The 57671-nt window shown below is 40.3% G+C and carries 56 protein-coding genes and 2 pseudogenes (2 of these 58 cut by a window edge); 10 read left to right on the top strand and 48 right to left on the bottom strand.

What is annotated here, in order from left to right:
• Positions 1–502: the end of a BCCT family transporter gene (locus CIK86_RS17975; protein ID WP_086995841.1), read on the top strand. 716 nt of this gene lie to the left of the window's left edge; the window shows 502 of its 1218 coding nt (coding positions 717–1218); its start codon lies beyond the left edge, outside the window; the stop codon is at positions 500–502.
• 10 nt (positions 503–512) lie between these two features.
• The gene (locus CIK86_RS17980) at positions 513–1220 is read left to right on the top strand and encodes a TorF family putative porin (RefSeq protein ID WP_086995838.1); all 708 of its coding nucleotides are present in this window, start codon (positions 513–515) and stop codon (positions 1218–1220) included.
• A 63-nt stretch (positions 1221–1283) separates the two neighbouring features.
• Here CIK86_RS17980 and CIK86_RS19450 read toward each other — a convergent pair.
• The 3 genes and pseudogenes from CIK86_RS19450 to fdxA all read right to left on the bottom strand — a co-directional run.
• Positions 1284–1485 (bottom strand): annotated as a pseudogene (locus CIK86_RS19450) (EAL domain-containing protein); the annotation flags it as partial.
• Positions 1486–1521: 36 nt separating this feature from the next.
• Positions 1522–3773, bottom strand: a pseudogene (locus CIK86_RS17990) (DUF5916 domain-containing protein).
• Positions 3774–3919: 146 nt separating this feature from the next.
• Positions 3920–4243, bottom strand: a complete 324-nt coding sequence (fdxA, locus tag CIK86_RS17995) for a ferredoxin FdxA (protein ID WP_011330038.1) — start codon at positions 4241–4243, stop codon at positions 3920–3922.
• Positions 4244–4437: 194 nt separating this feature from the next.
• Here fdxA and CIK86_RS18000 point away from each other — a divergent pair, with 194 nt between their 5' ends.
• The gene (locus CIK86_RS18000; protein WP_011330037.1) at positions 4438–6048 is read left to right on the top strand and encodes an NAD(P)/FAD-dependent oxidoreductase; all 1611 of its coding nucleotides are present in this window, start codon (positions 4438–4440) and stop codon (positions 6046–6048) included.
• A gap of 91 nt (positions 6049–6139) precedes the next feature.
• Here CIK86_RS18000 and CIK86_RS18005 read toward each other — a convergent pair whose 3' ends face one another.
• The 21 genes from CIK86_RS18005 to dapA form a co-directional block, all read right to left on the bottom strand.
• On the bottom strand, positions 6140–7441 hold the full coding sequence (locus tag CIK86_RS18005; protein ID WP_011330036.1) for a DEAD/DEAH box helicase: 1302 nt from the start codon (positions 7439–7441) through the stop codon (positions 6140–6142).
• A gap of 90 nt (positions 7442–7531) precedes the next feature.
• Entirely contained in the window at positions 7532–8761 is a 1230-nt protein-coding gene (locus tag CIK86_RS18010) for a beta-ketoacyl-ACP synthase (RefSeq protein WP_086995835.1), read from the bottom strand.
• Positions 8761–9486, bottom strand: a complete 726-nt coding sequence (locus tag CIK86_RS18015) for a 3-ketoacyl-ACP reductase FabG2 (protein WP_086995832.1) — start codon at positions 9484–9486, stop codon at positions 8761–8763. The genes CIK86_RS18010 and CIK86_RS18015 overlap by 1 nt, the downstream gene beginning before the upstream one ends.
• Positions 9483–9953 carry a hotdog family protein gene (locus tag CIK86_RS18020; RefSeq protein WP_225740935.1) on the bottom strand — a complete coding sequence of 157 codons (471 nt, stop codon included), beginning with the start codon at positions 9951–9953 and terminating at the stop codon, positions 9483–9485. Before CIK86_RS18020 ends, CIK86_RS18015 begins: the two co-directional genes overlap by 4 nt.
• The gene (locus tag CIK86_RS18025; RefSeq protein ID WP_086995829.1) at positions 9946–11118 is read right to left on the bottom strand and encodes a beta-ketoacyl-ACP synthase; all 1173 of its coding nucleotides are present in this window, start codon (positions 11116–11118) and stop codon (positions 9946–9948) included. The genes CIK86_RS18020 and CIK86_RS18025 overlap by 8 nt, the downstream gene beginning before the upstream one ends.
• A complete protein-coding gene (locus CIK86_RS18030) occupies positions 11115–11534 on the bottom strand; it encodes a DUF3261 domain-containing protein (protein ID WP_254910732.1) in 420 nt (139 codons plus the stop codon). The genes CIK86_RS18025 and CIK86_RS18030 overlap by 4 nt, the downstream gene beginning before the upstream one ends.
• A 156-nt stretch (positions 11535–11690) precedes the next feature.
• Positions 11691–12971 (bottom strand): NAD(P)/FAD-dependent oxidoreductase, encoded by a 1281-nt coding sequence (locus CIK86_RS18035; protein WP_086995822.1) that lies wholly within the window; start codon positions 12969–12971, stop codon positions 11691–11693.
• Position 12972: 1 nt separating this feature from the next.
• Positions 12973–15234 carry a transporter gene (locus CIK86_RS18040; protein WP_086995819.1) on the bottom strand — a complete coding sequence of 754 codons (2262 nt, stop codon included), beginning with the start codon at positions 15232–15234 and terminating at the stop codon, positions 12973–12975.
• A 40-nt stretch (positions 15235–15274) separates the two neighbouring features.
• The gene (locus CIK86_RS18045; protein WP_086995816.1) at positions 15275–15814 is read right to left on the bottom strand and encodes an outer membrane lipoprotein carrier protein LolA; all 540 of its coding nucleotides are present in this window, start codon (positions 15812–15814) and stop codon (positions 15275–15277) included.
• Between the two features lie 21 nt (positions 15815–15835).
• Positions 15836–16264, bottom strand: a complete 429-nt coding sequence (locus tag CIK86_RS18050; RefSeq protein WP_011330027.1) for an acyl-CoA thioesterase — start codon at positions 16262–16264, stop codon at positions 15836–15838.
• Positions 16257–17801 carry an aromatic amino acid ammonia-lyase gene (locus tag CIK86_RS18055; RefSeq protein WP_011330026.1) on the bottom strand — a complete coding sequence of 515 codons (1545 nt, stop codon included), beginning with the start codon at positions 17799–17801 and terminating at the stop codon, positions 16257–16259. The genes CIK86_RS18050 and CIK86_RS18055 overlap by 8 nt, the downstream gene beginning before the upstream one ends.
• Positions 17802–17803: 2 nt before the next feature.
• Positions 17804–18763: an acyltransferase gene (locus tag CIK86_RS18060; protein ID WP_011330025.1), complete on the bottom strand. Its 960-nt coding sequence runs from the start codon at positions 18761–18763 to the stop codon at positions 17804–17806.
• Positions 18753–19502, bottom strand: coding sequence for a glycosyltransferase family 2 protein (locus tag CIK86_RS18065; protein ID WP_086995813.1), 750 nt, complete (start codon positions 19500–19502; stop codon positions 18753–18755). Before CIK86_RS18065 ends, CIK86_RS18060 begins: the two co-directional genes overlap by 11 nt.
• Entirely contained in the window at positions 19503–19862 is a 360-nt protein-coding gene (locus CIK86_RS18070; RefSeq protein WP_086995810.1) for a thioester dehydrase, read from the bottom strand. It abuts the gene before it with no gap.
• Positions 19846–21225, bottom strand: a complete 1380-nt coding sequence (locus CIK86_RS18075) for an AMP-binding protein (protein WP_086995807.1) — start codon at positions 21223–21225, stop codon at positions 19846–19848. The genes CIK86_RS18070 and CIK86_RS18075 overlap by 17 nt, the downstream gene beginning before the upstream one ends.
• Positions 21218–21784 carry a hypothetical protein gene (locus CIK86_RS18080; protein ID WP_086995804.1) on the bottom strand — a complete coding sequence of 189 codons (567 nt, stop codon included), beginning with the start codon at positions 21782–21784 and terminating at the stop codon, positions 21218–21220. Before CIK86_RS18080 ends, CIK86_RS18075 begins: the two co-directional genes overlap by 8 nt.
• Before the next feature lie 4 nt (positions 21785–21788).
• Positions 21789–22034, bottom strand: a complete 246-nt coding sequence (locus CIK86_RS18085) for an acyl carrier protein (protein ID WP_011330020.1) — start codon at positions 22032–22034, stop codon at positions 21789–21791.
• Positions 22035–22059: 25 nt separating this feature from the next.
• Complete coding sequence (locus CIK86_RS18090; RefSeq protein WP_011330019.1) at positions 22060–22317, bottom strand: phosphopantetheine-binding protein; 258 nt, start codon at positions 22315–22317, stop codon at positions 22060–22062.
• Positions 22314–23099 (bottom strand): lysophospholipid acyltransferase family protein, encoded by a 786-nt coding sequence (locus CIK86_RS18095; RefSeq protein ID WP_086995801.1) that lies wholly within the window; start codon positions 23097–23099, stop codon positions 22314–22316. The genes CIK86_RS18090 and CIK86_RS18095 overlap by 4 nt, the downstream gene beginning before the upstream one ends.
• Complete coding sequence (locus CIK86_RS18100; RefSeq protein WP_086995798.1) at positions 23092–23805, bottom strand: beta-ketoacyl synthase chain length factor; 714 nt, start codon at positions 23803–23805, stop codon at positions 23092–23094. Before CIK86_RS18100 ends, CIK86_RS18095 begins: the two co-directional genes overlap by 8 nt.
• Positions 23806–23922: 117 nt before the next feature.
• On the bottom strand, positions 23923–24840 hold the full coding sequence (dapA, locus tag CIK86_RS18105) for a 4-hydroxy-tetrahydrodipicolinate synthase (RefSeq protein ID WP_011330016.1): 918 nt from the start codon (positions 24838–24840) through the stop codon (positions 23923–23925).
• Positions 24841–25012: 172 nt separating this feature from the next.
• Between dapA and CIK86_RS18110 the strand changes: the two genes are divergently transcribed.
• The 4 genes from CIK86_RS18110 to CIK86_RS18125 all read left to right on the top strand — a co-directional run bounded on the left by CIK86_RS18110 (position 25013) and on the right by CIK86_RS18125 (position 27064).
• Positions 25013–25666 carry a DUF6058 family natural product biosynthesis protein gene (locus tag CIK86_RS18110; RefSeq protein ID WP_011330015.1) on the top strand — a complete coding sequence of 218 codons (654 nt, stop codon included), beginning with the start codon at positions 25013–25015 and terminating at the stop codon, positions 25664–25666.
• Between the two features lie 392 nt (positions 25667–26058).
• Positions 26059–26265: a cold-shock protein gene (locus CIK86_RS18115; protein ID WP_011330013.1), complete on the top strand. Its 207-nt coding sequence runs from the start codon at positions 26059–26061 to the stop codon at positions 26263–26265.
• Between the two features lie 190 nt (positions 26266–26455).
• Positions 26456–26665: a cold-shock protein gene (locus CIK86_RS18120; protein WP_011329603.1), complete on the top strand. Its 210-nt coding sequence runs from the start codon at positions 26456–26458 to the stop codon at positions 26663–26665.
• Between the two features lie 189 nt (positions 26666–26854).
• Complete coding sequence (locus CIK86_RS18125; RefSeq protein ID WP_011330012.1) at positions 26855–27064, top strand: cold-shock protein; 210 nt, start codon at positions 26855–26857, stop codon at positions 27062–27064.
• 136 nt (positions 27065–27200) lie between these two features.
• On the opposite strand, the gene CIK86_RS18130 is transcribed toward CIK86_RS18125, so the two are convergent.
• The gene (locus tag CIK86_RS18130) at positions 27201–27470 is read right to left on the bottom strand and encodes a hypothetical protein (RefSeq protein WP_011330011.1); all 270 of its coding nucleotides are present in this window, start codon (positions 27468–27470) and stop codon (positions 27201–27203) included.
• Between the two features lie 265 nt (positions 27471–27735).
• Here CIK86_RS18130 and ykgO point away from each other — a divergent pair, with 265 nt between their 5' ends.
• Positions 27736–27870 carry a type B 50S ribosomal protein L36 gene (gene ykgO, locus CIK86_RS18135; protein ID WP_011330010.1) on the top strand — a complete coding sequence of 45 codons (135 nt, stop codon included), beginning with the start codon at positions 27736–27738 and terminating at the stop codon, positions 27868–27870.
• Positions 27871–27943: 73 nt separating this feature from the next.
• Here ykgO and CIK86_RS18140 read toward each other — a convergent pair whose 3' ends face one another.
• The 11 genes from CIK86_RS18140 to CIK86_RS18190 form a co-directional block, all read right to left on the bottom strand.
• Positions 27944–28330 carry an OsmC family protein gene (locus CIK86_RS18140; RefSeq protein ID WP_086995795.1) on the bottom strand — a complete coding sequence of 129 codons (387 nt, stop codon included), beginning with the start codon at positions 28328–28330 and terminating at the stop codon, positions 27944–27946.
• A gap of 10 nt (positions 28331–28340) precedes the next feature.
• Positions 28341–28730 (bottom strand): cytochrome b562, encoded by a 390-nt coding sequence (locus CIK86_RS18145; protein ID WP_086995793.1) that lies wholly within the window; start codon positions 28728–28730, stop codon positions 28341–28343.
• A 212-nt stretch (positions 28731–28942) separates the two neighbouring features.
• Entirely contained in the window at positions 28943–29818 is an 876-nt protein-coding gene (locus CIK86_RS18150; protein ID WP_086995790.1) for a hypothetical protein, read from the bottom strand.
• Positions 29819–29898: 80 nt separating this feature from the next.
• Positions 29899–31140 carry a uracil-xanthine permease family protein gene (locus tag CIK86_RS18155; RefSeq protein ID WP_086995880.1) on the bottom strand — a complete coding sequence of 414 codons (1242 nt, stop codon included), beginning with the start codon at positions 31138–31140 and terminating at the stop codon, positions 29899–29901.
• A 24-nt stretch (positions 31141–31164) separates the two neighbouring features.
• The gene (gene upp, locus CIK86_RS18160) at positions 31165–31794 is read right to left on the bottom strand and encodes a uracil phosphoribosyltransferase (protein WP_011330005.1); all 630 of its coding nucleotides are present in this window, start codon (positions 31792–31794) and stop codon (positions 31165–31167) included.
• A 145-nt stretch (positions 31795–31939) separates the two neighbouring features.
• Positions 31940–32896, bottom strand: coding sequence for a phosphotransferase (locus CIK86_RS18165; RefSeq protein ID WP_086995787.1), 957 nt, complete (start codon positions 32894–32896; stop codon positions 31940–31942).
• Positions 32897–33061: 165 nt separating this feature from the next.
• A complete protein-coding gene (locus tag CIK86_RS18170) occupies positions 33062–35317 on the bottom strand; it encodes an acyl-CoA dehydrogenase (protein WP_086995783.1) in 2256 nt (751 codons plus the stop codon).
• A gap of 303 nt (positions 35318–35620) precedes the next feature.
• The gene (locus CIK86_RS18175; RefSeq protein ID WP_011330001.1) at positions 35621–36649 is read right to left on the bottom strand and encodes a zinc-binding dehydrogenase; all 1029 of its coding nucleotides are present in this window, start codon (positions 36647–36649) and stop codon (positions 35621–35623) included.
• Positions 36650–36658: 9 nt separating this feature from the next.
• A complete protein-coding gene (locus tag CIK86_RS18180) occupies positions 36659–38071 on the bottom strand; it encodes a TolC family protein (RefSeq protein ID WP_086995781.1) in 1413 nt (470 codons plus the stop codon).
• Complete coding sequence (locus CIK86_RS18185; protein ID WP_086995778.1) at positions 38064–41216, bottom strand: multidrug efflux RND transporter permease subunit; 3153 nt, start codon at positions 41214–41216, stop codon at positions 38064–38066. The genes CIK86_RS18180 and CIK86_RS18185 overlap by 8 nt, the downstream gene beginning before the upstream one ends.
• Positions 41217–41225: 9 nt before the next feature.
• Positions 41226–42395 carry an efflux RND transporter periplasmic adaptor subunit gene (locus CIK86_RS18190; protein ID WP_086995775.1) on the bottom strand — a complete coding sequence of 390 codons (1170 nt, stop codon included), beginning with the start codon at positions 42393–42395 and terminating at the stop codon, positions 41226–41228.
• A gap of 118 nt (positions 42396–42513) precedes the next feature.
• Here CIK86_RS18190 and CIK86_RS18195 point away from each other — a divergent pair, with 118 nt between their 5' ends.
• Positions 42514–43452, top strand: a complete 939-nt coding sequence (locus CIK86_RS18195; protein ID WP_011329997.1) for a LysR family transcriptional regulator — start codon at positions 42514–42516, stop codon at positions 43450–43452.
• Positions 43453–43455: 3 nt separating this feature from the next.
• On the opposite strand, the gene CIK86_RS18200 is transcribed toward CIK86_RS18195, so the two are convergent.
• Both CIK86_RS18200 and CIK86_RS18205 read right to left on the bottom strand, forming a co-directional pair.
• Positions 43456–44487, bottom strand: coding sequence for a GGDEF domain-containing protein (locus CIK86_RS18200; RefSeq protein WP_176359674.1), 1032 nt, complete (start codon positions 44485–44487; stop codon positions 43456–43458).
• 134 nt (positions 44488–44621) lie between these two features.
• Positions 44622–45485 (bottom strand): DUF6279 family lipoprotein, encoded by an 864-nt coding sequence (locus CIK86_RS18205; RefSeq protein WP_086995771.1) that lies wholly within the window; start codon positions 45483–45485, stop codon positions 44622–44624.
• Between the two features lie 511 nt (positions 45486–45996).
• Here CIK86_RS18205 and CIK86_RS18215 point away from each other — a divergent pair.
• Positions 45997–46722: a tetratricopeptide repeat protein gene (locus tag CIK86_RS18215; protein ID WP_086995764.1), complete on the top strand. Its 726-nt coding sequence runs from the start codon at positions 45997–45999 to the stop codon at positions 46720–46722.
• Between the two features lie 118 nt (positions 46723–46840).
• Here CIK86_RS18215 and CIK86_RS18220 read toward each other — a convergent pair whose 3' ends face one another.
• The 10 genes from CIK86_RS18220 to dnaK form a co-directional block, all read right to left on the bottom strand.
• Positions 46841–48262 carry a coniferyl aldehyde dehydrogenase gene (locus tag CIK86_RS18220; protein WP_086995761.1) on the bottom strand — a complete coding sequence of 474 codons (1422 nt, stop codon included), beginning with the start codon at positions 48260–48262 and terminating at the stop codon, positions 46841–46843.
• A gap of 178 nt (positions 48263–48440) precedes the next feature.
• Positions 48441–49916, bottom strand: coding sequence for a DASS family sodium-coupled anion symporter (locus CIK86_RS18225; RefSeq protein WP_086995758.1), 1476 nt, complete (start codon positions 49914–49916; stop codon positions 48441–48443).
• Positions 49917–49927: 11 nt separating this feature from the next.
• Positions 49928–50887 carry a porin gene (locus CIK86_RS18230; protein ID WP_096317118.1) on the bottom strand — a complete coding sequence of 320 codons (960 nt, stop codon included), beginning with the start codon at positions 50885–50887 and terminating at the stop codon, positions 49928–49930.
• Between the two features lie 187 nt (positions 50888–51074).
• Positions 51075–52439 (bottom strand): sigma-54 dependent transcriptional regulator, encoded by a 1365-nt coding sequence (locus CIK86_RS18235; protein WP_086995754.1) that lies wholly within the window; start codon positions 52437–52439, stop codon positions 51075–51077.
• Positions 52432–54162: a cache domain-containing protein gene (locus tag CIK86_RS18240; RefSeq protein WP_011329989.1), complete on the bottom strand. Its 1731-nt coding sequence runs from the start codon at positions 54160–54162 to the stop codon at positions 52432–52434. The genes CIK86_RS18235 and CIK86_RS18240 overlap by 8 nt, the downstream gene beginning before the upstream one ends.
• A gap of 149 nt (positions 54163–54311) precedes the next feature.
• Positions 54312–54575, bottom strand: coding sequence for a hypothetical protein (locus CIK86_RS18245; RefSeq protein WP_041454922.1), 264 nt, complete (start codon positions 54573–54575; stop codon positions 54312–54314).
• Positions 54576–54739: 164 nt separating this feature from the next.
• Positions 54740–54991, bottom strand: coding sequence for a hypothetical protein (locus CIK86_RS18250; protein WP_041454920.1), 252 nt, complete (start codon positions 54989–54991; stop codon positions 54740–54742).
• Between the two features lie 56 nt (positions 54992–55047).
• On the bottom strand, positions 55048–55509 hold the full coding sequence (ybaK, locus tag CIK86_RS18255) for a Cys-tRNA(Pro) deacylase (RefSeq protein ID WP_086995751.1): 462 nt from the start codon (positions 55507–55509) through the stop codon (positions 55048–55050).
• Between the two features lie 77 nt (positions 55510–55586).
• Positions 55587–56729 carry a molecular chaperone DnaJ gene (gene dnaJ / locus CIK86_RS18260; protein WP_011329986.1) on the bottom strand — a complete coding sequence of 381 codons (1143 nt, stop codon included), beginning with the start codon at positions 56727–56729 and terminating at the stop codon, positions 55587–55589.
• A gap of 189 nt (positions 56730–56918) precedes the next feature.
• Positions 56919–57671, bottom strand: the end of a protein-coding gene (gene dnaK / locus CIK86_RS18265) for a molecular chaperone DnaK (RefSeq protein ID WP_086995747.1). It continues 1164 nt past the right edge of the window; only the last 753 of its 1917 coding nucleotides appear in the window; the start codon falls outside the window, past its right edge; it ends in the stop codon at positions 56919–56921.

Here is a 57671-nt window from a genome sequence, read left to right on the forward strand (position 1 = left end):
TTGGTGGTTTGCATGGAGCATTATGATAGGTCAATTTACTGCACGTTTTGTCGGTGGATTAAGAACTTACCAGGTATTGGCTGCAATGTTGATTTTCCCATCAATTCCAATTGCTATCTGGTTTAGTGTGCTTTATCACTACCACGAAGCTGGTATTCCTACCGAAGGTATTAAAAACTTTGCCATGGTATTTGTTGGTATTATTTTTGTAATTAACTCTCTTGATTCGCTTATCCGGTTATACACAGATAACTTAAACTTGACGGTTAAACGCTTAGGTAAATTTAAATATTTAACCATGAATATTGTTGCTTTGTCGTTGTTAACATTACTATTTAAGTTAGAGTTTTTACAAATTCAATGGGTTGGCGCATTAGTTATTACCTTGTTCTTTATTTGTATTGCTTATATTGGCTACAACAAATTAAAAACGGTGAACGACATTATAGGCTCACCAAAAGCAAACGAAATTGATTACACCAAAATTGAAAATATGAGCTAGGAACAACATTATGAATAATAAACTAAAACAACTTTTTATCGCTTTACCTTTTACACTTTTATCTACAACTGCAGCGGCTAATTGGTCAACAACCATTACTGCAGCTTCTGACTATACTTTTAATGGTGTATCCCAAACCGACAGTGACCCAGCAATTCAAGCAAGCCTTGATTATGCATTTGATAACGGTGTTTATGCGGGTATTTGGGCCTCTAACGTAGATATTATTGGTCTCGACGATATAGACTTTGAGCTTGACGCTTACGTTGGGCGTTTTATGCAACTTAACGAACAGGTTAGTCTAGATTACGGTATTGCTTATTATACGTATCAAGGTGACGGCAGTGATTTTAATTATGGCGAAGCCTATACAAAATTTGGCTATGCGAGTGATTATGGCCAAACAGAGCTTAACTTTTGGTACAGCTGGGACTACTTTGGCAGCGGCGCAGGGCATGTTATATCACAAATAGCGCATACATATGAGTTAGCACCTAACCATGCGTTACGTGCAAGTTTTGATATTTCAAACTCATTAGACGGTAAAAAATACGCGTGGGATAGCAATGAAAAAAAATCTTACAACCATTACCGCTTAGCATACAAAACTAGCTATGAAGGCTTTAATATTGAAGTTGCCGCCGAGAACACCAGCTTAGATTACGACTACACAGATGAGCGCCTGGTGTTGGCCGTATCACGTACGTTTAATTTATAAACTTAATTAATTAAATGAATGCTATTACTTAGCAAAAAAATGCCACTTAAGTTAAGTGGCATTTTTACTTTTATTTGCTTGAGTAATAAAAGATCGAGCAATTTTAATCACATCTATAGGTAAATCAGCCAAAGTACTTACAAAGCTAAAACCAGTGCAAAATCATCAATGGCAATCGTAATACCCTTTTTACATAGTTTTCAAGCTATTAAATTATTAAAGCATCTACTTTTATAAGCGTTGATAAACTTATCCAAACCATCATCCTTGCTAGCCCTACTCGAGTTGTTTTTTACCTTACTTAAAGCTGCCGTGCGTAACTGACTTTAGTAAAAAAGGTGCGCTGGTCGCGCTCAAAGCTTTTAAGTGATTCATCTTGGTAACCTTTATCTGAATACCCTAAGTAAAATAATGTTTGCGCATTAATTTTGTACGAATAAACGAGTTGGCTGCCGTAATCTTTATTAGTTTGGTTCACTTGATAAAAATAAGCATTTTCGTTGCGATCAATATCTTCAAATTGCCAAATAAGCTTTAGCATTGAGCGCATATTAAATTTATAGTAAAGACTAAAATCAATTAGGTTAGCTGTAAAAACACGCTCCCCTTGTAGGTTGTCTAATTGGCTGTAGCTATGCTTTATGTCAACTTGCCAATGATTGTTTATATCCCACACCGCTTGAGTTTGGGTATCAAAGGCGTCACCTAGTTGCTCATTACTGTAGTCAATGCGACTCCCGTATTCAACATACAAAGACAGCCTAAGATCTTTTGTTGGTTTAAATCCGCTGTAAATATAACCAATGTTTTGATTATAAAAATTAGTGTTATAATTTTCATACCTATGTATCAGCCCTATTTCGAAAATAGACTGTTTTTGGCCTTTAAAGCTTAAATAACCTTCGTACTCTTGCTCAAGTAAATCGCCATTTTTCGCCCAAGTTTTATCCCAATCAGCTACATATGACCAAGAGGTAACTAAATCATTTTCATCTCGATACCAGGTTTGCCCGCCTCCTAAAATAACTTTTTCGTAATCGACCTTAGCTTGATAGCCTAAATCGGCACGATAATCTGCGCCAATATTTTCGTACTCTGCGAATAATTTATAATCGCATTTATCGCGGGTGAGCTTAATTGCATACGCTTGATCGGATTGTGTTTGTGACAGGTTATAATTTTCAACTAAAAATGCTGAGTTGCGGGTATCACTGCTCGCAACTTGATAACTTAAGGTGTCTGATTGATTAAACCAGTAACTACCGTCAACTGATAAAACCGTATTGCGATAGTCATCACCTTCACGATGCGTACTTGAAACCCCTATAGTGCCTTGCTGGCCAATATCGTACTGGTAACGCGCCACTGCCACTTTGGTATTTTCGTTTAAGCTTGCAAATCCTGAGCCCTGATTAGTTGGCAGTAAAATATTGCTATTGTCGTCATCGGCAAACATCACCGCATAACTGTGATTAGCTGTTTTGCCGGTTAATTTAGCGCCTAGATTAGGCTCTGCAATGGTGCGAGTATATAAAAGCTCAAATAAACTACTTTTAAAATATGACGCACCGTCTAAAAAAAACGGCCGTTTTTCTTCATAGTATATAGAGTAAGTGGTATTAATATCCAGCGCCAGAGAGTCGGTTTCCACTTGCGAGAAGTCTGGATTTATAGTGGCGTTTATAACGGCGTCTTGGCTTAAGCCCCAGCGTAAATCTATACCTACTTCGGCGTTTACATCGCCATTTTCCCAATCACCCGGTAACTGTGATTTGGTATCGTTACGCAGCGTAGTTAAAGTAGGCGTTAATTGCAGGTTTTTGCTGGCCGTTATTTTTTCAAAGCCGGTAAGTTTATCAAACTGACAAAGGCTGCACTTAATATCGCGATCAAACCCAATGTTTGATAACTGATAAAGCACATCTCATTGATAATTGCGCATTAGGGCAAAACCCCAGGTTAATTGCTCTTTATTTTGTGCAAAACGCAGCGCTTTAAAAGGAATACGCATTTCTACCACATAACCTTGCTCAGTAATCTTGCCTGCGCTATCCCAAATGGCATTCCAAGAAAGGTCTTGTTGCCAGCCATCGGTGTCGGTCATGCGAATATCGCCCTGAGCCCCTAGCGGGTTCACATAAAATTCATAACCAGAGCGCTCATCATTAAAGGTATCAATTACTAGTGCCACGGTGTCATCTTGCCACAGAGTATCGCGATCTCGCAGTGCAGCGCGAATGTGCGTTGGGTCAGGATCGTGTGCAACAAACGCTACATATAAGTTACTGCCGTCTTCGTATATATAAGCATCGGTTTTTACCGGTGGCGTACCTTTTTCATTTGGTTCATCTTGAAACTGCAATGCAATGCAATGCGCGTGGCATCTTGCCAATGCGCCTCATTCATTACCCCATCTACTGTTATATTTTTATTAATACGCGTGAGTGAATAGTGTTGTTTATTGGCAAGCGCGCTTGGAGTGGTGAGTAAAAGAAAGAAAAAGCTTAAAATAAAGAACACTGATTGTTTTTTTATTATTATTAAGTACTGCATAAACATCCATTTAGACTTAAATTACTCAATAAGAGTAATTTCTGGCGTGGATTGTAGTTTATACCAATGGATTTGTTAATACCTTGCAAAGAGTTTTTTGCATAACATTAACTAATTAATAATAAAGAAGTATTTAAGCGCAGCGATTAGGTTTCAATAAGCTTGAGTTTATCAGCAATACCATTCCACTCATCAGCATCGGCTGGGGCTGGTTTTGCCTGCGTAATGCGTGGCCATATAAGTGCAAGCTCGGCATTTAGTTCGGTAAACTCTTGTTGTGACTCTGGTAATTCATCTTCTTGATAAATAGCATCAGCTGAACATTCAGGTACGCATAAACCACAGTCAATGCAATCAATTGGGCTTATAGCTAAAAAGTTAGGGCCTTCAAAAAATGCATCTGCTGGGCACACTGATACGCAATCTGTGTACTTACATTTAATACAGTTTTCGGTGACTACAAATGCCATAATGGTTCAATGCCTAAGGTTTTATAACGACAACGGCGGATCATACCCAACCAAGGCTAAAATACAATATATAAGTGCCATAATAGCGTAATTTAACGTAAAATAAGCGCCTTATGTTTTGTGGTGCTATTTGCGCTACTCCCCTTATTGTGAGCGGTAATTAAAAGCCCGCTAAGACACCTAAAAGAGACAAAATGATACGTTTAACCGAAATAAAACTACCGCTAGATCATGACGAAAATGCAATTAAAGATGCCATTGTCAGTAAGCTAAAAATAACGCCAGAACAGTTACATAGTTTTAATGTGTTTAAACGTGGTTACGATGCCCGTAAAAAAACAGCTATTTTACTTATTTATACCTTAGATATAAGCGTTGATAACGAAGAGCAGTTACTCACAACTTTTGCCAAAGATCAGCATGTAAAAGTAGCACCCGACACCGCTTATAAGTTTGTTGCCCAGGCAAATAACGATTTAAAAGAGCGCCCTGTCGTAATTGGCTTTGGCCCTTGTGGTTTATTTGCAGGTTTAGTGTTGGCACAAATGGGCTTTAAGCCAATTATATTAGAGCGTGGTAAAGAAGTACGCGAGCGCACTAAAGATACCTTTGGTTTTTGGCGTAAGCGCGCACTAAATACCGAGTCAAATGTACAATTTGGTGAAGGCGGCGCAGGTACATTCTCCGACGGTAAATTATACAGCCAAGTAAAAGATCCAAAACATTATGGCCGTAAAGTTATTACCGAGTTTGTTGCCGCTGGCGCGCCAGAAGAAATTTTATACGTAAGTAAGCCACACATAGGAACCTTTAAACTGGTAACTATGATTGAAAAAATGCGCGCGCATATTGTAGAACTTGGCGGCGAAATTCGCTTTAGCACTCGCGTAGACGACATTCATTTAGAAGACGGCCAAGTAACGGGCTTAACCTTGTCAAATGGCGAGCAGCTAAATACCCGCCATGTAGTGCTTGCTGTGGGTCACAGTGCCCGTGATACCTTTGATATGCTATATAAAAAAGGTATTTACATGGAAGCTAAACCATTTTCGGTGGGCTTTAGGATCGAGCATAAGCAATCTATGATCGATGAGTGCCGCTTTGGTGACAATGCAGGTAACCCCATTTTAGGCTCTGCTGATTACAAACTAGTTCACCACTGTGATAATGGCCGTACCGTATATAGTTTTTGTATGTGCCCAGGGGGGACTGTGGTTGCAGCCACCTCTGAAGAAGGCCTAGTTGTTACCAATGGTATGAGCCAATATTCTCGTAGTGAGCGAAATGCAAACAGCGCTATTGTTGTAGGTATTTCGCCAGAGCAAGACTTCCCGGGTCACCCATTAGCGGGTATTGAGTTACAACGTAAACTTGAAAAACAAGCATACGAACTTGGCGGCAGTAATTACGATGCGCCAGCACAACTTATTGGCGACTTTTTAAAGGGTAAATCGTCATCAGCTTTAGGCGATGTACAATCATCTTATACGCCGGGTATTAAATTAACCGACTTAGCCGATGTATTACCTAAATATGCAATTGATGCTCTGCGTGAAGCAATTCCGGCATTTAATAAGCAAATTCGTGGTTTTTCAACTAATGATGGCTTACTAACAGGGGTAGAAACACGTACCTCTTCGCCGGTAAGTATTAAGCGCGATAAAACACTTCAAAGTATTAATACTAAAGGGCTTTACCCTTCTGGCGAAGGCGCAGGCTATGCCGGTGGTATTTTATCGGCAGGTATTGATGGTATTAAAGCAGCTGAAGCGGTGGCGCTTTCAATGCTAGAAAACGCAAAATAAGCATTTTATTAATTTAAGCCATAAAAAAACCTGAGCAAGCTCAGGTTTTTTTGTAACTGCAAATAACCATATTAGGTTAGCGCATTATTAATTACTTTTTAAGCGACAGTTTTTCGCCTTTTAAGCTTTTACGTATTTTAGAAATACGTGAGCGATTTACTGCTCTTGCTTCGCCAGTTGCTTGACCAGATGGCTTATTAGCACGAGTACGACGTAAGTGTGCAGGCTTTTTGCCAATTTTATCAATTAATACTTCACGGTTACTTACTGCATAGCCTTCTAAGTAAACACGTTTAATTTTTTGACCAATTAAGGTTTCAATTTCAAACAACATGTTTTCTTCTTCACGGCTTACAAACGAAATTGCTTGGCCTTCTTTACCTGCGCGGCCAGTACGACCAATACGATGTACGTAGTCCTCTGCAAGCCAAGGTAAGTCAATATTAATTACACGCGGTAAACCGTCTATATCAATGCCACGCGCCGCAACTTCTGTTGCCACTAATACACGTACTTTACCTTCTTTAAATTCACGCAGCGCACGACGACGATTACCTTGTGACTTATCGCCATGACAAACCGCAGCCGGAATGCCATCAAGGTTAAGCTCTGTTACTAGCTCATCGGCTGTTTCTTTCATGTTTACAAATACTAACACTTGCTGCCAGTTTTTCTTACCAATTAGCTCAGAAAGCAGCTCTTGCTTACGGCGCTCTTCAACTGGGTAAACCACATGCGCTACAGTGCTAGCAGTACTGTTTGTTTGATCAACACGTACTATTTCTGGCTGTTTTAATACTTTAGATGCAAACTGTTTAATTGCTGCTGGGAAAGTAGCTGAAAACAACAAGATTTGACGATCGTCAGCGCAGCTTTTTATAACGCCTTGCATCTCTTCAATAAAGCCCATATCGAGCATACGGTCGGCTTCATCAAGTACTAAGTGCTTTACGCTGGCAAGGCTTAAGTTACCTAAGCGAATATGATCAAGTAAACGCCCTGGCGTTGCTACTACAATATCAACACCTTCTTTAAGTGCATTAGCTTGGCCTGCGGTGTTAACACCGCCAAATAAGCTGACTACTTTTAACGAAGTGTGTTTTGCGAAGTCTTTAAAGTTATTTGCTATTTGCTCTGCAAGTTCGCGCGTAGGCGCTAAAACTAAAGCATGCGGAGCATTAGTAGTGCTTACTTCAGACTCAAATAATTTTTGAATAATTGGTAGCGCAAACGCGGCGGTTTTACCCGTCCCCGTTTGTGCACTTGCTAAAACGTCTTTACCTTTACGAACAGCAGGAATTGCTGCGCGCTGAATGGGCGTAAGGGTGTGATAGTTAAGTTCGTCTAACGCCTGAACAAGTTCAGGAGCAAAACTAAAAGATTTAAAATTCATGGTGTATAACCTGCGGCCACATTATCAAGGGTCGCAAATTATACAGTAAAAAAGTGCTAACAGTTAGTCATTACTTTACTTTTGCATGGTTTAATCTGTTTTATAGCGTTTAAATATTAAAGAGGTATTAATACCGCCAAAAGCAAAGTTATTACTCATTACATAATCGGTGTTAATTTCTCGCCCTTGCTCTATTATGTAGTCAAGTTGAGCGCAATCGTTATCCACCTCGGTGAGGTTTATTGTGGGGGCAAACCAGTTATCATTCATCATATTAATCGTCGCCCACGCTTCAATAGCACCGCATGCGCCCAAAGTGTGGCCTAAATAACTTTTTAAAGAGCTAATGGGTTTTGCCCCTAAAGCGTTAAAAGTGGCATGCGACTCTGCTATATCGCCTCGATCGGTTGAAGTGCCGTGCGCACTTACATAACCAATTTGCTGGGCAGTTAAATTAGCATCTTGTAGGGCCTGTTCAATCGCTATTTGCATTGTTTTAGAGGTAGGCTGAGTAACATGCTCACCATCACTATTACAACCAAAACCCACCACTTCTGCCAGTATAGTGGCACCACGGGCCTTTGCGTGTTCGTACTCTTCTAAAATCAGTGTGCCAGCACCTTCGCCAATCACTAATCCATCACGGTCTTTATCAAATGGCCTAGGGGTTAATGTGGGTGTGTCGTTTTTTGTGCTGGTAGCATATAAGGTATCAAATACTGCGGCTTCGGTAATGCATAACTCCTCTGCACCACCAGCAACCATCACCTTTTGACGACCAAATTTTATTGCTTCATAGGCATAACCAATACCTTGTGAGCCCGAGGTACAGGCTGAGGTTGTGGTGATCACTCGCCCTTTTAAGCCAAAAAACACTCCAACATTAACCGGAGCAGTATGCGCCATCATTTGAATATAACTAGTGGCTGTTACCCCAGACATAGAGCCCGACTCCATCATATTGGCAAACGCGAGTAACGGCGGGGTTGACCCTATAGATGAGCCATAAGAAATCCCCGTAGAGCCATCGGTTAAGCTACTATGATTGAGTAACTGGGCTTGCTCTAACGCGCACTCTGTAGCGCATGTTGACATAAGCGCCACTCGCCCCATTGAGCGTATTTGTTTACGTTTATAATGACTCGGTCGCTCAAAATGAGTAACCGGCGCCGCTAAACGCGTATTAAGCTCTGGTGCTTTGTCCCACTGTGGCATAGTGGTCACTGCATTTTCGCCTCTGATCAGTGCTTGTTTAAATACCGACCATTCATCGCCAAGTGCGGTGATCACCGACATACCTGTCACTACAACGCGCTTCATTACACCATACCACCGTTAACTGAAATGACTTGGCGGGTAATGTAGGCCGCATCATCTGAGATTAAAAATGCCACAGTACCCGCAACTTCCTCTACTGTGCCCATACGCTTAAGCGGGATCATTTTTAGCATTTCGTCTACCGGTAACTCGTCAGTCATTGCGGTTTCTATTAACCCAGGTGCAACGCAGTTTACGGTTATTTTTCGCTTAGCCAACTCTAACGACAACGCTTTTGTAGCGCCAATAATACCGGCTTTTGCCGCACTGTAATTTACTTGCCCACGGTTACCGGCAATGCCCGATACAGAAGCCATGGTTACAATACGCCCACCTTTACGGTTTTGCACCATAGGCATTACCGTGGGGTGCACCACATTATAAAAGCCATCAAGCCCTGTACGAATAACGCAATCCCAGTCCTCGCCTTGCATAGCCGGAAACGCCATATCATTGGTAATACCTGCGTTACATACCACGCCATAATAAGCACCATGCTGGGCTATGTCTTGCTCTATTTGTGCTTTGGCGGCGGCTCTGTCGCATACATCAAATTGTAATAAGCTAGTAGCTTGGCCTAATGCCTGTATTGCTGCGCAAGTTGCTTGTGCATCTGCCACACCACTTTTACAATGCACTGTAATGTCATACCCTTGGGATGCTAATTTAAGCGCAATAGCCCTGCCTATGCCACGGCTTGAACCTGTGACTAAAATTCGTTTTGTCATTGATTATCTCTTATAAATTCCAGCGGATTTTCGGGCTGAAAAACATTAATTTTTGCTTCACATGCTAATGTATCGCCGTGGATTATTTGGCATTCAAACACACTCAATCCCGACTCTTCTTGATATAGCTTATGCACTTTAATAGTTAAACTACTATTAACTTTAAAACACGCTTGATGGGTTTGATATTTACGCGTACCAATTAAAAAGCCTATTTTAGGAGGCTCATTTGCATCGTTTGCTAATGCGCCTGCGTAAGCGGCTATTGACTGCGCCATATACTCAACCCCAATATAACTGGGTACACCGGCAATATCGGCATTATAAAACGCACTTTGCGGTGTAATCGTTACCTGGCAACGCGCACTCTCGGCGCTATAATGCGTTAAAGTGTCAATTAAAATCATTGGTGCGTCGTGGGCAAGCAACTGCTCAATTGCGTAATGATTACTGCTCAGCTCATTCATCGGCAATACCTAAAATTAAACTGGCGTTATTGCCACCAAAGGCAAATGAGTTTGACAAGCAGTAACGCAATTTGGGCTTAAATGCTTGTTTTATTATTTTTACATCGGCCAAGTTACCGCCTGTTGATAATACGTTATACGGCAATGCATACTGGCCTTGCTCTTTAAGAAGTAGCCAGCATAGCGCGGCTTCAATTGCGCCTGCAGCTCCTAAGGTATGCCCAGTTAAGTGCTTGCTTGAGCTAAGTGGCGTATTGTTGCCAAACACACGATTAATTGCAAGTGCCTCCATTTCATCATTTTTTAGCGTTGCGGTACCGTGTGCATTTATGTAGTCAATTTCATGGGCAGCTAATTGCGCTTGTTTTAGTGCTTTTTGCATTGCAGATTGCGCGCCCATACCATTGGGATCGGGCGCTGAAATATGATGTGCATCAGAGCTTTCGCCGCCACCGTACAGTGCAATTGCTTTATCTGTAATTGCGCTTACGCCTTTACTCATTACAAATAATGCCGCGCCTTCACCAATATTAATGCCGTCTCGGCTACTTGAAAACGGCTGGCAAACTCCGCTACTTAACGACGCTAACGAATCAAAACCATTGAGAGTAAGTTGGCATAGGGTGTCAACGCCACCGCATATAACAACATCGGCCATATCAGCTTTTAGCAGTGCGCGGGCACTTAGTAATGCTTTTGCGCTTGATGTACAGGCTGTAGAAATACTATAACAGGGTCCCTTTGCATCAAGCTTTTGCGCAATATAGTGTGCTGGGGTGGCAAGTTCTTGGTCATAATAATGAAAGTCATTTGGCCATTGCGCTGTGTGTTCAAAATGAGCACGAGCCCGTTCACCATCTGCAATACCCGAAGTACTCGTGCCTAACACCACCGCAATACGGGATTTATCGATATGCGAAAATTGCTCAATAGTTGTTTGTAGTTGCGCTAAGCACATATCAATAAAGGTATTTATACGTTTTTTTTGCGCCAACGCAACCGAGGTTACTTGGCCAACATATAACGGCTGTTGTTGCGCGCTAAGTGTAGAATTTAGAGTTAATATAGGCGTTGCAGAGTTATAACTGTTTAAGCTATCGAGAGTTGCCTGCGGGCCTACTCCCATCGCACTAACAATACCTAAGTTATTTAGCCAATATGTCACTGAGTTACCTTTTTAAATATTATTTTATAATCACGTACAATATTATGCAGCGTAATTGCATCATCGTTATAGTCAATGGTGATCAGGGTTTTATGATTTTGTAGTACTTGTCTGTGTGTGCCTACTTGTTCCACCAGTGCGCCACTCAGCTGCTCATTTATAAACGCGACAGGCCAATGTACTAAGGCAATGTCGGCCAATACATAAGCAGGATTTATATCGACGCCTACAAGCATTTTTTTAGCTTTAATTGGCTCTTTGAGTGATTTTTCAAGCTCTACAATTGGAAAGCCCTGGCTGGTCATCATCAGCAACTTGACCCCTCCCGCCTCATTAACCGCTAATTGCGATAACAAGGTATGCTGCTCTTGCCCAGTGGTAATAAATAACACTTGTTGCCAAGAGCGGCCATACATTGATGGCGCCATGCTATTTAAATTTAGGCTAGCCGCAGGTGCTATGCTTATAGCTGCACTGGAACTAAACTGACTCGCACAGGCTGACAGCACTATGCAGATTAGCAATATCAGCGCACGCTGGAGTATTAGTTTAAGCATATTAATTTCAACATATTAGGTTCGGCACAGCTGAGCTAGCACATTTAAGCGGCGCTCACTTTGTGCAACAAATGGGTTACTCGTGTCCCATGCGTATCCGGCTAAAATTGCACTGATCATTTCTCGCACTTGTTTGTTTTGCTCTGTATGAAATATTACGTCTTGAAAGCGCGTATCGTACCAGCCTGTAACAAAAGTTCTAAAACAGTTAACTCCCGCTTGTAGCGGTTTTGCATAATGCTGCTCAAAGTCAATCGTCTCACCTTTTAAATACTGATCGACCAAAGGTGCAATTAAACTTGCTGATTTAAGCGCAATGGTTACTCCTGATGAAAACACCGGATCTAAAAACTCTCCCGCATTGCCTAATAGCGCAAAGTGCTGTCCATACAGCTTACTCACATTAGAGGAGTAGCCTGTTATGCTGCGAGCTGGCCCAATTAATTCGCGTTTAGCTAGCAGTGCTTTTAAATGTGGATCTTGCTCTAAAAAGCGATTTAACATTACCTCTGCTTCGTCGTCATTAAAACGCTCAGACTCTGCTACAACACCAATACTTGCGGTGCCATCACTAAAGGGAATTAGCCAATACCATATATCTCGGTGCTCTGGGTGTACGGTAATGAGGATTTTATTACGATCAAAATTTTCATCGCTAATATTATCTACAAAGTGGCTAAAATAAGCACTGCGTACAGGAAAGTTAGAAGGTAACTCTAAGTTTAGTAGTTTAGGTAATACTCGGCCAAAACCGCTGGCATCTAACACAAAGCGTGCTTGAACTTGGTAAGGCTGCTGCTGCGCGTCGTGTACTAATAAGGTTGCACCACCATTTTTATCGGTATTGTTTTTATCGGAACTGTTTTCAAAAAAATCAGTAACCTTGTAGTCTTTAACACTGTGCTGATAACGAATAACAGCCCCTTGCAGCTGTGCATTATCGGCTAGTAATTTATCAAACAGCCCTCTTTTCACTTGATAAGTAGTACCTGGCCCTGGTGATGATTTTTCGGTAAAATTAATCGCGGTATTTTCACCCGCTCGATGAAACGCAGCGCCGTTTTTAAACTGAAACCCCAAACTAGCAGCGTGTTCATGCAATGGAGCGACTAAATTAGCGTCGGCCAAATACTCCATACATTGCGGTAACAAGCTCTCACCTATAGTAAAGCGCGGAAAAATCTGTTGCTCAAGTACTAATACTCGCCAGCCTTTTTGCACTAAAAGGCTACTTGCAAGTGCGCCAGAGGGGCCCGCACCAATTACAACAACATCAAACTGCTCAGGGTTATTCACTTTATCCTTCCTTTTGCGAGGGTAATACACTCAGCGGCGATAAAATATATACCGCTAAAATCCCTACCATTACGGTAAGTCCTAAACTAAAAATAGCAGGGGTGCTTGAGGCACTTAACATACCAAACACCCACATAGAAGACGCTGCAGATAAACTAATTGCCAATATATTTTTTGGCTGTAACTTATTTATTTGATAAAAAACAAGGTAGTCAATAGCTAAGGCTACCACTAGCAACGCGCCCAACATATTAAATAACGACAGGCTGCCTTGAATTGCATTACACACCCACAGCATGCTAACAACCACTAATAACAAGCTTAACAGTTGTAAAGTGGCAATTTTTACGCCAAAACGCCAACTAAAAAGTAACCAACTAATGGCCCCTGCAAGCACTAAACTTAACAATAAGTATGCTCGGTAATCGCTTAATAACGCACTAATTTGCTGCGGTTTATTATATAGCAATAAGCCATCATCTTTTAAAAGCGCGGCGCTTAAGCTCTGTGTATTAATATTGGTAATTGTCATCCAGGTTATGGCTTGCTGCGGCTCAACATGCATTTGCGCTAACAATAAGGGTTTAAATTCGCTATTTAATAATGTGTTATAGGTAATAAATTGCGCGGGGCCGCTACTTAATTGCCGCCCAGTTAATTGCTCGGTGAGTGCAAACACACCACTTTTTTTAGCTTGATTAAACACCGCTAAATTATTTTTTTGCTGCTCAATACTAGGCAGCCATCGGTTAATGGCATTGTGTTTAATATGCGGGTTACTCGCGGTTAAATCGCTAACTAACCGCTGTTGTTTTTGTAACACGTGTTGTGCATTGTCGCCAATAATAAATACTATATGGCTGCGCCATTGATCTAGTAAAGTTAAGTGTTTTTTTTCACTTGCCATTAGCTGCTCAGAGCTGGCATTAAGCAATCTAATATCATCATTAAACTCAATCGGTTTTAATACCAATAAGCTTGCAAGCACTATACTTAGCGCAATAAACAGTGGTTTTTTTATTTTATTACAGTACAAAAACACCCGCGTTATTTTTTTACTGAGTAATAAACTTGATGTCGATACACGCAGTGTTTGCTGCCAAAATGGTAAAATTAACACAGTAAACAGCCATGCACTAAATAAGCCCGCTATAACAAACACTGCCACTTGCGCTAATAAAGTTAACGGTGCACCTAATAAGCAGCTGTAGCCTAATGCGGTCGTAATAAAAGAGAGTAATAACGCTGATTTCACCCCTTTGCTATAGCCGTTAGAAGAAGCTTGCTGTGCAGTTTCATTTGCTACTTTGGCTAAATCAGTCATGCCATGAAAGGCGTAATCAATAGCAATGCCTATTAGGGTTACGGCAAATACCAAGGTTAATAAGTGAATGCTGTTAAACACCAATAACATAACAATAGCACCGCCCATTAATGCACTAAGCACTGTAAAGCTCGCTAATAAAATACTGCTAATCGCTCTAAATACCCAAAACACCATAACCATTAGTGCCATTAGGCTAATACCACCAAACAAACTCATTTCGTATTTTGCTTGTTGGGCATTTTCAGCCGTATGAAACAGCACCCCTGAATAGGAAATAGTGGTATTTGGGTACGCTTTACTTAGGGTGTTTATTTGCGTTTTAATTTTAGTAGCTAAGCTAATTGCATTATTAATGCTCAAGTTTGGCTCTGGCAGTGTGGCAAAAAGCATTGCATATTCAACCCCCTCATACTGGCGAGTGAGGCGGTTTTGTTTAATAGTAAAAACTTGGCTTTGGCTTAAGTTTTCGCTAATAAAGCCAGCTAAACTTAAACTAATATCAGTACTTAATGTAGCACTAACAAATGGCGATCCTAACTGATTTAATTGCTGCAGGTAAAACTGCTCAAAGCTGGCTTTGTCTGCTATTTTTTGCTTATAGGGCTTACTTAATAGTGCATATTTATAAGGCGCAAATGTGGTTGTTAAAGCGTTTATAGAGGGAAAATTAAATGTGCTTGTTATACCTTGCTGCTCAAGCCAATTATTAAATTCATCGTGGGCGTTATTTTTTTGCTCACCAGCAAATGAAAACACTACACGGTGGGCATTTTTTTCAAAAAACAGCTGTTCGCCATAAGCTAATTGAGAATGCGATTTTGGCAGCAAACTAAACATATCAGCACTAAATGTAGGTTTAGTCAGCCAAAATATACTGGTTAAAAGCAAAATTAAACCACTAAACCAAATAAAAACAATGCCAATTCGTTTCTTCAATCCACTATTCCATTAATTAACTATTTAAACGATTGAGCCGTTAAGGCTGCTCAGGGTAACTAAACTCAATAGTTGTTTTACTACCTGAATGCTCATAAAGGATGATGCTGTGTACCGTTTTATCACTTTCACACAAAGTAAAGTGGCTAAATAATTGCTGTAACAACGCTTCTTTTGGGGTTAGTTGCAGGCAATTGTTTTGCGCTTTTATACTAAAGCGTGTTGCAAGGGCGCTCATATCTACACTGAGTAAGTCAGTTAAAAGCCCTACAAACTGCTCACTGCCTGGCTGTGGTACAAACTCCCCTTTAGCATTTTCAACCAATACCTGGCCATTTTCTACAATCAATGCGCTTTTTACCGGTTGTTCTACTTGCCATACTAGCTTTTTGGCATTTAGAGAAAACACTCCAGAGGAGACGAACGGCGATGCAAAACCAGCAAGTTGTTTATATTGTTTAAACTCACCCGTTACTGTATCAGCCTTTAATGAGGTATTTACCTGCGATGCCGTGTTTGCTTGCAATGCACTACAAAATAGCAGCAATACGCTGGTTATAAATAATTTAAACATTGTCATTCCTTCTCCTTTAATTGCCAGCTACTTCAAAAAAGGGGCTAGTTTTTCATAAAGTATTGGGGGTGAAACAAATTGCATTTCTTTGGAGCTAATTTCTACCGCCACTTGTGTAGTGGACGCCTTGGTAATGCGCTTATTACTGATTGCATCGGTAATAACATAATCAATACGTAAGCGGTTTTCATACTCTTTTAAATACGCTGCCACTTTAATTTTTTGTGTAAATACAGCTGATGCTACGTATTTAATTTGCATATCAACAATGGGCCACGCAAATCCAGAGTCTTTCATTTGCAGGTAGTCGTAGTCAAATATTCTGAGTAACTCACAACGAGCAATTTCTAAATAGCGTGGGTAATTACCATGCCACACTACATTCATTGGATCGCAATCATGAAAAGGGATTTCTATTTCTACGCTGTGCGAAAGTAATGCGCCTTTATTATTCATAAAGCGCCCAGCGTTTGCTTTGAATATAGCTAATAGTTTGTCTTAGCACCGCTTCCATTGGTCTGTCTTCGGTCAGGTTTTCAAAGTAACCTGTTATATCGCTATACATATGCTGCATATCGTCAGTTAAACTCGTAAATTCTAATTCGCCTTGTTTAATTCGCAGCCTTAACCCTTGAATAGCGGCTAATAAGGTACTGGCCATCACTTGCTCGGTAAGCTGTAAAATACGTAAACAATCGCGCGAGGCTATGGTACCCATACTTACTTTGTCTTGATTGTGACACTCGGTAGAGCGCGAAAATACACTGGCAGGCATAGTTAATTTCAATGCCTCAGCAGTATAAGCACTGGCACCAATTTGTACCGCTTTAAAACCATGATTTATATAACGACGCTCAGGGGCACTGTCGGATAAATTAGACGCCAAACCATTGTTATATTTAGTATCAACCAATGAGGCTATTTGTCGATCGGCTAAATCAGCTAAGTTAGCTACTGCGGTTTTCATGCTGTCCATTGCCATGGCAATGTGGCCGCCATAAAAATGCCCGCCGTGCAGTACATGCTCCCCTTCGCCATCAATAATTGGGTTGTCGTTGGCTGAGTTTAATTCGTTTTCGATCATTTGCCTAAAAAACGGCAAGCTGTCTTGCAGCACACCAATAACATGCGGTGCACAGCGAATTGAGTAGCGATCTTGCAGGCGGTCGGCATTACGTGGATGGTCGTGATGATTTAAATCATCTCTGATCCAACGTGCTATTTGCTGCTGCCCTGGGTGAGGTTTTACCGAGAATAAAATTTCATCAAAATGATGGCTATTTCCTTTGAGCGCTAAGCTAGCAATGGCGGTAATACGACTGGCTAATTTGGCTAAATAATTGGCTCTGTCGAAGGCTAAGCAGGCTAATGCGGTCATTACCGCGGTGCCATTCATTATTGCAAGGCCTTCTTTTGGGCGCAGCACGAGCGGCGTTAAGCCAACTTCTTGCATTACCGCTAAGCTATTACGTACGGTGTCTTTATAATATACGTCGCGCTCGCCTATCATAGCACCAGCAACATAAGATAATGGCGTTAAGTCGCCACTGGCACCTACCGATCCCTCTTGAGGAATAACCGGTACAATATCGTGATTTAAGTAGTCGCGCAGTAAATTCAGCATTTCCCAGCTAATACCCGAGTAGCCTTGCGATAAAGACGTAAGCCGCGTGGCTAAAATTGCTCGTCCTTGTACTTTATTAAATACATCGCCTAGTCCACATCCATGAAATCGCGTTAAATGTAGGGGGAGTTCATCTACTAAATTTAATGGTACTGCTACGGTTACTGAGTCGCCATAACCGGTCGTTACACCGTAAATAACGCCGTCTTCTTTTAATAATGTATCTAAAAAACTCAGCGCACTATTAATTTTGCTACTAAATTCGCTGCAACCACTAATTTGCACTTGGGTATGGTTATGTGCAATATCAACAATGTTTTCGATTGATAATCGCTGCTGACCAAAAAGCTGTGTGTTTTGAACTGGCACTTCTATTTCTCCTTTGCTTGATCGCGGGCGACTTGCTGATCATTTTGCCAAAAATCGTAAAAATTAAACCATTGATAAGGATATTGCGCCGCATAGTGACCTAAACGCTGCGCATAGTCTGTAATAACTTGGTTTAAAATTGCCTGTCGTTGGGTGCGTGGCATTTTTAAGCTATTGCTGTATTGCTCAAATATTACGTGGTACTTATTGATTTTCTTATCTTTTAAACAAAACAAAAAATAAACTGGGCAATCAAGTAATGCCGCTAAAATAAAAGGTCCTTGAGAAAACGGGGCTGGCTTGTCTAAAAAAGGCACTTGTACAGAGCGCGCGGCAGTGGTGGTACTGGTGCGATCGCCAACAATAACAATAATTTCGCCTTGCTCAATTTTTTCTTTCAATAAAATAGCTAAACCTGGGCCTAAGTCAGTTACTTGAATTAAATTAACCGCTACGTTGGGGTTAATTTTTTTCAGCATTTTATTAAATTCAACTGCATGATGAGTAAACACCAGCACATTAATAACTTTGCCACTGCGATGTTGGCTAAGCGCTCGGCACACTTCTAAATTACCCAAATGCGAGCCAATAAAAATAGCCCCTTGGCGTTGCTCATTTAATTGGCTAAATAAATGCTCGTTGGTATATTCAATATCACTTAAGCTAATACGCCCAAGCCAACCATCTATTTTATCAAAGGCGCTGTCGGCAAAACTACAAAAGTGCTTTAGTTGCTGCTTAAGTGTCACGCTTTGCCCAGTGCCGGTGTACAAATTAACTTGCTGTAAAAACTGTTTTGAAGCAGCACGGGCAACCCTACCAGTAATAAAGAGATACACCACCACAGGAAACAAAATTAGCCACAGCCCTTTGCGACCCAGTATTTTATGTGTAAATAGCAGAGTTTGAATGCCTAAATAATTACCGCGCTCTTGCATTTTAGACCAATGTTTAACGGCCATAACGTCTCTTTAATTTGTGTGCTATAAGCCAAGGCGAGCGCACTAACATACCAAAAAATAATCGCGTATGTAGCCAAGATATACGCACGTTGTCGTGCAATGGCTGAAAGTGAGAAAGCCCATTTTCTGGATAGATCACTTGGCTAGGTAAAAATATAAACGGCACATTACGCCAATATAAACGCACTAATATTTCAGGATCAAAGTCCATCCGCTTGCCCAGCTTAACTTCTTTTAACAGTTTTTCGCAGGCTCCCAGCGGATACACTCTAAAGCCACACATAGAGTCAACAATTTCAAAACTAAGGGTTTCAATCCATACCCACACATGGGTTAAGTACCGTGCTAAATAGCGATGCTTAGGCACTGAAGCGTCGTATATTGGGCAACAGCTTACTAATGCCTGTGGATTGGCGTTTGACAGGCGCAAAAGCTGCGCTAAATCGGCCAAGTTATGTTGGCCGTCGGCATCAACTTGAATAGCATGGGAATACCCTTGCTGATACGCATAATGCAAACCGCTTTGTACCGCCCCACCTTTACCTTGGTTGTGCACATGGGTAACAATGGTAAGTAACGGGTGCTGCTGTGCAAGTGCAGAAAACACTGCTTTAGCTGCATCATTGCTTGCATCATCTACCATAATAATTGGTAAGTTATATTCAGCAAGGCTGGTTAATACCGCCGCTATCACTGAGGTATGATTGTAGTTTGGAATGACAATACAAAACTTATTCATTTAAGCAACACTTTCAAAAACAATCCGCCCAGACGCATGTTGCCCCTTAGCCGAGCGATAAGAAAACACATACTTATTAAGCGCTTTTTGCTCTATGGCTAATACCATAGTAAGGCCCGGCGTAATCACCACCTGAAACTTTAGCACTTCGACATTCTTTACCGCTAATTGAATATTATACTGCTTACAAATTGCAGCAACCGCCCAATCTAGCTGCACTACGCCTGCTAAAATAGGGCCGTCTTTAAAATGGCCATTAAAGTAATCTAAATCCTTGGGCACAAATAAACTTAATTGATAACCTTGCTCGGTTTGCTCACATTTAAGTAGTTGCGGCTGCGTTTTAATCAACTTTGTCAAAAAGGTGCTCCAATGCTTTTAAGTTTAATTTAGCTTGGCTGTTATAAGGTAACTGCTCTATAAAACGCCACTTTTTAGGCGTACAAATGCGCTCAAAACGTGTTAGTGCATGCTCTTTTAAAAGCTTATTAGTGGCTAATTTACTTTCACTTTGTAAATGTTTTACCCCTTGCTGGCTAAGCACAACTACCGCACCTATTACTTGCCTTGCCCCAGGTAATACAATTACTTTAACGTCGTTTACCCACTCACTGCTTGCTAGGTGGTGTTCTAGTTCATCCAAACTGAGGCGTTTTTCTTCTAATTTTATGATTCGGTCTAATCGACCAAGCAGTTTAAATTGACCACTTTTAAGCACCAAACCTCTATCGTCAAGCGGGTAATCTTTGTGGTTCACTAACGGTGAATTTAAAAGGAGTCTATCGTTTGTGCCAACACTCATTTTTATACCTGAAAACGGCTGCCACGAGCTCACGTTTTCAAGCGAGGTAACTTGTCGATACGCTATACCACCGGTTTCGGTACTGCCAAACACTTGTGTTATTGGTTTATTTAACTGACTGAATAGCGATACTGCATCTTCGTTTGCCAGCGGCCCACCAGATGAAAATATCCATTGTAAGTGAGATTTTTGTTCAATTAATACGTTGTCTGCGCGTAATCGTTTTAGCTGTGCTGGGCTAGAAATTAACACCACTTGTTTAGCGCCCTTGAGCTTGGCGGCTATATGCTCTGGGTAGTGCAGTAAATCGGTATCAACGACATGTCCGGTACTAAGTGGCCATAACAACCTAAATAGCAGCCCGTAAATATGCTGATGCGATACGCTAGCAATAAACATTGGCATACATTTTAACGCATAACTGCTTGATAAAATGCTCAGCTCTTTGTTAATTGTTTGCCACGACTTTACAATTGGCTTAGCTTTACCTGTTGATCCCGAGGTGTAAAAAACCAAGTTCCCTTCTTTGGGCCAAACAAGTTGCGCTAAAGGAAAAAAGCCAGGCTGTTCAGGCAAGTTTTCTATATTGATAAAGTCTATACCCAGTGGTTCGACAAGCTCTGAGTCACCTAAAAAACAAGGCGTTTGCTGTAGTAAGGCTTTGAGTGTTTCGGGTTGACCATTAGGTGGCAGTATAACCGTGCAACCGCGCAAGGTGAGTGCCATTAAACTCACCGCAAACTTATAAGTGTTAGTGCTATATAACACCACAGATGTGGGCGCTGTGGCCGGTGAATACTTAGCTAATAGCCGATTAACATCGCTAACAAACTGGCGTTGTGTCACTGCCTTATTTTCATGATTAAAGCACACACTAACATTATTACTTTGAAATACTTTACTTTGAAAGGTACTAAACACGCGCTTTCCTTTTTACTTTTAGCCTGACTAGCCACTCTAAGGCAAACAACACGCCCATAGCTACATAGGCAATCACACCATTATAAAAAGCCCACACTGCCAAACTAGCAAACAGGCTGGTATATAAGGCAATACCACCATTAACTATAAAAAAAACGCACCACAACTGAGTTACTTTTTTAGTGTATTGCACACCTTGCTCATCGAGCTCAGGCTCAGTGATGCGGGCAAAGGTTTCTATTATTGATGGCCCTTTATAAAGTGAGTAGCTAAACACGAGCAACATCACAGTGTTAATAATCACCGGGTATAAACGTAAACCCACATCACTGTCGAACACTTTTGACAATACGATTGCTATCACAGCTAAAAATGTCGCTGGCTTTAACCACGGCATTTTGTCAAATAATGCTTTGCTTAACCACAAGCGTAGTGCAAGCAAAAATAATAATACGATCGATAGCAGTTGGCTATTAAACTGCGTCAGGCCCACATACACAATAACTGGGTAGCAGGCCAAACAAAGCATAATAAGGGTGGTTAACAAGGCTTTAAGCATTTATTTAGTTAACGAGCTTTTCTATTTCGCTAACTACATTTTGCACAGTACGTACTTGCTTAAATGCATCAGGATCAATTTTTTTACCGGTGATTTCTCTTAGTTTTACTACCAAGTCAACAGCGTCAATGCTGTCTAAATCAAGGTCTTGATATAAGTTGGCGTCTAGGTTTATGTCGGCTGGGTCTATCTCAAAATCGTTTTCTAAAATGCCGTGTAATACATCATAAATTTCAGCAGCGGTTTTCATTGTTATTCCTATATATTTTTATAATTTAAGAACGTGCTTGTTCTATAAAGTGTGCTAAAGAATTCACCGAGGCAAAGTGCGCTTTTGTTTGCTCTGAATTGGCATCTATTTTCACATCAAATTGTTTTTTTATTGCCAAACCAAGTTCTAGTGCATCTATGCTATCGAGCCCTAAACCATCAACAAATAATGCTTCATCATCAGCAATGTCTGCAGTTGTCATATCTTCTAGATCAAGGCTGGATATAATTAATTGTTTAATTTGTACTTTTAATTCAGTCATAAATTGCTCAGTTCTTCTGTAAAATAATGTTGTAAGCTGTTAGTTAAATGCCGAGATTGTATAGCGGGTGTGTCACTAACATAAGGCAGGTTACTGTTAAACTGCTTGCTGGCCAGCTGCAAGCTAAAGTGCGCTTGATAAGGCGCTACTTTATACCAAGGTGTACCCTTGGTTAAGGTATTAGGCTGCATTTTTATTAATACTGTAGCGATTGGCACATTACATCTAAGTGCTATATTGGCCGCTCCTCGTTTAAACTTAAGTGCCGTATGGGGCTGTGAACGTGTGCCTTCAGGAAAAATTATTAAGTTATTTCCTTTGCTTATACTGCGCTCACATTCACGTAATAAACCTTCTGGATCTTCGTTACTTATATAACCAGTACTTTTAATTACACCGCGCATAAAGGGGTTTTTAAATAAATGGGCTTTCACTACGCAATCTGCATTTTTAATCACAGATATAAGCACAACCACATCAATTAAAGAGGGGTGATTAGCAAGTACTAATTTTCCGCTTAAATTAGCAAGCTGGGTTTTGTCTTTAATATTAAAACGAATAACGCCTGTGTAATGCATTAATCCAACAAAAAATTTAAAACAGTAATGTACTGTCGCTCTTGCTCTGTTTTTACGGGTGTTTACATCTGCTTCTAATACGTTTTGCAGCGGAAAAACCACTAATGTCAGTACTAAACCACCTATGCCAAACACGCTAAAACAAACACCGGTTGCAAGCACACGCCAACAAAGCCCTGTTATTTTTATAATGTGTTTAATCATGGTAGGTAAGTTGCCAATGATGAGCCAATGTAGTGTGGGTTAATATCGCACTTTTTTTATCGTGTAGGGCTTTAGCACCTTGCAGGCTCATTGGTAAGTTACTATTTTTTGCAGCAGGGTTAAGTACTTTATTTAAACTAAAGCACGGCTCATTTGCTTGAGCAAGGCGCACTATCATAGCAATGGAATGAGTAATTTGTAGCTCGTCAGCAAATTGGTTATATATATCGGGGAGGATTTCATCGCTATGGACTACTAACATGTACGGCTCATTGCTATCAACAAGGCGAATGTAGGCCTCTACAATTGCACACATAAAACTCTCAGCCCCTGCTGCAATAGCATTCATTGCACAGGTATTACTTTTTATAATACTAAAAAGTCCGGCTGCGGCATTATGCACACTCAGGCCAAAACCTGTGGGCGATAATGGTTGCTGATTAACTATATCAACTAATAAATTGGCTGTTTTATGAAAGTCCCCGTGGCGCGATGAGAACACCGCCGATAAATTAGTATACTGATCAGCGCTACTTACTTGCTGAGCACTGTGTAATACCATTTTGCTAAAACGAGTCATACGCCGGCGTTGCATAGGTGCAACCCAATCAAGCGTTATAGGCGAGTTATCATACCAATGATCGCTTTCTATTTGTCGCTGTTCTGGCTGGATCCATGTAGCGAGTTGTTCAACAACAAATTTCACAAATATACATATTTAGTTAATGATAGGACGCAGGATCTTACATTTTTTAACAAAAAAAGTAAAATAAACAATAAAAAAAGCCAGCGCTGAATTTTCATTCAGCGCTGGCTAATAATTCTATGATATTAAAAAGAATTCTTGTTCATTTATGCAGCGAGCATGGCCACCAACAACATCACTTGCGCTTAGCTGATTAATCAACTTTTCACCTTGCTGTTGCTGCGCGTCGTTAAGGGGTAAATATGGTAATCTAAATACCGGTTTAACTGCCTCAGTCATCATAAGTGCAGTATTAATCGCAATTGGGTTTGGCTCGCAAAACAACCAATTTATTAATGGTTGTAATGACGTATTTAGCGCAGCATTTGGCGCGTCCATTAACTGGCGAAACAATTCTGGCATAAGATTAGAGCTGACCGAAATAACCCCATGTGCGCCATGAGTATGACGAGCATCGTGGCTTTCATCATCATTACCCGACCAACACGCTATGCCTTGCTTCTCATAATGAGCTATACGTTCGTTACCACCACACTCTTTAACACCAATAAAATGCTCGTGCTTTGCTAGTGGTTCAATAATATCAGGCGTTAAATCTTGCCCTGTACGCCCCGCTACGTTGTAAATAAATGCAGGGCCAATATCAAGAACACGCTTTAAATGCTCTTTTACACCTGCAATAGAGGTGCGCCCATAATAAGGGTTAATTTGCAAAGCAGCATCCATACCACTGGCAAAACCATATTTAGTGGCTTTAATCGCTTCTCGGGTATTATTACTGCCCGTATTACCTACAATTACCAGCTTACTGCTAAACTTATTTACGCTATGCGCTATGAGCATTAAGTGCTCTTCCCAGTTCATTAACTGGCCTTCGCCGGTAGTGCCGCCTACAACGATACCGTCAACCCCAGCTGCTATTTGTAACTCAACAAGGCGATCGTATGTTGCAAGGTCAATTTCGCCACTCGATAAATAAGGTGTTTTAATTGCTGTAATAAGACTTGCTTGTTTAATTTGTTCTAGGCTGCGCATAAAAAATCATTCTTTATAAAACTTGCGCTATTTGTACCATATTTATGTGTGCTTTTGCAGCTGTAAACGCATATTTTGCAATAAAATGGCTTGTAATATTAAGTTTGATAATACAAAATGAATAACTGTATATATAAACAGTATTTGTATTTTTAATATTAGGCGAGCTTTTATGCGTTTATCTCAGTACTTAACAACCCATTTTTATCATACCGACGAGCTATGCCAGGCACTCAATATTGATGCAGATAAACTTGAGCATTGGCAACAGCAAAGTGTATTTCCTAAGCCTAGTTATTGTATTAAAAACCAACTAAGTTGCAGCTCATACTCGGGTTTGTACGAATGCGAAGAGTACGACGATTATTACCCTCGAGGTTGTGTAAACTGGGGGCAAGGGCTGATAAAACAAAAAATCGATTCATCCAGCCAGGCATTTAATTACTTTGCCCAGCAATATACCGCCAGCTTAACCAAACTTGCCCAGCAAGGGTTTGAATTTAACGAAGAACTATTTGGTTGCGAAATAGAAGAACATGTACAACAAGTATGGCAGCAATTTTTATGCAGCAAATATGGCGTGCTTACTCAAAATGGCTTAATAGACGAAATAGTGGCTGTTGATATAGGCCGCCTGGTGGTTGATGACATAACCGAATTACGCAGTAAAGCGGGGTTAGATCAAGATGAGCGTGCAAAACTGCACCCCGCTATAAAGTTACTCAACCGGGCTTTGAGCCATGGTGCCGATCACGAAAAACAACACACACTTCGAACCCGCTATATAGATACCCTTATTTTAAAATACGACTTATCGATAAAGTAATTATTAATGTACTACTACTTTAAGATTAACTATGCCAATTTATAATTAACGAATATACGTATAGCGGCCAGTAGCTTAAGAAAATACAGCCTATAGGATTAGTGTTTGTTTGCGTTACAGCACCCTCAATACAAGTATTCCTATATAAAGTATGTAACAAAGTCAGATGATCAAAGTGCTATGCGTAAAACTAAACTTAAAATAAAGCTTGATATCCGCCAGAGGTTGCTGTTAAAGTACGTCGCATCGGGTTGATAGAAAGCCCTGTTTATTTGTAAGTACCACGTTGTTATTAGTAATAATCCTTCGCGCTATCCTCAGTTAAATATATGTTTTCTTACACTTTATATTGCCTTATATAGGGCGCACTTTAATTTTTTTAGGATACTACTATGTCTACAACAACTGGTTCAGTTAAATGGTTTAATGAAGCAAAAGGTTTTGGTTTTATTGAACAAGAGTCTGGCCCTGATGTTTTTGCTCATTTTAGCGCAATTACTAGCGATGGCTTCAAAACATTAGCTGAAGGCCAACGTGTACAATTTACCGTTACACAAGGTCAAAAAGGCCCGCAAGCTGAAAATATTGTTTGCATCTAAATTGTTTAATTTAATGGGTTAGTAATAACCCGTTAATGAATATTAGTTTGAAAGAAGTTCTGTTTATTTGTACGTACCACGTTGATATTAGTAATAATCCTTTGTGTTATCCTCAAGTTAAATATTTATTTTTTCCAGCTTAATCGCCTACTTTCAGGCACATTTTTTATTAATTTCTTAGGATACAATTATGTCTAATACAACTACTGGTACAGTAAAGTTTTTTAACGAAGCTAAAGGTTTTGGTTTTATCGAGCAAGAATCTGGCGCAGACGTTTTCGCACATTTCAGTGCAATCTCTGGCGACGGTTTCAAAACTCTAGCTGAAGGCCAACGTGTACAGTTTACTGTTACACAAGGTCAAAAAGGTCCACAAGCTGAAAACATCGTTTGTATCTAAGATGTTTAAGTTGATGGGTTATTTATAACCCATCTATTTATATAAGTTTGAAAGAAATACTGTTTATTTGTAAGTACCACGTTGATATTAGTAATAATCCTTCGCGTTATCCTCAAGTTAAATATAGGTTTTTTCCGGCTCAATCGCCTATTTTCAGGCACACTTTTATTAATTTTTAAGGATATTATTATGTCTAATACAACTACTGGTTCAGTAAAATGGTTTAACGAAGCAAAAGGTTTTGGTTTTATCGAGCAAGAATCTGGCGCAGACGTTTTTGCACATTTTAGCGCAATTTCTGGCGACGGTTTTAAAACTCTAGCTGAAGGCCAACGCGTACAGTTTACTGTTACACAAGGTCAAAAAGGCCCACAAGCTGAAAACATCGTAGCTATCTAAGCTGTTTTAGCTGATGCGTTTTTAAAGCGCACTAAAAACCCACTCATAGCTTGGCTATAAGTGGGTTTTTTGTTTTTCTATACTTATATAGCATTGTTATTTAGCTTTCATAGCAATAAATAAGATTATTATTAGGCTAGTTTTGATGTTCGTATTGCCCACGATACACTTCAAATACTTTTAGTACTGTATGCTGCTCTTTAGTTAGATTATCAAACCAGTGATCAAATAGATCATCGTTATCCTGTTCACTTAATGCCATATATTGGGCAAGTAACTCAATAATATCATTATGGGTGCAAGTTAAGGGGTTTACTTGTTGTGCTAAAACACTATGGTCGCGCTCTTTTAGAGTATCCATTACTCCTTGATCTATTTGTTGTTGTTTTTGTATTGCGTCGCTCATATGTTACCTCTGAGATCTACTGTTTATGCTATTTTTAACGAATGTAATTATAGTTATAACAGGCTAAACGCCAATAGCCAGCACTTTTGGTTTAACTGCTCATTTTTTGATTTGTTTGCATAAATAGCCAGCAATTATGGTTTTTAAATGCTTATTAAATAATTTTTTGAGTGGCTATAGATCCTGATGAATAAAATGATATAATATCACATAACATAATACTGTTATGAGAATTTCCCTATTTTATTTATTAATGAGGTATAAAATGAAAGTATTAAGCTCACTTAAAAGTGCAAAGCAGCGTGCAGGGTGTCAAGTTGTAAAACGTAAAGGACGCGTGTTTGTGATTTGTAAGGAGAACCCGCGCTTTAAAGCTGTTCAGGGTATGAAAAAGAAATAGCATTTAACCACTATCACTTTATAAAGCAGTCACTCAGTGTTGTGTGCAACACTGAGTGACTTTATTTAACTAGTTATTTAACTACCACTGAAAATTCAGGTACTGCCTGAATTACTTTTTTCACGGTACATGTATTTACCGCGGCAACCAGTGCTTTTTTATACTTATCAGGGAATCCATCTGGGAGTGTTATCTCAATAGAAAATAACTTTTTACCATCTGCATCCACATTTTCGTTATTTTGCTTAAGTGACATCCCTTGTGTCGAAATATCGCGTTGTTGGCAAAACTTTCTTGCATAAAAACCTGCACATAACACCATACTCACTAAAAAGTAATCAAACGGTTCTGGGTGCTCTGCGTTGCCACCTGCAGCCAAACTCTGATCGCTTATCACTTCATGATCGCCAAATTTAGCACTGAGCTTTTGGCCATCTAACATTGCAACTGAAATTTCCATCGAGGGTCCCTTATTTTCCAAATAGTAATTCAAAAAAGCCTGGAGGCTCATGTAACTCATGGTACTTTTTACGTAAATTATCTATGTTTTTTAGTGGCTGTTTAGCCGCACTCAAACCTTGCAGGTTAGCAGATTGTTTTGCAAGCTCAGCCTGAGCAATGACTTTATCAAGCCCTTGTAATGATTGCTCTGGTTCTTTATAAAACTTAGCTGTTTTACTTATTTCCACTAACGAGATGAATTCATTAATCGCAAGGTTAAACTCGTCAATATTAGTCGCTTGCACTGCTTGTTTATATGCAAGCCCCGTGTTTTTCATATTAATTTCAAGGTCAACTGGCGCGCTGGCAATTGAGACTGATGACGTGAGTAAAATAAAAACAAAATAAAAGTACTTCATGATAAACCTTTCAATTAAAAACTCCGTCGATTATACCAATAATACGCTAGTAAGTAACCGCAAATGAAAGTGTGTAATGTTTAGCCTTGTTCGCTGTGTAAAGCCCCTTTACACTTTAGATGCAAACTTAAAGAGTAAAGAGCGACTTTTTTGAGGAGCTTAGTAAACTCAACCTTGTTATAGCAAGCCACAGTTGCTGCTGACATAACATTTTAATTAATCAGCTTAAACTCCAAGCAACTAATTTCCCGTTGCTCGTTAAGTGTTACAAGAGCGTTTGCTGTTGATGCTAGTGTGTTTAAATTTTCTCGAGTGACACGCTCAAAATGAGCAATAAAGTATCTAAGTTGGGCGTCATTCATAGTGCCTGCACCTTGCCCTTTTAAGGCTATAAGCTTTTGCTCTTGCTCTTTTCGCCATGCAAATACGGCAGCAAAACTAGGGGCTTTAAGCATCACTAAATAATCAACTTTAGCAAAAATGTTTAAATATTCTGTTTTTAAACAATTGTTCACATAGTTACGCCAAACACCTTGGCTATCTGCATTTTGCTCTAACTCATTTAATGGTGCAGTTAATGCTGATGCCGATTGTGCCTTACTACCTACGCACCACCCTTCTAAAATAATAATATCGACAGCAGTATTATTACGCGGCCACTCGTTATGTGGTGCACTGTCATCTAAATGCTTATTAAAATGAGGTAGAGGCACACCACTGTGCCCTGCTAGTAACTGCTCAAGTGTGCTTTTCATTAAAGCTACATCGTGCGTGCCGGGTACACCGCGAGTAGCAAGTAGCGGGTGTACATTTTTTGCAAGCTGCAGTCGGCGCTGCTTAGTAAGGTAAAAGTCATCAATAGAAAGCGCTATGCTATTAAACGAACTATTTTTTGCCAACCAAGTTACTAAAAAATCAGCCAACGTGGTTTTACCCGAGCCTTGGCTGCCATTAATAGCAACAAATAACGGAGTATTGGTTTTTTTAGTGTGCAATATATTTTTTGCTACCGGAATAAAAAACTGTTCACACTGCTGTTGATAGCTTATTGGTAGTTGATGTTTTGCTAAAAAATCACTGATATCCATATTTCTATTGCGCCTTTATTTTAGCTAACCTAATAGCGCATATATATGCGCTATTAGGTTAGTTTAACTTATCTATAAATTTAAGCTGCGGTTTTCTTCTCGGCTTTTGGTAACACTAAGTTTAGCACTATGCCTAAAATAGCGCAGAGGCTTACGCCTTCTAGGCTAAACTGACTACTGCCAATATGCATTCCACCAATACCACAAATCAAAATAAGCGCTACTATGCTTAAATTACGCGGTTCGCTTAAATCATCCCCAGATTTAACTAAAGTGTTTAATCCGATCACTGCAATTGAGCCAAACAATAAAATCATAATGCCGCCCATAACCGGCACTGGAATTGTTTGTAAACTTGCGCCCATTTTAGCTATAAAGGCTAAAGTAATGGCAATAATTGCAGTCCATATCATCACTTTTGGGTTAAAGTTTTTAGTTAGCATTACTGCACCGGTTACTTCTGAGTAAGTTGTGTTTGGCGGCCCACCAAACAATGATGCTGCTGAGGTAGCTAATCCGTCGCCAAATAGAGTGCGATGTAGCCCTGGTTTTTTCAAAAAATCTTTATTGGTAACTTGGCTAATCGCCATCATGTCGCCAATATGCTCAACAGCGGGAGCAATCGCCACCGGCACCATAAACAAAATGGCTTGCCATTTAAACTCAGGTAAAACAAAGTTAGGCACAGCTAACCACTGTGCATTGGTTACGGCGCCAAATTGTACTACGCCCATAGCAAGCGATAAACTATAACCTGCTATCACCCCTGCTAATATTGGAATAAGTTTAAATACACCCTTACCCCATACCGCTAATATAAGCGTAACCACTAAAGAAAATAATGAGATGTAAATAGCACTATCATAAGCAATAATTTGCGTGCTGCCGTCACCACTTTTGCCCATGGCCATGTTTACGGCAACCGGTGCTAAAGCTAGGCCAATAACCATAATAACCGGCCCGACTACTATTGGGGGTAATATTTTATGTAGCGTTTCAGTGCCTTTAAATTTAACTAAAAAGCTCAATAGCATATAAGCAAAACCAGCCGCCATTAAACCACCCATAGTGGCAGGTATGCCCCACATTTGTATTGAGGCAATAATCGGTGCAATAAAAGCAAACGATGACGCTAAAAATATGGGTACTTGGCCTTTAGTAACAAACTGAAATAATAGCGTACCTAAGCCCGCAGTAAAAAGAGCAACACTTGGATCAAGCCCTGTTAACAGCGGTACTAGTACTAATGAGCCAAATGCTACAAACAACATTTGCGCACCAGTAAGTATCGTTTTTATTGAGAACATGGCATTGTTTTTCATCGTATCGTTTTGCACTGTTTTCACTTAAACCGTACCGAAAATTTTATCACCTGCATCACCTAAACCAGGCACAATATAGCCTTTATCGTTTAAGTGGCTGTCTACCGATGCAGTATATATTTCTACATCTGGATGGGCAGCTAATGTTTTTTCAACCCCTTCAGGAGCTGCAACTAATACAATTACCTTGATTTCTTTACAGCCTGCCTTTTTAAGCATATCAATAGTGGCAATCATAGTGCCGCCTGTTGCAAGCATAGGATCTATCACTAAGCTTAAACGCTCATTAATATTACTTACTAGCTTTTCAAAGTATGGAATTGGCTCTAATGTTTCTTCGTTTCGCTCAAGGCCTACAACACTTACTTTGGCAGCCGGCAATAACTGCATCACACCGTCCATCATGCCTAAGCCCGCACGTAAAATAGGCACTACAGTAATTTTTTTACCTTTAATATGCTGCACATTTAACTTTGTGCCATCCCAGCTGGTAATTTCGTTATCTTCTAACGGTAGGTTTTGAGTTGCTTCGTAGGTTAATAAAGTACCTACTTCTGAGCACAATTCACGAAAGCTTTTAGTGCTAATTCCATGGGAGCGCATTAAGCCTAATTTATGTTGAACAAGGGGATGAGTTATAACGTGAATAGCCATATTAAAAAAACCTAGTGATAAAATTTGCGATATTTTATAGTAAAAAAGTGCATTTGGCCTGCAGTTTTCGTTAAGTTTTCACAATTGCTGCCAAATAACATTATTTTGCCTGATATTAAGGCAATATACCTAATTCAAGCGTTAATTAAATGTGTTTTTTTAACTCACTATTTACGTGAAGCAACATGTAACTGTTTATTTTTTTATGCTCTGGACTCCACCCTGCTAAAAAACGATAAAAATCGGCCCATGCAACACTCCATAAATTGCGCCAATCGTTAATCACTTTACTTGCCTCTACCTTAGGATGATAAACGCCTAATGCTAACTTCAATTCGCTAAAATACCACTCTAAACAACTATCAGCATGCTGATGCAATTGTGTTTCGTTAAAGCAGCTTGTCATAAAATACATCACGTCTATAACCCCAACACCAGCACCTACATATTGAAAGTCGTACCCTAGCACGTGCTGCTGTTTGTTTATGGCAAAATTTGCCAGCTTGGCATCACCATGAATTACTGTTTTATATGCACTATTGCATAATGTCGTATTTAGCTTAGCTGCAACCTGCTTAATAGCTGATTGCTGGAGCTTTGTAAGCTCATCGGGACGCGTACTTAAATGCCAATAATTGCCCTGTGGCCATAACTTTTCAGCCGCGTGAGTAACAGCTTCAATTGTTAAATTAAACGCATGAAAATTCGCTAACCATTTAATAACCTCGCGATAGTCTTGAGGCAAAGCTTGTACATAGCCCTGCTGGGTAAAATCGTTAAACGCCAGCACATATTGCTGATCATTTTGGATTGCGGCTAAACAGCCAATAGCAGCAGCGTTATTAGGTAACTGCTGGCTGCAATCATTATAAAAGTAGTATTCAACATTATAAGATTTACGCTTACGATTAACAGCAAACGCCGTTTGTTTAATCTTTGGGTGATTTATAACCTCAGGAATATTCACCGCCTTTATAACACACGCCTGTCCGTCAAGCTCACAAGCCACTATGCTGCCACAACCACTCCACAATGAAGTCAGCGTAGCCCCCACTTTTATCTGTTTAAACTGTCGCTGTAATAAAGAAAGGTAAAAAGCCATAGCCGCACTTAATTTTAATAAATTTTAGTTAGTTTAACGCAAAGCGTTGTTATTTAAAAAATCATAAAAAAAGCCCTACTAACAATAGAAAGTAGAGCTAATAAAAACGTAAAAAGCGCCCAAACTACAGGCGCTTACATTGTTGAATTTATTTACACCGGGTGATTACTGGTTTACAACACTTTTAAGTGGGTTAACCGGTTGTGCGTTGTCGTCAAGTAAGTTCATATCAAAATCGAACTCATCTACACGAATCGCTTTTTCGCGCTTAGTGTTGTAATCAATAAGCTGAGTATGTTCAGCCGCTGTAATTACATTAGCCGCAAGTGCGTTATCAAGTGTGATTGAAAAACGAATACCCGCTTTAATTGTTTTAGCACGCAGTGCTTTTTTAACTTTAGCCAACTCACCAAGCGATGCCATTTTAGCTTTGTACGCTTGCTCGTTAATATAATGTCCATCACCTTTAACTGGCTTAACTAAATGCGTAATTTGCGCTTTAAAGGCCGTATCTAGCTGAGCTTGCTTAGCTAGTTCACGAATTAAGTCGTCGCTAATTTTTGGCATTTTAGTTGAGTAGTTCATGGTAATAAAACGCATAAACTTACGCGTACCACTTGCAGGGAAGTTATCTAAAAACTTGTGCAGCGCTTCTTCAGCACTTTGTAGTGCAAAGCGAGTAGCATAATGAAAATACGGTGCTGCTTGCTCACGTTCACTACTTGATACTTTTTGCTCGTAGTATTTAATTGACGCCATTGCCGCGTATAAAAAGCTCATTACATCACCTAAACGTGCCGACAACATTTCTGCTTGCTTAAGCTTACCGCCAAGTACAAGTAGCGAGAAATCTGCATATACAGCTAATTTAGCTGACAGTTTATGTGCTGCTTTTTCGTATTCACGTACTTCTGGTAACGTTGAACTTGCACCTGCTGTAAATGGTAATACACCCAAGCGGAACGCACGTAAGCTGTTTACTACGCTGTAACTTACTGTTTTACGTAAAATACGGTTAAATTCTTTATCTGCATTTTTATCTTCGCTATGAATTGATTCAACCATAGATTGTAAGTATGGATGACAACGCATTACACCTTGACCAAAGATCATCAGGTTACGAGTAAGAATATTCGCGCCTTCTACCGTAATAGCAATTGGCTGTGCTACATAACCGCTTGCTAGCGTGTTTTGTGGACCATTTTGAATTGCTTTACCCGCTTGAATATCCATTGCAGAGTCGAGTACATCACGGCCCAACTCAGTCATGTGGTATTTAGCAATTGCAGTTACTACCGATGGTTTTAAGCCCATGCCTAAGCCTTCAGTTGTAAGCACTCGCATTGCTTCTTGTAGGTATGTTTTACCTGCAATATCGGCAAGCTTTTCTTGAATACCTTCAAACTGGCCTATTGCTAAACCAAATTGCTCGCGCACAGCAGCGTACTCAGACGCTGATTTAAATGCAACTTGCGCCGTACTTACACCCAGTGCTGGTAATGAAATACCACGCCCTGCGCCTAAACAACTAACTAGCATTTGCCAACCGCGACCAATGTTTTTCTGGCCACCAATGATAAAGTCCATAGGTACAAATACTTTGTTACCACGCGTAGTACCGTTATAAAAACGAATATTCATAGGATCATGGCGATTACCTAACTCTACACCCGGGTGCTCTTTAGGAATAAGCGCACAGGTAATACCTAGGTTTTCTTTGCCGCCAAGCAAACCATCAGGGTCAACAACTTTAAATGCTAAGCCTAATACAGTCGCAATAGGCGCCAGTGTAATGTAACGCTTGTCCCACGTAATTTCTAAACCTAGTACTTCTTCGCCGTTGTACATGCCTTTAGTAACTGTACCTAAATCTGGAATGCCACCTGCGTCAGAACCCGCTTCTGGGCTAGTTAATGCAAAACATGGAATGTCTGTACCATTTGCTAAACGTGGTAGGTAGTGTGCTTGTTGCTCTTGCGTACCAAAATGCAGTAATAGCTCACCTGGGCCTAACGAGTTAGGTACCATTACTGTTACCGCTACTGCAGAGCTTTTAGTGGCAATAGTGGCTACAATTGTTGAGTTAGCGTATGGGCTGAACTCTAAACCGCCAAACGATTTAGGAATGATCAGCGAGAAGAAACGCTCTTTCTTTAAAAAGTCTAAAATGTAATCCGGTAAATGAATGCCATTTTGAATTTCGGTGTCATCAATCATACCCAACAAGTCTTGCAGTGGGCCATCAATAAAGGCTTTTTCGTCTGCGCTTAATACTGCAGCTGGCACGGCGCGTAGTGCACTAAAGTCAGGTTTACCTTGATAGATAGACCCTTCTAACCATACATCGCCGGCGTCTAGCGCTTCTTGTTCAGTAATTGAAATACTTGGTAATACTTTTTTTAATTTTGTACGTAAACTCATGATTGAACTCATCCGACCAGATAATAATAACTACATTACGTCATAAAAATTCGATTAGATCAATTACTCTATGCAAATAATTAACAGTTTTTTCAATTTATTTTCTTTACGTGAACGTAAACTGTTTAAACACAAGGGCTTACGGCTATGCGCTGAAAAACATTATTTTTCTTCATTTGGCTAATTAAACAACAAAACTTAGCTAAATCACGCCTTAAAAATAAAGCGACTTTAAACGGGCATAAAAAAACGCAGCATAATTATATGCTGCGTTAATTAGTATCCGCTCAATTATAAAATTAACTAAGTGCTTATTTTAACCACTTGTTTGCCGGTAAAACCGCCGTCTAATTGTTTATGTAGTGCTGCTGATACTGCTTGTGCGTTAAAGTCGACAGCTGTAATTTCGGGTGTTTTAATGTCACCACTCAAAGCACCTTCTATTAATAAGTTACCCATAAAACTTAAACGTTGCTGGGCACATAAACTATTTGCCAACCAAGCACCTCCTAAGGATACAACACCAATATTGGGTGCTCGACGATACATTAGCTCTTGTTCAAAATGTGGCAATGGGTTTAAACAAGCAATTCGCCCACAAAAACGCATTAGTTCTATATTGCGTATTGTAGAGGCGCCACCAACGGTGTCTATTACCGCATCAAAGCCTTGTGGGCCAAGCTCTCGGCGAATTTTTTCGCATAAGTCTTTATCCTGGTAAGCAAATACCACATCGGCGCCTAATTGTTTTACCAATTTATGATTACGCTTAGCTGCTGTGGTAAATACGTCGGCACCGCGCTGCTTTGCAAACTGAATGGCAAACTGCCCTACAGCCCCTGCGCCACCGTCAATTAATACGGTATCGCCCTCGGTAATATTAATTTTATCTAGGCTTATGAGTGCAGCCATACCGGCACAAGGTAAAGTAGCCGCCATATCGCCTGCAAGCTCAGCAGGAACAACCGATACAGCATAGTTAGCTACTTTGGTATATTCACTCAACGCCCCTTGATCGCCAATACTGGCATGCCACATTACACGCGTGCCAACGCCCGGGAAAACACCTTTACCAGCCTTTACCACTACGCCAACGGCATCAAGCCCTAAAATATGTGGATATTGCCACTTACAAAAACCCGATTTAGCAAACAAGCCATCAACTGGGTTTAAGCCAACATATTCAACTTTAATAAGCAGCTCGTTGTCTGCACACTCAGGAACAGCGTACTCAACATCGGCTAAACAAATTTTTTCATTAGGCTCAGGCAATACAATTGCTCGCATAGTCTGCGGTAGCGTGTATTGCGGTGAAATATCAGTATCAGACATCAAAAAACTCTACTGGTTAGTATTATTTAACGCATAACTCCATCGCCCGTTAAATGATTGGTAAGCATTTACTTTAGCGAGCAGTGATGAAATCGTTGAATCAACAGCATTTTCTTGAGCTATTAGAACATCCCGACGCGCATCTAACAACTCTAAGTAAGGAATTTGCCCTTCTTCGTACATTGCTTGCGCTTGTAAAAATGCATTATTAGCAAACTGATAACGCTGCTCAGCAAACCTCTTTTGCTGAGCTTGGTTGACCAACAATTGCAAAGAAAGTTCACTTTCGCTCAGCGCTTGGAGTATCACTTGTTGATAATCGCTATAAGCCGCTTGAGTTAAAAGTTGCTGTGCATCGCGCTGCGCTATGAGTGCCGGGTAGCTCAGTATTGACCACTGAATTTGCGGAGCCACCTGCCATTGCTGCTGTGTATCACTAAAGCTATTACTACCAATACTAAGCACGCCTGCAAAACCACTTAAGCTTATATCTGGTAATAACGCTTTACTTGCAGCAACACTTAAACTATTTGCTTGGCTAAATGCATAAAGTGCTTGGCTAATATCGGGCCTAAGTGCGATAGATTCATTAGCATCATTTAACGATACGGTAAATTTATGCTCTAAAATGGCTTGCTCATTAGTGAGTTTAACATTTTGTGCTAGTCGTCCGCTAAGCACAGCCAGTGTAGATAAATCGCGATATTTAGCGTATTCAATTGCCGGCATTAGTGCTTGTTGTTGCTTAAGTTGTGCCATAGTACGATTTAAATCAAGCTCGTTTGCTACGCCTTCATCAACCTGGGCTTGAAGTACCGCAATACTTTGCTCTAGTGCGTCTATTTGCAACGTAACAATGTGCTGCTTTTGTACATTACCTTGATAGCTCACAAAGCCTTTAACAACCGACGAAACCACTTCAATTTGCAATAAACGCACTTGCTCGGCTTGGCTCATGGCCGATGCATTCGCTGCATCAACCAATGCCGTAATACGACCAAATAAATCGAGCTGCCAATTAAGTGCTAAATTAGCACTCGATTGACGACTGTTAGTATCGCCTAAACCACTGCGCTGCGCGCCAATTTCTACCCCGCCTTGCGGTAAATACTGCGCTTGTTGCTCACCTAAGCGCGCCAAGGCGCTTTTAAGTACTAACTGACTGGTTTGTAAGTTGTGGTTATTGGTTAATGCGTCTGTAACCAACTGATTTAACTGAGCTGATTCTAGCTTTTGCCACCAGTTTGTCTCATCAATATTATTAAGCTCGCTGGCTATATTGGCACTAGCTATAAACTCACTAACCATGTTTTGCTCGCTGGCAGCGTCAATTTTAGCGGCGCAACCCGATAACATAGCAGCAATTAATATAGCGCTTGTGGTAAGCGACGTTTTAAGGCTTTTTTGCACTAATTTAATCATGTGATACCTGCTGTGCTTTTTGCTTTTTATTGGCTACTAACATATAAAATACCGGGGTAAATAATAAGCCGAATACGGTTACTCCTATCATGCCTGCAAATACAGCATTACCCATAGCGTGGCGCATCTCGGCTCCCGCACCCGTTGCAAATACTAATGGTACAACGCCCGCGGTAAAGGCTATTGAGGTCATTAATATGGGGCGTAAGCGCATTCGACATGCCGCTAACATGGCATCTAAATGTGATAAACCGGTTTCGTGTTGATCTTTGGCAAACTCCACCATAAGTATCGCGTTTTTAGAGGCCAAAGCCACCAGCACAATTAATGCAATTTGCGTAAATATGTTATTGTCTGAGCCCACAAACCACACCCCAATTAGCGCCGAAAATATGGTCATAGGTACAATCATTATAATTGCCAGTGGTAAACGTAGGCTTTCGTATTGTGCAGCCAGCACCATAAATACCAGCAGTACCACTAACGGAAATACATACACCATAGTATTACCCGCAAGTACTTGCTGATAGGTTACTTCGGTCCACTCATATTCAATACCTGAAGGTAGCGTATCGGCAAGTACTTTTTCAATCGCAACTTGCGCTTGGTCTGAGCTATAACCTGGCGCTGGGCTGCCATTAAGTTCTGCACTTGGGTAGCCGTTGTAATGCATTACTCTGTCTGGGCCTATGGTAGGAGTTACCGTTAACACTGATCCTAATGGCACCATATTACCCGCACGATTTCGTACTTTTAAGTGCAATATTTGTTCTGGATCAACGCGATAATCGGCGTCAGCTTGCGCATTGACTTGGTAAGTACGGCCAAATAAGTTGAAGTCGTTTACATACACTGAGCCTAAATATATCTGTAGCGCATTAAACACTTCATCCAGTGGTATGCCTTGAATAAGTGCTTGTTCACGGTCTATATCTATATCCATTTGTGGCACTTGAATACGAAAACTTGAGTACAGGCCAACTAATGCTGGGTCTTGTTGCGCTTTCGTTATTACCGCTTGTAGGCTATTAAATAATGCTTCAAAACCTTTGTTTGCTCTATCTTCAATTTGTAATTTAAAGCCACCTGTGGTGCCTAAACCTTGAATAGGCGGCGGCGGAAATACCGCTACAAATGCTTCGTCAATTGCTGCAAAGCGTTGATTAAGTTGCGCTGCAATTGCCATGGCAGACTGGCTCGGATCGGTACGCTCGCTAAAAGGAGCTAAGGGCGTAAATACAATACCGCTGTTAGGGCTGTTGGTAAAACCGTTAACCGATAACCCCGGAAAGGCAACCGTATGTGCAACGCCGGGCACTTCAAGCGCTATTTGTTGCATTTGTTTAATAACCGCTTCGGTACGATCTAGGCTCGCAGCATCAGGAAGTTGTGCAATTGCCACTAAATACTGTTTATCTTGCTGAGGAATAAAGCCACCGGGTACAGAGTCAAATAACTTAATAGTACCGCCCACTAAAGCAACGTAAGCAACCATTACTACCACGCTCATGCGGATCAGCTTTTGTACCAGTTTTTCGTAGCCTTTAGCGCCACGATTAAACACGCGATTAAAGGGTGCAAATAACCAACGGCCAAATAGTTTATTTAACAACCGCGTAAAAGCGTCTGGCTTTGCGTCATGGGGTTTTAATAATAATGCAGCGAGTGCTGGGGATAAAGTCAGCGAGTTAAAAGCTGAAATAATAGTAGAAATAGTAATGGTTAAGGCAAATTGCTTATAAAACTGCCCCGACAACCCGGTAATAAACGCCGTAGGAATAAATACCGCACTAAGTACCAAAGCAATTGCAATAATAGGGCCGGTTACTTCACTCATGGCAACGCGGGTTGCTTCAAGTGGCGACAGACCTTTTTCAATATTACGCTCAACGTTTTCTACCACTACTATGGCATCATCTACCACAATACCTATGGCCAATACTAAACCAAACAGCGACAAGGTATTAATAGACACTCCCAGCAACTGCATCACTGCAAAAGTACCAATGAGTGAAACAGGCACCGCAATCAATGGAATTATAGATGCACGCCATGTTTGTAAAAATACAATCACCACAATAACAACCAATGCGATTGCTTCTAGCAAGGTAGTAATTACCGCATCGATAGAGCCGCGTACAAATACTGTAGGGTCGTACACTATGTCGTATTCAACACCGGTAGGAAAGTCTTTCGCTAAACGCGCCATGGTTTCGCGTACTTGATCAGAGAGCTCAATTGCATTAGAACCCGGGCGTTGGAATATTGGCATAGCCAGTGCTGGTTGATTATCAAGCTCAGCGCGCAGTGCATAAGTGTCTTGCCCTAAATCTACACGAGCTATATCTGATAAACGGGTTAACTGCCCTTGCTCACCTACTTTAATAATAACTTGTTCAAATTCTTCAATACTGTTTAAACGACCTTTAACATTTAACAATATTTGAAACTGGCTGTCGTTCGAAATTGGCTGAGCGCCTAAGCTACCCGCAGCAACCTGCTGGTTTTGTGAGCGCAGTGCACTTATTACATCCGATGCGGTTAACTCGCGCGATGCTAAAGCATCGGGATTAAGCCACACACGCATAGAATATTTACCGCCACCAAACAGGCGAATATCACCTACGCCCGATAAGCGTGCAATTTCATCTTTAATATTTAAATCGGCATAATTTGATAAATACGCCGTATCGTGGGTGTTTTCAGGAGAATATAAATGCACCACCATGGTTAAGTCGGGCGATGACTTTTCGGCTACCACGCCTAAGCGCTGTACTTCTTGTGGTAAACGCGGCAATGCGCTATTTACTCGGTTTTGTACTTGTACTTGTGCTCGGTCTAAATCAGTGCCAAGCGCAAACGTCACCGTTAAGGTCATACGACCATCACTAGTGGCTTGTGAAAACATATACAACATGTTTTCGGTGCCATTAATTTCTTGCTCTAATGGCGTTGCTACCGTTTGTGCAATAACGGTTGGGTTTGCCCCCGGGTAACTGGCTGTTACCACTACGGTAGGTGGAACAACTTCCGGGTATTCACTTACTGGCAGTTGAAATAATGAAATTCCCCCTGCTATTAAAATGATTAACGACAACATCGCCGCAAATATTGGGCGCTGGATAAAAAAGTGCGAAAACTTCATCAATAAACCTTATTGTTTAGCGACTAACTGGTTGTTGCTATTACCTAAAGTAAATGCAATTCCACTGGTATCAATAGTGACGGTATTAGGAGAAATTGGCATACCAGGTCCGACGCGAGCGGGGCCATTTACAGCAATCACATCACCCTCTGTAAGGCCTGCAGTAATCGCGCGTAATGAGCCATAACGCTCTCCAACGGTTACTAATTTATATTGCAGAACATTGTTTTCGCCGACCGTAAGTACAAAGCGATTTTTTAAATCTGTACCTATTGCTCTATCTGGCACTATTACAGTGTCAGTAATGGCGTTTGCGGCTAACTTAATACGCGCAAACGAGCCTGCACGTAACTGCCCGCTATTATCTGCAAACACTGCTCGCACGCGTAAAGTTCCCGTAGCGGCGTTAATTTGGTTGTCAATAAAGTTAATGTAACCTGAGTAAGCAAAATCATCTTGACCTACCTTTTGCATTACCACAGGTTGGCGGCTTGCTGCACTAACATCATTAAACGATGAATTCCAAGTGCGCTCGTCTATATCAAAATAAGCGTACATTTTTTCATTTGAAACAATCGACGTTAATACGCTTTGCCCCGCTAAAATATTATTACCTTTAGTAATATTAGCGCGCGAAATAATGCCATCTATAGGCGATACAACTGAGGTAAATTCTAAATCAAGCTGCGCCGATGTTAACTGTGCTTGTAGCGCCGCTAGTTGCGCTTCGCGTTGGCGCAGTGTTGAAGTACGTGCTTGTGCTTGCTCAGTTGAAATAGCTTTACGCTGCGTTAAGCGTACCGCACGGGTTGCTTCACTGCTTGCTTGTTCAAGCGCTGCTTTTGCACTGTTAACTTGCGCCTCAAGGCTGGCAACCTTGGCTGTAAATGAACGGTTATCTAATTGAAATAACACGTCGCCCTTATTTACCAAGTCGCCTTCGTTAAACTCGATGCTGTCGATAACACCCGATACTCGTGGCATTAAAGCAACTTCTTGAGGCGATTCTAAGCGAGTTGTGTAGGTGTGCCAGCTTTGTACCGGTTTAACAATAACCTTGGCAACATCTATTGGCTGATGTTGCGCTGTTGGAGCCGACTGAGCCGTGCTTTCATCGGCACAACTTGTAAGTGTTAAGGATGCTGTAGCCAGTGCTACAGCAATTAAATGTTTGTTCATTACGACGCTCCTTTATAATTAGCGTTGCATGGTACGGAACAATCGTGCTGACAAAAATAATAGATTTCTAAATTCATTAATGCCAAAATGGCATCAATAAACTATTTTAGGTAATATTATGGATACAACTAGTCGACTTTTAATGTTACTTGAAGTGGTTGAACAAGGCTCTTTTGCCAAAGCAGCTGAAATACGTAATATTGACCGCTCCGTTATATCAAAACAAATTAGCCGTTTAGAAGATGAGCTTGGCGTGAGGTTGTTAAACAGAACAACACGTTCTTTTTCGCTTACTGCAGCGGGCGCCGAAATGATAAAAAAAGCAGCCGACCTCAGAGAGCTGCTAGGTGAAACCCTGCGCATGGCCGAAAACTATCACCAAGAGCCGCGTGGATTATTAAAAATAACAGCGTCAACCATTATTGGTCGCCGTTATTTACAACCTGTTATTAATGATTTTCAAAAACGCTTTCCACAAGTAGAAGTAGAATTACGTTTAGATGACCGCTTGGTCGATATAGTATCTGAAGGGTTTGATTTAGCATTTAGAATTGGCGAGCCAAAAGATTCATCGCTCATTGCGCGTAAAATTGCCCGTAATCGTTTATTGATATTAGCAACACCTGAATTTGTAAAAACCTATGGCATGCCTAAAACTATGAGCGATCTGGCTCAATTACCGGCGGCAAGCTATAAAAGCAATGCATTTAGAGTGGATGCAATAAATTACTATAACGATAAAGGTGAGGCTTGCGAGCAAAAAATAAGGAGTGTGTTTCGGGCTAACGACGCTGAAGTATTGCTAATGAAAACACTCTCTGGCACCAGTTACTTTTTGGCGCCTGCATTTTTACTCGATAACGAAGTTATTGATGGCGAGTTAGTGCCATTACTTACCAATATAAAAATAATGGACCACAGTGCTATGTATGCGTTATATCCGCATCGCGACTTACCGGTCAGAACGCGACTATTTTTTGATGCTGTGCGCGAGTATTTAGGCAAAGATAAACCGATTTGGGAAAACAGTATCCCAAATTTTGATCACATGTATTAATCGTTATATAAGCGCTGTTTTGTCACTTTTAACCGCTGGATAATAAACGCTATTGCGCCCTAAATCTTTGGCTTTATAAAGCTGTTTATCGGCTGCTTTAAGCAATTCATTGAGTGATTGTTGGGGTTTATAATTTGCAACGCCAATACTTGCTGTTAGGTTTATTTTATAGTTATCAACGTTTATGTATTTATTTTCCAGTGCAGCTCTTACTTTTTCGGCAACAGCAAGCGCTGCATGCTCACTATTAAACGAGCTTATAAGTGCAAACTCCTCGCCCCCGACCCTAAAAACATAACCTTTAGCAAAAGTAACTTTTAATAGCGTGGCTACTTCTATCAATACTTTATCGCCCACATCGTGGCCGTATTTATCATTTATTTGCTTAAAATAATCTAAATCAACTAAAAACAAGTAAAGCTGGGCACGCTCACGTAACTCAACCGAAAAATAATGATTCATTGCCAAACGATTACCCGCTCCGGTCAGGGGGTCAAGCATGGCAAATTTTTTAAGTCTTTTTGAAAACTGCGAGCGGCTACTTTCAAATGTATGTGAAATAGCCCAAATAACAATATAAGCAAATAATATATTTAAACATAAATTAAGAGAAGTAAAAGGAGCTAACGAGGATTTATTAATTAATACAATACTTTGCAAGCTGAGCAAAACAATGGAAAAAATAAATCCATAGTTTTTTCCTAGTAATAAATAATACAAAGTAGGCAGCACAAACGCCCAAACAAACACCCCATTACTAGGTGCGGCTATATAAGCTCCAAAAACCACAATAAAAGAAATAAAGGCACACATAACAACAGACTGCCAAACTTGCACCGGGTGTTTACCCAAACGAAAATAAATGCAAAAACAATACAGCGAAAAAACAACTTCAAAATAACCAAGCACACTTAAATTATTCACCGTAAGATTAAAACCTGCAAATACCAACGCCAAGCAACCAAAGCATAAGCTGACCCATTTGAGAACATTTTTCCTTAAAAACTCTGTACTATTAAGTGCTGCTATATCCATTTATGAAACTTGATAAAAAATAAAAAATTAGTTTAACGTGAAACATAAATATAACAAAATAGTTTACCTACAATAGCCGTGGCCCTGCTGGTAAATAATTATATAAAAATTCGTTACTGTACTGCGTAAAAAACCTAATCAGCAATAAGATCGTCCACCGTCTCTATCAACTCAGCAAAGTGCTTATTTACGTGGCGGCGTTGTTTATCCGATAAAGTACTATTTAAACTAACAAGCAAATTTACATGAGCCATTAAATTAGCTTGGTTTTTGGCCGCTAATTCTTCACTAATAAAATATTCACGATCGGTAATTATAATGCTCATTTGCTGCTCAAACTGTTCAACATTACGTAATTCATAACTAAAAGCCTGTTGCAGTGCGTTTAACCTATTTTGCTTATAACGCTGCCAAAGCACAAAGGTATTAATATACTGCTCGTTAGCTACTGTTATGAGCTGTGTTTGCTGCTTAGTTAATTTCCCTAACCAATCTTTATAATAACTAAGCTGCTCTTTTAGGCGCTCTTCGCTAAGTTGTTGCGTCGTTTGCTCTTGATACTGTTTTAACTCGTCAGCTAAGTTAGCTTGTATGTTAGTTACAAGCTCTTGTTGTTGCTTGGTACTGAGTGTTTTAGCCAATTCTATTAAAGGCGCTTTAACCTGTATTAATAAATTGCTCCAATGCAATTTAGCTACAGTAACCTGCTGTGTTAAATCGCTGATATTAAACTCACTATTAAATGTTTTTTGTAACTTGATAAGATCTTGCTTGTACTTAGGCAGCTCTACCTGACGATGCCAATTACGGGTTTGTTTAATTATAATTTTAAGTTGTTTTGCTTGGCTACTGTTTAGGTCTATGTAGTCATCTACCCAAAATGATGATAGCCAAGGTAAATTGTTATAAGCAAAAGAAGTAGAGCAGCTAGCTAAAAGTACAAAGCTGATAACTACCATTGCATGTATTATTTTTTTTGTATTTATTTTAATTAACATAACTCTCCTGCGCACACACAAACTTGATAATAGTTTTTATTTGCATTTGACTTTAATTTAAATCTAACTGATAATCACTCGCATAAGTTAAATGTGCCGACCTCAGTGCCCAAGGATGAACTTTCAGCACGGATGCTGTTATTTTTATAAGCCCGTAATACTTATGTTGCTCGGGTTGTAATAAACAAAGCTTAGCCTACATCTTCATTTTTCATATTAGTGACGGTTGATATGACCCAAAAGCCCGAAAGGGCTTTTTTACTGCTTTAAATTTTTTGTAATATCTGTATCTTACACTGCTAAAACAACTCTGCTCGGCTTTAGGCTATAATAAGCGTACTTTGCATTTGCTAATGCGGTGCTAAATACTAAGGCCAGCGTAAAACATAACAAGCAATAAACTTTGCACTTAATCTTTAAACGTTGCATTACCTCATTTAGCACAAAAATTTTAAATAGAATAATGTTTAAATAATACACATTGCAACTATCACTTATTGGAGACATTCTTATGTCACAGTTTAATTTAAAAACCTTACTCCTAGCTGGCATTTTACTTAGCAGCCCTTTCGCTCATGCCGGGTTGGAGGAAGGGATCAAAGCCGCTAATGAAGGCGAGTTTGCACAAGCACTAAAAGAGTTTAATTACCTAGCAGATAAAGGCTTTGCCCCTGGTATTTATGAGCTGGGTAAATTATATGAAGGTGGTTATGGTGTAACGCGTGACTACCGTAAAGCTGCTCAACTTTACCAACAAGGGGTAGCAAAAAACCACCCTGATTCTATGTTTGCTCTCGCTGTTTTATACGATGAAGGCAACGGGGTAAAACTCGACAAACAAATGGCAATAAAGTTATTTGAACAAGCGGCAAACAAAAACCTACCCGCTGCACAATTTAACCTAGGCGTTATGTATGCCAATGGTGATGGCGTAAGCGTAGATTATGAACTTGCTAAAACGTGGTATGAAAAAGCTGCAGCCAATAATTATACTTTGGCGCAATTTAATTTAGCTTTAATGTACTTTGAAGGCTTAGGCATGCCTAAGAATTTAGAAAAGTCATATATTTGGAACACCATTGCCGAGTATAACGGCAATATGCAAGCAAGCCATAGTCGCAAGCTCGACGAGCAAAAAATGCTGCCTAAAGAAGTTGAAGAAGCAAAAGAAAAAGCCGACGCTATTTATGCCAGAATTTTAGCCGGCACTTACGCTGGTGAAGGGCGGTTGTTTTAATAAACTGCTTTAAACGCTGTTTTAATTAATTGCTCTAAAACAGCGTTTAAATAACAAGGCTAAGCTCGCTAATACTAACTAATGCAGTAAGATGAGTTTAGCCTTTTTGTTATATTCACTACTTTTTAATATAAAGCCACTTTAATAACTTAATTAGTACTTTGCTTTGTTTAAGTAGCATGCCGATACGTGGGTTGAATGATCCAGAAACCAGCGTGTTTTTAGCATGGCTAAAGGTTAAAAACCCTTCATTAGCATGATAATGCCCCATTCCAGAATGCCCCACTCCACCAAACGGCGCATCATCGGCAGTTACTTGCACTAAGGTGTCGTTAACCGCAACAGTACCACTTAGTGTTTGCTTTATAATATATTCTTGAATTTGTTTATTTTGCCCTAAAATATACAAGGCTAATGGGTGATGATGCTGCTTTATATAACTTATTGCGTGCTCTAAGTTGGTGTAACTCATTACAGGTAATATTGGGCCAAATAGCTCATCTTTCATTAATTGCATTTCATCGGTTACTTGGGTGACAATATGTAGCCCCATTCGATGTTTATCTGGGTCTTGCTGGTTATCTTCAAGAGGTTTAATTATGGTTGAGCCTAGCTGCTGTGCTTGTTCTAAATAGCCAGATAAGCGTGCATAGTGAGCATCGCTTACAATAGAGGTTAAATTTTTACCTTCTACCCCTTGTTTGTAGTGTTTCTTATATAATTCACACAAGTGTTGCACCAACTGATGCTCAAGCTCTTTGGGTACAAATACATAATCGGGGGCAACACAAATTTGCCCAGCATTGGCCATTTTACCAAAGAGTATTGCTTGCGCCGCTTTTTTAATATCTGCTTTTTCAGTAATAATAACAGGCGATTTACCGCCAAGCTCTAAGGTAACTGGCGTTAAATTAGCACTTGCAGCGCCCATTACTAACTTACCTACCGCAATTGAGCCTGTAAAAAACAGGTGTGCAAATGGCAGCGATGAAAATTCACTAGCAACGCCACTCCCCCCTTGTATTATTTTACAATGTTGCTCTAGTTCACCACTAAATAGCTTTTCAAGCACTTGATTGGTGTGGGGGGTAAACTCACTGAGCTTTAACATTGTACGATTACCCGCTGCCAATGCGGTAATAACAGGCACAATGGCAAGCTGTATTGGGTAATTCCAAGGCGCTATAATGCCAACCACGCCTTTAGGCTGGTATGTTACGCTCACCTTTGAAGGCCATAAGCTTAAACCTACTGAGCGCTTGCTTGGCTTAGACCACTTTGGTAGCTTTTTTATGGTATGTGCTAAGGCTTGCATTGTGGGCAATATATCGCCTAGCAAGGTATCAAATGCGGTACGGTAACCGAAGTCTTTTGATACTGCGTCTATCAGCTCTTGCTCAAACTCTACAACGCGACTGCGCAATTGCTTTAACACTGTGATGCGTTTATTAATCGACAAGTAAGGAGTTTTTATAAAGTACTGTTGTAACTCATCAAATTGTGCAGTTAACGAAGGTGTTTGCGGTGCGTCGATAGTCAAAATAGATTACTCAAATTTTAAAGTTATTTGAGACTATAACCTTGTTCTGTAATACGAGCAATAAAGAGTAATTTTGCATAGTATTGAACTATATACAAAACTACTCTGGTTTTGGTTGGAGCTAAGTGGTAACTATTGCAGCTATTGGCTGTTGTTTAGCAGCCAATAGCTGCGCAATTTAAAAGCCAAATACTTGCGCTGCAATTGTCATTGTTACTAGAGTAATTAAAACAATTGCCACAATATTAAGCACAAAGCCTGCACGTATCATGTCGCGCATTTGTATTTGCCCTGAGCCAAACACAATTGCGTTTGGTGGGGTGGCTACTGGCATCATAAATGCACAACTACAGGCAATCGCCGCCGGAATAACCCACACAAGTGGTGAGCCTGCAATCGATTCTGCAACGGGGCCAAGTAAGGGTAAAAAACCAGCCGCGGTGGCGGTGTTACTGGTGATTTCGGTTAAAAATGTAATTAATGCAACGACCACTAAAATACTCATAACGAGAGGAATAGCACTCGCACCTTGAATCATTTGTGCAATATATTGCGCCAAGCCCGATGACTTTATTTGCGAGGCAAGTGTTAAGCCACCACCAAACAATAATAATACGCCCCAAGGTACTCTAGCAGCACTTTCCCAATCTAAAATACGTTCGTTAGTGCCTTTATTTGCAGGTAATACAAATAATAATAGCGCCGCGGCAATCGCAATAGTGGTGTCTGAAATACTCAAACCACTAAACTCGCCTAGCAAAGGTCTAAATATCCAACACGCAGCAGCAAGCACAAATACAAATAGCACGCCTTTTTCGGCGCGTTGCATTTCACCAAGTGCTTTTAATTGTTCAGTAAATACAGCTTTGGTGCCTATTTTTTGATTATTTTTAATACCTGCGTCTACTTTATAAGCAAACTTTGTAAGCCAAATCCAACTAATAAACAGCATACTTACCGCCAGTGGCACACCGACTAGCATCCACTGTGCAAAGCCAATTTCTATTTGGTAGCTATCGGACAAGTAAGCTGCCATTAAAGCATTAGGCGGAGTACCGATTAATGTTGCAATACCACCAATACTGGCACCATAAGCAATAGAAAGTAGTAAAGCTTTTCCAAATCCTTCATTGCTAGGATCTGACTGCTTTACTAAATGTGTAATAGACAAAGCTATTGGTAGCATCATCACTGCGGTAGCTGTGTTTGACATCCACATAGATAAAAAAGCCGTAACCAGCATCATAGCTAATATTTGTAAGCTAGGCTTAGTGCCTGCATACAACATGGTGCTCAGTGCTATGCGTTTATGTAACCCCCAGCGCTCCATTGCGATAGAAATTAAAAAACCACCTAAAAATAAAAATATTAATGGATGAGCATAAGGCGCGGCTACACTTTTCATACCTGCTATACCAGCCAGTGGCGATATAACAAGTGGCAATAAAGCAGTTGCCGGAATAGGTACTACTTCGCTTACCCACCACGACGCCATCCAAAATGCTAACCCAGCAGTTTTAAACGCTGCACTGGACATGCCCGTAGGGGGATCGAGTAAACAGGTCAATAGCATTATGCTTGGCCCAAGTAGCAGTAATAACCATTGCTTAAATTGGTTTTTAGGCGCGTTATTTTGCAAAATTTGTTGTGTCATTTATCCAAACCTTAAAATTTGTACCTAAGACCAAGCGCTAAGCTGCTATCGGCGTTTTCTTCTAAGTCTAAGTCTGTATATAAAAGATAAGCCGTGGTTTGTTTATCAAATACATAGTCTAAACCTGTACTCCACTGAGTGGCTTCTGACTCTTGACGCAGTGCTGAGTCATCTTTTGCAAACTGTAATTTAGGAACCCACTTATCTAAGGTATAGCTTGCACTTAGTACATAGCCATTGCCTGATTTAGTGCCATCTATTGACTCTGAGTGTTGATACAAAGCACCTAGCTGTAACTGCTCAAACTTATAAACACCTGCAATCCGACTCGCTTTAATATTATTAAGTGAGTCAACATGGCTTAAAGAAATATAATATGGCGTATTGTTTAAATTACGATCACCGTAAATAAGTGTAGCGGCAAAACCCGCTTGGTTATCTTTATTATCGTCTTTGGGGGCATAAGTAAATGAAAACTGAGCATTATGCCAATAGCTTGAAGTGTAAGTGATGGTATCGCCAAGGCGGTCTTGCCCAGCAATAACTTGTGCTATATCGGCTTGTGTTTCGTTAAAATTATCCAGCTTACCTTCTGAGTATTTAAAGCGGGTATCGTTTCTACCGACAACTATTTCACCAAACGCTCCTTTTAAACCTAAATAGGTATTACGCGCTGTAAACGGCTCGTTAGTATCGTCATGTTCAAAGCCCTTTACTTGTACTTCGTATTTAAATACTGCGCTAACGTACTCGTTAAGTGTGTGTTGTCCTTTGATCCCTATGCGTGAAAATGGCGCGTCTATTTGTGTACCTTCATCGGCGTAGCGCATAACGCCTGTATCGGTTTTAGCTATTTGTACTTCTGCTTTACCATACACAGAATATTCAGCAGCTAATACCATATTAGGTAAGGCAGTTATGCTACACAATAAAGTAAGCGCAGAGCGTTTAACGTGTGTGTTGTTTATCATCATGTGTCCTAAAAATTAGAATCTACTTATTGTTGTACACCCATTAAGCAAAATGATGGCCAACTACTAAATAAACATAAATTTCAGCAAGTTAAATGATTAACACTGTTTTTAAAGCAAAAAAGTGTGCGGATATCCGCACGCTTTTATTTAAAAACATCACCTTTATCGCACACTACTACATGCCCTAATCAGTAAACATATCCCGATTTAGACCATATTTACTCATTTTGTCGTACAAGGTTTTACGCGCAATTTGCAGCGTGCCCATGGTGTTTTTTATACTGCCATGGTTACGCTCTAATGCTTCTTCTATTAAAGATTGCTCATAATAACTGACCTTTTCGGCCAAACTTAAATCTTGTGATAACACTTGTTGATCAGCTGAATCACTTTGCGCAAATGCTAATTCAGGCCCTAACAATACTGCTCGTTCTGCTTGGTTTCTTAGTTCACGCACGTTACCTGGCCAGTCATAGGCTAATAAACGTTGTTCTAACTCTACATTTAATGCCCCAAGTGGTTTATAAAACCGCGTTGCCGCAATTGAGCTAAAATGCTTAAATAATAAAGGAATATCAGCTTTTCGATCGCGCAGCGCTGGAATGCTTACTTTGACCAAACTAAGGCGATAATATAAATCGGCTCTAAACCCACCTTCATTCACCAATGCCAGCAAATCAACTTTAGTAGCAGCTACAATGCGAATATCTAAGTTAACGGTATGATTAGCGCCAACCGGCGTTACCTTTCGCTCCTCTAGTACACGCAGTAACTTTACTTGTAACGACAACGGGGTGCTTTCTATTTCATCTAAAAAAACAGTGCCACCTTGGGCAAATTCAAATTTACCCTTTCTATTTTTTGTGGCCCCAGTGTATGCACCGCTTGCAGCACCAAACAGTTCACTTTCTATGAGCTGCTCTGGCACAGCACCACAGTTAATCGCCACAAATTGACAGCTTGAACGGTTACTGTGGTCGTGTAAGTAACGTGCAACCAGCTCTTTGCCAGTCCCAGTTTCACCTTCAATTAATATATCTGCAGGAGTATCTATCACGGTATTAAGCAGCTTCATCATGTGCTGCATTTTAGGCGTATCACCTAAAATACGCACACCCGGCGCTGAGGTTTTTTCTACCGCGCGTTTAAGAGCGCGGTTTTCCATTACCAGGCTGCGTTTATCGCACGCTCTAGCAATACAATCTATTAAATGCTCGTTAAGGGGTTTTTCAAATAAATCATAAGCGCCTAACTGCATCGCTTTTACCGCCACCGACACATCGGCATACCCAGTTAAAAATATAACCGGTAACTCACTATCAAACGCTTTTATTTGCTCAAGTAACGTAAGCCCGTCCATTGCTGGCATATTAATGTCGCTAAGGACCACGCCGCTATAGCCTCGGCTTAAGCGACTAAGCGCCGTTGCCCCATCACTAAAACATTGAACTTGGTAGCCTTCCAAAGTGAGTAATTGATTTAACGAATCGCGGATCATCGCCTCATCATCAATAACCATTACCTGTTTACAAAGCAGTGGCTCAATCATGTTGTGACTCCGCAGTACTCCAAAGACAAATAATAAACTGCGCCCCCCCTTCTGGGCGATTATGCGCACTTAAACGACCATCAAACGAGTCGATGATTTGCTTAGATATTGATAAACCAAGGCCTAAACCGGTACTCGACTTGGTACTATAAAATGGTTCAAAAATAGAGCCTAAAGTATGGTGTTCTATGCCAGATCCTGTATCTAATATCGATAGTTTTACTCGTCCATCAAAGCATTCAACTTCAAAACTTAATTGCCGCGTTGCGCAGTTACTCATTGCCTGCGATGCATTAGTAATAACGTTAACTAATACTTGTTCAAACTTAAGCGAATCGACCAAAACGGTAATATTTTGCTCAAACTGCGGAGGAATAACGCTAATATCATCTTGTTTTAGTTGTGAATGAGTGATCATTAAAGCGTTATTTAATAATGCCGACAAAGGGTGCGGCCTTAGTTGCATTTTTGAAGGTTTACTAAAGTGTTTTAATTGCGCAACAATTTTATGCACCCGCTCGACTAAGCCCTCAATAATGACTAAGTTCTCGTTTAATGCTGTTAACTTACCTTTATTGAGCAATATTTTTGCACTGGCTAAATAAGCGTTCATGGCACACAAAGGCTGGTTAATTTCATGGTTTATGCCTGCGCTTAATTGCCCTATGGTGGCAAGTTTTGCAGACTGTACTAAAGCGGTTTGAGCTTTTTCAAGTGCTTGGGTACGCTCAATCACTTTTTGCTCTAAACTGTGCCTAGAATAAAGTAGTTTTTTATAACCAGCAAAACGTGCAAGTAAGCTATAAACGATAAAAATAAACACACAATAAAAAATCATCAACCATAACAACCGAGGTAACTGCATGGCTGCTATGTTAGAAACATCTACTAATACGTTCATTTGAGCATTAAAGTGTTTTAATGGCTTAGAGGCCACTACATATAAACGCTTAGCAATTTTAAATTGTGCAATGTTTTGGCTATTAAATTGTTGTAAAGGAATAAGACCCGGCTGGTAGTCTAAATAAGCACGACGTTGATTTATTTCCCGCCTGGCTGCAATATCCAGCTCTTGAAAACTGTTTAAACGCCAATTAGGCTCATCCGACATAGCAATAACATTATCTGCTAATTGTAAATAAAAATGACTACCTGCTGCCGTATTAAGCAGCGATCTGTCGTCTTCAAACTTAGCAACATTTACTTTTAGCGCCACAACCCCAATTGCTTTACCTTCATGATAAATAGCCTGCGAAAAATATAATCCACGCTCTTTTGAACGCTGACCAAGCGCAAAATAAGCTACCTTTTCACCCGCAAATGCTTGTTTAAAATACGGTCGAAATGAAAAGTTACTCCCTAAAAATGTATAATCGGCCTGCCAATTGCTGCTCGCAACAACCTCGCCCTGAGTATTAAGTATATAAATATCAGATGCGCCACTGGCTTTTTGTATATCCGCTAAGTAGTTGTTAATAGCGCTATAATGCTCTTCTTCATTATTAGTAAAGCGAATGAGTAAGTTGTTATTGGTGAGTAATTGCGGGATCGCAGCAAATCGAGCAAGCTCATTATCAATGTAGTTATTTAATTGGCTTACTTGTTGGTCGGCTTGTTTTTTTGCTTGCTCTAAGTCATGTATTCGACCAAACCAAAAAGTGACTGTTAACAACAAGAGTAGCAATAAAAATGCGAAAATAATTTTTTTAGGAATGAAGAACATAAACGCCTATAAAACGGGTAATGTTAGCTATTAATAATGGGGTATAGTTTATCTGCATAATGCAAAGAGAGATATAAACTTTTTGTTAACAATTGTATTAAAAACATAAAAACCGTGAAATAAGGCAGTTTCACGGTATAAAAGTATAATTAAGCTTTGCCTAGCTTTGGTTTATTTTTAACATATTTATATAAACCAATTAAAGAAGCTGCAATCCAAAATATTTCAATTACAAAACTGGCTAAATTAAAGTTATAACAAAGACTAATAAGCAGCAATATAGCGCCGGTTAAGTTCATCATGTTATAAAGCAAACTCGCTGGTGATACTTTATTTAGTTGTAACAAAAAAAATGAACCCACTACTAAAGCAGTACCCGTCATACCTACAATATCAAATAAAAGTGCAATCACACGTCTATCCTTTTCCATTTTAAAAACCCAATTGACTGGCCCGATCCGTGGGGAGGGTATTTTTCAATCATTGAAACAGCAAAACCGGTTAAGTTTATCAATGTAGCAAATTCAATCAAGGGCTTATGTCCGCCCTAATCGGAATATTGAAATAAACAGGTGCCTTATTTAAAAGTAACTTTTCCACCAATCATTTTATATGCAGCTGTGCCTTTAATAATTGCAGGCCGCGCAAATGGGCGTTCGCATTTTGGGCAAATACAAGGCTGCTTAGTATAGTCTTGGCTAATGCGCTCAATAAAACATTTAACTAACGCACCTTTTCCCCCTTTACGGTACTTAAATAAAGGTGCCCTGCAGCTTGAGCAAAATATATCGACCGTTTTAGTTGGCCCTTTTTTATTTGGCTTTGCCATTTGTCCTCCATTTTTGCAGTAATTTAATTAACTAAGCGTTATAAAATCAATGCTGATTAAAATTCCCCCAACACTGCTGCTGTTAATTTGGCTAACTCATGGGGGTTAATCGCAATGTCTAAGCCTCGTTTACCTGCACTTACATAAATACATGCAAATTGTGCAGCGCTGCTGTGCAAAAAAGTAGCAAGGCGTTTTTTTTGTCCCAGTGGGCTCACGCCTCCTAATACATAACCTGTGCTTGCTTGCACTTTTTTTGCCGCAGCCATAGCTACCTTTTTAGCGCCACACAATGAGGCAAGCAGCTTTAAGTTAACTTGCTGAGAAACAGGTGTAATGGCGACTATGAGCTGTCCATCTTGGTTTTCCAGCACTATGGTTTTAAAAACCTGATCCCTATTAAGGTTTAGCTTTTGGGCTGCTTCAAGGCCAAAGTTAGTGGTGTTTGGATCGTGCTCATAGCTTAATAATTCAAAGCCAATTTTTTGTTTTTTCAGTAACTCTATTGCTGGTGTCATATGTTGCTACACTATTATTTTAAGCAAAAAAAACGACGCTCTAAAAAGCGCCGTTTAATATTATAAAACACATTAAATTATTTAGTTAAATCATCAAAAAACTTTTTAACACCGTCAAAAAAGCCTTGCTCTTTAGGACGGTTTTTTGAGCTATCTTTGCCCATGCTTTCTTCTAATTCTTCTAATAATTCACGCTGACGTTCGTTCAGGTTTATTGGTGTTTCAATAACTACTTTACAAATTAAGTCGCCAATTGCACCACTGCGAACAGATTTAACGCCTTTGCCACGCATACGGAACATTTTGCCCGTTTGTGTTTCAGAAGGAATTTTAAGCTTAGCGCGTCCATCAAGTGTTGGCACTTCAATTTCGCCACCAAGACCCGCTGTAGTAAAGCTAATAGGAACTTCACAATGTAAGTTATTTGCGTCACGTACAAAAATACGGTGTTCACGAACAGATACTTGCACGTACAAGTCGCCAGAAGGCGCACCATGCATTCCCGCTTCGCCTTCGCCCGTTAAGCGAATACGATCGCCGGTATCAACACCCGCAGGAATTTTAACCGATAAGGTTTTCGTTTTTTCTACGCGGCCTTGTCCATGACAGCTGTCACAAGGGTTAGATATAATCTGACCTTGCCCCTGACACGTAGGACACGTTTGCTGAACAGCAAAAAAGCCTTGGCGCATTTGTACTTGCCCAGCACCATGACACGTAGTACATGTTTTAGGCTTGGATCCGGCTTTTGCACCGCTGCCATCACATGGATCACAACCTACCCAAGTTGGTATTTTAATTTCGACTTCTTTACCACGAACCGCTTCTTCTAAGCTTAAGTCCATGTTGTAACGCAAATCAGATCCACGTTGCTGACGAGATTGACGTCGGCCACCGCCGCCACCAAAAATATCGCCAAAAACATCACCAAAAACATCGCCAAAGTCGCCATGACCGCCGCCAAAACCACCATGACCACCACCGCCGCCACCTTGCTCAAAAGCTGCATGGCCGTATTGGTCGTAAGTTTGACGTTTTTGCGCGTCAGTTAATATCTCGTAAGCTTCTTTTACTTCTTTAAACTTTGTTTCAAGCTCTTTGTCGCCTGAAGTACGATCTGGATGATATTTCATCGCTAAGCGTTTATACGCTTTTTTAATGTCTCGCTCACTCGCATCTTTGCTTACGCCGAGGACTTCGTAATAATCGCGTTTTGACATATCTACCACACTACTCTTTTCTATTTGCAGCTAGGCTGCTTGATAAACCGATAAATCGTATCGATTTACCACCTAATTCTCATGCAAAAGGCGCGTCAAGCTATTGCCTGCGCGCCTCAATCGTTCATTCTAACTTAAACACTTAACTAAGTTATAGTGCTTTGTGTTAGCTAGAAGCGTAAGCAACAATTACTTGTCGTCTTTAACTTCTTCAAACTCTGCATCAACTACGTCGTCATCTTGCTTAGCAGATTGTTGTTGCTCGCCTGCGTCAGCTGAACCTTGTTGAGCTTTAGCTTGTGCAATTTCCATAAGCTTTTGAGACTTTTCAGCAAGCGCTTGAGTTTTAGCTTCAATTTCGTCTTTCTTGTCACTCTTAATAGCAGCTTCAAGGTCAACTACAGCCGCTTCAATCGCTTCTTTGTCTTCACTTGGAAGTGCATCGCCAGCTTCTTCAATTTGCTTGCGTGTACCGTGAACCATTGCATCTGCTTGGTTACGAGTCGCTACTAGCTCTTCGAATTTTTTGTCATCTTCAGCATGCGCTTCAGCATCACGAATCATTTGTTCAACTTCTTCATCACTTAAGCCAGAAGATGCTTGAATCGTAATTTTTTGCTCTTTACCTGTATCTTTATCTTTAGCAGATACATGTAAGATACCATCGGCATCCACGTCGAATGTTACTTCGATTTGTGGTGTACCACGTTGTGCTGGACGAATACCTTCTAGGTTAAATTGACCTAGAGATTTGTTGTCGCTTGAACGCTTACGCTCACCTTGCAGTACATGAATTGTTACTGCAGACTGATTATCTTCAGCTGTTGAGAAAGTTTGCGATTTCTTAGTAGGAATCGTGGTGTTCTTCTCAATTAGTGCTGTCATTACCGAGCCCATTGTCTCAATACCTAGAGATAATGGAGAAACGTCTAGTAATAGTAC

The sequence above is a fragment of the Pseudoalteromonas sp. JB197 genome (assembly GCF_002332205.1).
Taxonomy (GTDB): domain Bacteria; phylum Pseudomonadota; class Gammaproteobacteria; order Enterobacterales; family Alteromonadaceae; genus Pseudoalteromonas; species Pseudoalteromonas nigrifaciens.

Excerpts from the sequence above, each read along its gene's own strand:
- CIK86_RS18225 (WP_086995758.1), bottom strand. The coding sequence starts at position 49,916 with ATGACACAACAAATTTTGCAAAATAACGCGCCTAAAAACCAATTTAAG.
- CIK86_RS18180 (WP_086995781.1), bottom strand. The coding sequence starts at position 38,071 with ATGATTAAATTAGTGCAAAAAAGCCTTAAAACGTCGCTTACCACAAGC.
- CIK86_RS18130 (WP_011330011.1), bottom strand. The coding sequence starts at position 27,470 with ATGAGCGACGCAATACAAAAACAACAACAAATAGATCAAGGAGTAATG.
- CIK86_RS18080 (WP_086995804.1), bottom strand. The coding sequence starts at position 21,784 with ATGCTTAAAGCCTTGTTAACCACCCTTATTATGCTTTGTTTGGCCTGC.
- CIK86_RS18085 (WP_011330020.1), bottom strand. The coding sequence starts at position 22,034 with ATGAAAACCGCTGCTGAAATTTATGATGTATTACACGGCATTTTAGAA.
- CIK86_RS18185 (WP_086995778.1), bottom strand. The coding sequence starts at position 41,216 with ATGAAGTTTTCGCACTTTTTTATCCAGCGCCCAATATTTGCGGCGATG.
- CIK86_RS18155 (WP_086995880.1), bottom strand. The coding sequence starts at position 31,140 with ATGAAAAACAATGCCATGTTCTCAATAAAAACGATACTTACTGGTGCG.
- CIK86_RS18065 (WP_086995813.1), bottom strand. The coding sequence starts at position 19,502 with ATGAATAAGTTTTGTATTGTCATTCCAAACTACAATCATACCTCAGTG.
- CIK86_RS18170 (WP_086995783.1), bottom strand. The coding sequence starts at position 35,317 with ATGAGTTTACGTACAAAATTAAAAAAAGTATTACCAAGTATTTCAATT.
- CIK86_RS18000 (WP_011330037.1), top strand. The coding sequence starts at position 4,438 with ATGATACGTTTAACCGAAATAAAACTACCGCTAGATCATGACGAAAAT.
- CIK86_RS18125 (WP_011330012.1), top strand. The coding sequence starts at position 26,855 with ATGTCTAATACAACTACTGGTTCAGTAAAATGGTTTAACGAAGCAAAA.
- CIK86_RS18050 (WP_011330027.1), bottom strand. The coding sequence starts at position 16,264 with ATGAATAATAAAGGCGCATTACTTTCGCACAGCGTAGAAATAGAAATC.
- fdxA (WP_011330038.1), bottom strand. The coding sequence starts at position 4,243 with ATGGCATTTGTAGTCACCGAAAACTGTATTAAATGTAAGTACACAGAT.
- CIK86_RS18090 (WP_011330019.1), bottom strand. The coding sequence starts at position 22,317 with ATGACTGAATTAAAAGTACAAATTAAACAATTAATTATATCCAGCCTT.
- CIK86_RS18230 (WP_096317118.1), bottom strand. The coding sequence starts at position 50,887 with ATGATAAACAACACACACGTTAAACGCTCTGCGCTTACTTTATTGTGT.
- CIK86_RS18145 (WP_086995793.1), bottom strand. The coding sequence starts at position 28,730 with ATGAAGTACTTTTATTTTGTTTTTATTTTACTCACGTCATCAGTCTCA.
- ykgO (WP_011330010.1), top strand. The coding sequence starts at position 27,736 with ATGAAAGTATTAAGCTCACTTAAAAGTGCAAAGCAGCGTGCAGGGTGT.
- CIK86_RS18195 (WP_011329997.1), top strand. The coding sequence starts at position 42,514 with ATGGATACAACTAGTCGACTTTTAATGTTACTTGAAGTGGTTGAACAA.
- CIK86_RS18060 (WP_011330025.1), bottom strand. The coding sequence starts at position 18,763 with ATGGCCGTTAAACATTGGTCTAAAATGCAAGAGCGCGGTAATTATTTA.
- CIK86_RS18200 (WP_176359674.1), bottom strand. The coding sequence starts at position 44,487 with ATGGATATAGCAGCACTTAATAGTACAGAGTTTTTAAGGAAAAATGTT.
- ybaK (WP_086995751.1), bottom strand. The coding sequence starts at position 55,509 with ATGACACCAGCAATAGAGTTACTGAAAAAACAAAAAATTGGCTTTGAA.
- upp (WP_011330005.1), bottom strand. The coding sequence starts at position 31,794 with ATGGCTATTCACGTTATAACTCATCCCCTTGTTCAACATAAATTAGGC.
- CIK86_RS18250 (WP_041454920.1), bottom strand. The coding sequence starts at position 54,991 with ATGGCAAAGCCAAATAAAAAAGGGCCAACTAAAACGGTCGATATATTT.
- CIK86_RS18205 (WP_086995771.1), bottom strand. The coding sequence starts at position 45,485 with ATGTTAATTAAAATAAATACAAAAAAAATAATACATGCAATGGTAGTT.
- CIK86_RS18030 (WP_254910732.1), bottom strand. The coding sequence starts at position 11,534 with ATGTATGGCCGCTCTTGGCAACAAGTGTTATTTATTACCACTGGGCAA.
- CIK86_RS18190 (WP_086995775.1), bottom strand. The coding sequence starts at position 42,395 with ATGAACAAACATTTAATTGCTGTAGCACTGGCTACAGCATCCTTAACA.
- dnaJ (WP_011329986.1), bottom strand. The coding sequence starts at position 56,729 with ATGTCAAAACGCGATTATTACGAAGTCCTCGGCGTAAGCAAAGATGCG.
- CIK86_RS18120 (WP_011329603.1), top strand. The coding sequence starts at position 26,456 with ATGTCTAATACAACTACTGGTACAGTAAAGTTTTTTAACGAAGCTAAA.
- CIK86_RS18235 (WP_086995754.1), bottom strand. The coding sequence starts at position 52,439 with ATGATTGAGCCACTGCTTTGTAAACAGGTAATGGTTATTGATGATGAG.
- CIK86_RS18045 (WP_086995816.1), bottom strand. The coding sequence starts at position 15,814 with ATGACAATGTTTAAATTATTTATAACCAGCGTATTGCTGCTATTTTGT.
- CIK86_RS18215 (WP_086995764.1), top strand. The coding sequence starts at position 45,997 with ATGTCACAGTTTAATTTAAAAACCTTACTCCTAGCTGGCATTTTACTT.
- CIK86_RS18150 (WP_086995790.1), bottom strand. The coding sequence starts at position 29,818 with ATGGATATCAGTGATTTTTTAGCAAAACATCAACTACCAATAAGCTAT.
- CIK86_RS18095 (WP_086995801.1), bottom strand. The coding sequence starts at position 23,099 with ATGATTAAACACATTATAAAAATAACAGGGCTTTGTTGGCGTGTGCTT.
- CIK86_RS18020 (WP_225740935.1), bottom strand. The coding sequence starts at position 9,953 with ATGAATGAGCTGAGCAGTAATCATTACGCAATTGAGCAGTTGCTTGCC.
- CIK86_RS18165 (WP_086995787.1), bottom strand. The coding sequence starts at position 32,896 with ATGGCTTTTTACCTTTCTTTATTACAGCGACAGTTTAAACAGATAAAA.
- CIK86_RS17980 (WP_086995838.1), top strand. The coding sequence starts at position 513 with ATGAATAATAAACTAAAACAACTTTTTATCGCTTTACCTTTTACACTT.
- dapA (WP_011330016.1), bottom strand. The coding sequence starts at position 24,840 with ATGCGCAGCCTAGAACAAATTAAACAAGCAAGTCTTATTACAGCAATT.
- CIK86_RS18015 (WP_086995832.1), bottom strand. The coding sequence starts at position 9,486 with ATGACAAAACGAATTTTAGTCACAGGTTCAAGCCGTGGCATAGGCAGG.
- CIK86_RS18240 (WP_011329989.1), bottom strand. The coding sequence starts at position 54,162 with ATGTTCTTCATTCCTAAAAAAATTATTTTCGCATTTTTATTGCTACTC.
- CIK86_RS18115 (WP_011330013.1), top strand. The coding sequence starts at position 26,059 with ATGTCTACAACAACTGGTTCAGTTAAATGGTTTAATGAAGCAAAAGGT.
- CIK86_RS18005 (WP_011330036.1), bottom strand. The coding sequence starts at position 7,441 with ATGAATTTTAAATCTTTTAGTTTTGCTCCTGAACTTGTTCAGGCGTTA.
- CIK86_RS18010 (WP_086995835.1), bottom strand. The coding sequence starts at position 8,761 with ATGAAGCGCGTTGTAGTGACAGGTATGTCGGTGATCACCGCACTTGGC.
- CIK86_RS18140 (WP_086995795.1), bottom strand. The coding sequence starts at position 28,330 with ATGGAAATTTCAGTTGCAATGTTAGATGGCCAAAAGCTCAGTGCTAAA.
- CIK86_RS18175 (WP_011330001.1), bottom strand. The coding sequence starts at position 36,649 with ATGTCTGATACTGATATTTCACCGCAATACACGCTACCGCAGACTATG.
- CIK86_RS18110 (WP_011330015.1), top strand. The coding sequence starts at position 25,013 with ATGCGTTTATCTCAGTACTTAACAACCCATTTTTATCATACCGACGAG.